At 67.7% G+C, this 56,479-nt stretch carries 50 protein-coding genes (2 of these 50 running past the window's edge); 31 read left to right on the forward strand and 19 right to left on the reverse strand.

Translation table 11 applies throughout. The annotated features are described in order from the left end of the window. Positions 1 to 1,191: the 5' portion of an oligoendopeptidase F gene (pepF, locus tag LRH25_RS07485; protein ID WP_141285233.1), read on the reverse strand. Its footprint begins 732 nt before the window's first position; 1,191 of the gene's 1,923 nt are visible here — the first part of the coding sequence; it begins with the start codon at positions 1,189 to 1,191; the stop codon falls past the left edge of the window. A 393-nt stretch (positions 1,192 to 1,584) separates the two neighbouring features. Here pepF and LRH25_RS07495 point away from each other — a divergent pair, with 393 nt between their 5' ends. Beyond that, a complete protein-coding gene (locus LRH25_RS07495; RefSeq protein WP_141285231.1) occupies positions 1,585 to 2,166 on the forward strand; it encodes a rhodanese-like domain-containing protein in 582 nt (193 codons plus the stop codon). A gap of 125 nt (positions 2,167 to 2,291) precedes the next feature. On the opposite strand, the gene LRH25_RS07500 is transcribed toward LRH25_RS07495, so the two are convergent. The 4 genes from LRH25_RS07500 to LRH25_RS07515 all read right to left on the reverse strand — a co-directional run bounded on the left by LRH25_RS07500 (position 2,292) and on the right by LRH25_RS07515 (position 5,500). Continuing rightward, entirely contained in the window at positions 2,292 to 2,981 is a 690-nt protein-coding gene (locus LRH25_RS07500) for a hypothetical protein (protein WP_141285229.1), read from the reverse strand. Positions 2,982 to 3,087: 106 nt separating this feature from the next. Next, positions 3,088 to 4,401, reverse strand: a complete 1,314-nt coding sequence (locus tag LRH25_RS07505; RefSeq protein ID WP_141285227.1) for a sensor histidine kinase — start codon at positions 4,399 to 4,401, stop codon at positions 3,088 to 3,090. Then, entirely contained in the window at positions 4,398 to 5,063 is a 666-nt protein-coding gene (locus LRH25_RS07510; RefSeq protein WP_141285247.1) for a response regulator transcription factor, read from the reverse strand. The genes LRH25_RS07505 and LRH25_RS07510 overlap by 4 nt, the downstream gene beginning before the upstream one ends. Positions 5,064 to 5,149: 86 nt before the next feature. Next, a complete protein-coding gene (locus LRH25_RS07515; RefSeq protein ID WP_375140555.1) occupies positions 5,150 to 5,500 on the reverse strand; it encodes a type II toxin-antitoxin system prevent-host-death family antitoxin in 351 nt (116 codons plus the stop codon). Positions 5,501 to 5,636: 136 nt separating this feature from the next. Between LRH25_RS07515 and hsdR the strand changes: the two genes are divergently transcribed. From hsdR to LRH25_RS07530, 3 genes are all read left to right on the forward strand, one after another. Then, positions 5,637 to 8,030, forward strand: a complete 2,394-nt coding sequence (hsdR, locus tag LRH25_RS07520; RefSeq protein WP_141285223.1) for an EcoAI/FtnUII family type I restriction enzme subunit R — start codon at positions 5,637 to 5,639, stop codon at positions 8,028 to 8,030. Between the two features lie 98 nt (positions 8,031 to 8,128). Continuing rightward, a complete protein-coding gene (locus LRH25_RS07525) occupies positions 8,129 to 9,610 on the forward strand; it encodes a type I restriction-modification system subunit M (RefSeq protein ID WP_141285221.1) in 1,482 nt (493 codons plus the stop codon). Then, a complete protein-coding gene (locus tag LRH25_RS07530) occupies positions 9,607 to 11,301 on the forward strand; it encodes a restriction endonuclease subunit S (RefSeq protein WP_141285219.1) in 1,695 nt (564 codons plus the stop codon). Before LRH25_RS07525 ends, LRH25_RS07530 begins: the two co-directional genes overlap by 4 nt. 178 nt (positions 11,302 to 11,479) lie before the next feature. Here the strand turns inward: LRH25_RS07530 and LRH25_RS07535 are convergent, their stop codons facing one another. The 5 genes from LRH25_RS07535 to dnaA form a co-directional block, all read right to left on the reverse strand. Beyond that, positions 11,480 to 11,830, reverse strand: coding sequence for a HepT-like ribonuclease domain-containing protein (locus LRH25_RS07535; RefSeq protein ID WP_141285217.1), 351 nt, complete (start codon positions 11,828 to 11,830; stop codon positions 11,480 to 11,482). Continuing rightward, entirely contained in the window at positions 11,820 to 12,137 is a 318-nt protein-coding gene (locus tag LRH25_RS07540; protein WP_211361292.1) for a nucleotidyltransferase family protein, read from the reverse strand. The genes LRH25_RS07535 and LRH25_RS07540 overlap by 11 nt, the downstream gene beginning before the upstream one ends. A 31-nt stretch (positions 12,138 to 12,168) precedes the next feature. Next, positions 12,169 to 14,658 carry a DNA topoisomerase (ATP-hydrolyzing) subunit B gene (gene gyrB / locus LRH25_RS07545; RefSeq protein WP_141285243.1) on the reverse strand — a complete coding sequence of 830 codons (2,490 nt, stop codon included), beginning with the start codon at positions 14,656 to 14,658 and terminating at the stop codon, positions 12,169 to 12,171. Between the two features lie 202 nt (positions 14,659 to 14,860). Next, the gene (gene dnaN / locus LRH25_RS07550) at positions 14,861 to 15,976 is read right to left on the reverse strand and encodes a DNA polymerase III subunit beta (protein WP_141285215.1); all 1,116 of its coding nucleotides are present in this window, start codon (positions 15,974 to 15,976) and stop codon (positions 14,861 to 14,863) included. A 190-nt stretch (positions 15,977 to 16,166) separates the two neighbouring features. Further along, complete coding sequence (gene dnaA / locus LRH25_RS07555; protein WP_231010589.1) at positions 16,167 to 17,858, reverse strand: chromosomal replication initiator protein DnaA; 1,692 nt, start codon at positions 17,856 to 17,858, stop codon at positions 16,167 to 16,169. 419 nt (positions 17,859 to 18,277) lie between these two features. On the opposite strand from dnaA, the gene rpmH reads away from it, so the two are divergent. The 5 genes from rpmH to mnmE all read left to right on the forward strand — a co-directional run bounded on the left by rpmH (position 18,278) and on the right by mnmE (position 22,710). Next, a complete protein-coding gene (gene rpmH / locus LRH25_RS07560; RefSeq protein ID WP_141292009.1) occupies positions 18,278 to 18,415 on the forward strand; it encodes a 50S ribosomal protein L34 in 138 nt (45 codons plus the stop codon). 10 nt (positions 18,416 to 18,425) lie between these two features. After that, on the forward strand, positions 18,426 to 18,998 hold the full coding sequence (rnpA, locus tag LRH25_RS07565; protein WP_231010590.1) for a ribonuclease P protein component: 573 nt from the start codon (positions 18,426 to 18,428) through the stop codon (positions 18,996 to 18,998). 104 nt (positions 18,999 to 19,102) lie between these two features. Next, positions 19,103 to 19,441 (forward strand): membrane protein insertion efficiency factor YidD, encoded by a 339-nt coding sequence (gene yidD / locus LRH25_RS07570; protein WP_259373947.1) that lies wholly within the window; start codon positions 19,103 to 19,105, stop codon positions 19,439 to 19,441. Beyond that, a complete protein-coding gene (gene yidC, locus LRH25_RS07575; protein ID WP_231010591.1) occupies positions 19,438 to 21,102 on the forward strand; it encodes a membrane protein insertase YidC in 1,665 nt (554 codons plus the stop codon). The genes yidD and yidC overlap by 4 nt, the downstream gene beginning before the upstream one ends. 222 nt (positions 21,103 to 21,324) lie before the next feature. Next, positions 21,325 to 22,710: a tRNA uridine-5-carboxymethylaminomethyl(34) synthesis GTPase MnmE gene (gene mnmE / locus LRH25_RS07580; protein WP_231010592.1), complete on the forward strand. Its 1,386-nt coding sequence runs from the start codon at positions 21,325 to 21,327 to the stop codon at positions 22,708 to 22,710. A 7-nt stretch (positions 22,711 to 22,717) separates the two neighbouring features. Here the strand turns inward: mnmE and LRH25_RS07585 are convergent, their stop codons facing one another. Beyond that, entirely contained in the window at positions 22,718 to 23,791 is a 1,074-nt protein-coding gene (locus LRH25_RS07585; protein WP_141290362.1) for a metallophosphoesterase, read from the reverse strand. 261 nt (positions 23,792 to 24,052) lie between these two features. Here LRH25_RS07585 and LRH25_RS07590 point away from each other — a divergent pair, with 261 nt between their 5' ends. After that, positions 24,053 to 24,517, forward strand: coding sequence for a cyclic nucleotide-binding domain-containing protein (locus LRH25_RS07590; RefSeq protein ID WP_141290360.1), 465 nt, complete (start codon positions 24,053 to 24,055; stop codon positions 24,515 to 24,517). A gap of 112 nt (positions 24,518 to 24,629) precedes the next feature. Here LRH25_RS07590 and LRH25_RS07595 read toward each other — a convergent pair whose 3' ends face one another. Next, positions 24,630 to 25,196, reverse strand: a complete 567-nt coding sequence (locus LRH25_RS07595) for an adenine phosphoribosyltransferase (RefSeq protein WP_141290358.1) — start codon at positions 25,194 to 25,196, stop codon at positions 24,630 to 24,632. Between the two features lie 48 nt (positions 25,197 to 25,244). Then, complete coding sequence (locus LRH25_RS07600) at positions 25,245 to 27,242, reverse strand: cation:proton antiporter domain-containing protein (RefSeq protein ID WP_231010593.1); 1,998 nt, start codon at positions 27,240 to 27,242, stop codon at positions 25,245 to 25,247. 57 nt (positions 27,243 to 27,299) lie between these two features. Between LRH25_RS07600 and LRH25_RS07605 the strand changes: the two genes are divergently transcribed. The 4 genes from LRH25_RS07605 to LRH25_RS07620 are packed head-to-tail and all read left to right on the forward strand — an operon-like array spanning position 27,300 to position 30,367. Next, positions 27,300 to 28,286, forward strand: a complete 987-nt coding sequence (locus tag LRH25_RS07605; protein ID WP_231010594.1) for a KpsF/GutQ family sugar-phosphate isomerase — start codon at positions 27,300 to 27,302, stop codon at positions 28,284 to 28,286. 2 nt (positions 28,287 to 28,288) lie between these two features. Beyond that, complete coding sequence (locus LRH25_RS07610; RefSeq protein ID WP_375142160.1) at positions 28,289 to 28,870, forward strand: KdsC family phosphatase; 582 nt, start codon at positions 28,289 to 28,291, stop codon at positions 28,868 to 28,870. 10 nt (positions 28,871 to 28,880) lie between these two features. After that, positions 28,881 to 29,585 (forward strand): LPS export ABC transporter periplasmic protein LptC, encoded by a 705-nt coding sequence (gene lptC, locus LRH25_RS07615; protein ID WP_141291868.1) that lies wholly within the window; start codon positions 28,881 to 28,883, stop codon positions 29,583 to 29,585. A gap of 5 nt (positions 29,586 to 29,590) precedes the next feature. Further along, entirely contained in the window at positions 29,591 to 30,367 is a 777-nt protein-coding gene (locus LRH25_RS07620) for an SDR family oxidoreductase (protein ID WP_375142161.1), read from the forward strand. Between the two features lie 242 nt (positions 30,368 to 30,609). On the opposite strand, the gene rbp is transcribed toward LRH25_RS07620, so the two are convergent. Then, positions 30,610 to 31,086, reverse strand: a complete 477-nt coding sequence (rbp, locus tag LRH25_RS07625; RefSeq protein ID WP_231010596.1) for an RNA-binding regulator — start codon at positions 31,084 to 31,086, stop codon at positions 30,610 to 30,612. A 306-nt stretch (positions 31,087 to 31,392) separates the two neighbouring features. Between rbp and LRH25_RS07630 the strand changes: the two genes are divergently transcribed. The 6 genes from LRH25_RS07630 (at position 31,393) to LRH25_RS07655 (ending at position 37,024) form a co-directional block, all read left to right on the forward strand. Further along, on the forward strand, positions 31,393 to 32,232 hold the full coding sequence (locus tag LRH25_RS07630; protein WP_211361619.1) for a helical backbone metal receptor: 840 nt from the start codon (positions 31,393 to 31,395) through the stop codon (positions 32,230 to 32,232). A 1-nt stretch (position 32,233) separates the two neighbouring features. After that, entirely contained in the window at positions 32,234 to 32,875 is a 642-nt protein-coding gene (locus LRH25_RS07635; protein WP_141291198.1) for a MarC family protein, read from the forward strand. 110 nt (positions 32,876 to 32,985) lie between these two features. Further along, positions 32,986 to 33,684, forward strand: coding sequence for a two-component system response regulator CreB (creB, locus tag LRH25_RS07640; RefSeq protein WP_231010597.1), 699 nt, complete (start codon positions 32,986 to 32,988; stop codon positions 33,682 to 33,684). 4 nt (positions 33,685 to 33,688) lie between these two features. Further along, positions 33,689 to 35,131 carry a two-component system sensor histidine kinase CreC gene (creC, locus tag LRH25_RS07645; protein ID WP_231010598.1) on the forward strand — a complete coding sequence of 481 codons (1,443 nt, stop codon included), beginning with the start codon at positions 33,689 to 33,691 and terminating at the stop codon, positions 35,129 to 35,131. Between the two features lie 96 nt (positions 35,132 to 35,227). Continuing rightward, positions 35,228 to 36,679, forward strand: coding sequence for a cell envelope integrity protein CreD (creD, locus tag LRH25_RS07650; RefSeq protein WP_231010599.1), 1,452 nt, complete (start codon positions 35,228 to 35,230; stop codon positions 36,677 to 36,679). A 3-nt stretch (positions 36,680 to 36,682) separates the two neighbouring features. Next, positions 36,683 to 37,024 carry a hypothetical protein gene (locus tag LRH25_RS07655; protein WP_231010600.1) on the forward strand — a complete coding sequence of 114 codons (342 nt, stop codon included), beginning with the start codon at positions 36,683 to 36,685 and terminating at the stop codon, positions 37,022 to 37,024. On the opposite strand, the gene LRH25_RS07660 is transcribed toward LRH25_RS07655, so the two are convergent. Then, positions 37,015 to 37,974, reverse strand: coding sequence for a LysR family transcriptional regulator (locus LRH25_RS07660; protein WP_231010601.1), 960 nt, complete (start codon positions 37,972 to 37,974; stop codon positions 37,015 to 37,017). The two genes, LRH25_RS07655 and LRH25_RS07660, sit on opposite strands and share 10 nt — an antisense overlap. A gap of 94 nt (positions 37,975 to 38,068) precedes the next feature. Here LRH25_RS07660 and LRH25_RS07665 point away from each other — a divergent pair, with 94 nt between their 5' ends. From LRH25_RS07665 to LRH25_RS07675, 3 genes are all read left to right on the forward strand, one after another. Beyond that, on the forward strand, positions 38,069 to 39,778 hold the full coding sequence (locus tag LRH25_RS07665; RefSeq protein ID WP_231010602.1) for a GMC family oxidoreductase: 1,710 nt from the start codon (positions 38,069 to 38,071) through the stop codon (positions 39,776 to 39,778). Positions 39,779 to 40,107: 329 nt separating this feature from the next. Next, on the forward strand, positions 40,108 to 40,869 hold the full coding sequence (locus LRH25_RS07670; protein ID WP_375140573.1) for a TSUP family transporter: 762 nt from the start codon (positions 40,108 to 40,110) through the stop codon (positions 40,867 to 40,869). Positions 40,870 to 41,010: 141 nt separating this feature from the next. Continuing rightward, positions 41,011 to 42,744 (forward strand): AMP-binding protein, encoded by a 1,734-nt coding sequence (locus LRH25_RS07675; protein WP_231010603.1) that lies wholly within the window; start codon positions 41,011 to 41,013, stop codon positions 42,742 to 42,744. Between the two features lie 30 nt (positions 42,745 to 42,774). Here LRH25_RS07675 and LRH25_RS07680 read toward each other — a convergent pair whose 3' ends face one another. After that, positions 42,775 to 44,979 (reverse strand): malate synthase G, encoded by a 2,205-nt coding sequence (locus tag LRH25_RS07680; protein ID WP_141287391.1) that lies wholly within the window; start codon positions 44,977 to 44,979, stop codon positions 42,775 to 42,777. 159 nt (positions 44,980 to 45,138) lie between these two features. Here LRH25_RS07680 and LRH25_RS07685 point away from each other — a divergent pair, with 159 nt between their 5' ends. After that, the gene (locus tag LRH25_RS07685) at positions 45,139 to 46,059 is read left to right on the forward strand and encodes a LysR family transcriptional regulator (protein WP_141287392.1); all 921 of its coding nucleotides are present in this window, start codon (positions 45,139 to 45,141) and stop codon (positions 46,057 to 46,059) included. 55 nt (positions 46,060 to 46,114) lie between these two features. Here the strand turns inward: LRH25_RS07685 and LRH25_RS07690 are convergent, their stop codons facing one another. Both LRH25_RS07690 and LRH25_RS07695 read right to left on the reverse strand, forming a co-directional pair. Continuing rightward, complete coding sequence (locus LRH25_RS07690) at positions 46,115 to 46,477, reverse strand: PsiF family protein (RefSeq protein ID WP_141287393.1); 363 nt, start codon at positions 46,475 to 46,477, stop codon at positions 46,115 to 46,117. Between the two features lie 126 nt (positions 46,478 to 46,603). Further along, positions 46,604 to 48,064 carry a serine/threonine-protein kinase gene (locus LRH25_RS07695; RefSeq protein ID WP_310733315.1) on the reverse strand — a complete coding sequence of 487 codons (1,461 nt, stop codon included), beginning with the start codon at positions 48,062 to 48,064 and terminating at the stop codon, positions 46,604 to 46,606. A gap of 178 nt (positions 48,065 to 48,242) precedes the next feature. Between LRH25_RS07695 and argS the strand changes: the two genes are divergently transcribed. The 7 genes from argS (at position 48,243) to LRH25_RS07730 (ending at position 56,155) form a co-directional block, all read left to right on the forward strand. Beyond that, a complete protein-coding gene (argS, locus tag LRH25_RS07700) occupies positions 48,243 to 49,955 on the forward strand; it encodes an arginine--tRNA ligase (RefSeq protein WP_141287394.1) in 1,713 nt (570 codons plus the stop codon). A 31-nt stretch (positions 49,956 to 49,986) separates the two neighbouring features. Beyond that, the gene (locus LRH25_RS07705; RefSeq protein WP_231010604.1) at positions 49,987 to 50,724 is read left to right on the forward strand and encodes an SPOR domain-containing protein; all 738 of its coding nucleotides are present in this window, start codon (positions 49,987 to 49,989) and stop codon (positions 50,722 to 50,724) included. A gap of 67 nt (positions 50,725 to 50,791) precedes the next feature. Beyond that, entirely contained in the window at positions 50,792 to 51,427 is a 636-nt protein-coding gene (locus tag LRH25_RS07710) for a thiol:disulfide interchange protein DsbA/DsbL (RefSeq protein WP_231010605.1), read from the forward strand. A 153-nt stretch (positions 51,428 to 51,580) separates the two neighbouring features. Continuing rightward, positions 51,581 to 52,189 (forward strand): lipopolysaccharide transport periplasmic protein LptA, encoded by a 609-nt coding sequence (gene lptA, locus LRH25_RS07715; RefSeq protein ID WP_170201017.1) that lies wholly within the window; start codon positions 51,581 to 51,583, stop codon positions 52,187 to 52,189. A 103-nt stretch (positions 52,190 to 52,292) separates the two neighbouring features. After that, entirely contained in the window at positions 52,293 to 53,051 is a 759-nt protein-coding gene (lptB, locus tag LRH25_RS07720) for an LPS export ABC transporter ATP-binding protein (RefSeq protein ID WP_211361523.1), read from the forward strand. A gap of 237 nt (positions 53,052 to 53,288) precedes the next feature. Continuing rightward, positions 53,289 to 54,806, forward strand: coding sequence for an RNA polymerase factor sigma-54 (locus LRH25_RS07725; RefSeq protein ID WP_231010606.1), 1,518 nt, complete (start codon positions 53,289 to 53,291; stop codon positions 54,804 to 54,806). Beyond that, on the forward strand, positions 54,803 to 56,155 hold the full coding sequence (locus LRH25_RS07730) for a THUMP domain-containing class I SAM-dependent RNA methyltransferase (protein WP_231010607.1): 1,353 nt from the start codon (positions 54,803 to 54,805) through the stop codon (positions 56,153 to 56,155). The genes LRH25_RS07725 and LRH25_RS07730 overlap by 4 nt, the downstream gene beginning before the upstream one ends. Here the strand turns inward: LRH25_RS07730 and LRH25_RS07735 are convergent. Then, positions 56,152 to 56,479, reverse strand: partial view of a 16S rRNA (uracil(1498)-N(3))-methyltransferase gene (locus LRH25_RS07735; protein ID WP_231010608.1) — the final stretch only. The gene runs 410 nt beyond the window's last position; 328 of the gene's 738 nt are visible here — the last part of the coding sequence; the start codon falls outside the window, past its right edge; the stop codon is at positions 56,152 to 56,154. The genes LRH25_RS07730 and LRH25_RS07735 overlap by 4 nt on opposite strands.

A 56,479-nucleotide genomic window follows, 5' to 3' on the forward strand; every position in this document is an offset into this window, starting at 1 on the left:
GGCGCTGTAGGCACCGCTGCGCTTGCCTTCGTTTTCATAGACGTCGATGCGGCCGCCGGTCATGAACTTCTTGTAGCGCTGCACATAGTCCTCGCCCAGCGGCGCAACCGACTCCAGCACCAGGCCCAGCGCCTTCTTGTATGGATAGCTCTCGCTGCTGGCGAACAGCGGGCGCGAGCTGTCGTACAGGTGGTATTCGCCCAGGCCCATCAGCTGCTTGCGCAGCCTGGCGTAGCGCTGCAGCGGCGCGGTGCCGGCGCGGGTGGTTGCCACCAGCGTCTCGACCACGCTGCGCGGCACGTTGTTGTCGCTCAAAGCAGCGTCCAGCGTGGTGGGGAACTTGCGCGCCTGGGCGTTGAACCAGTCGCGCTGCAGGATGCCGGCGTAGATCGCGGCATAGGTGTTGGCCTGGGCGCCATAGGTGCCCACGTGGGCCGCGGCGGCCTTGGCGCGGTCGGCCTGGTTGGCGTTTTTCGACAGCAGGCCCTGGTAGTTGCCCGGGCTCAACAGCACGCTCTGGCCGTCGCTGGTGGTGATGGTCGGGAACTTGATGTCGGAAGTGCTCAGCTCGTCATAGGCGTTCATGCTGGCGCGGCCGACCGGGCCGGCCAGCGAGAGCAGCTGCTCGCCCTTGGCGTCCAGCACATGCGCCTGCTTGCGGAAGCTGTCGGTGATGCCGAAGGCGTAGGGCTTGAGCGCCGGCGTGGCGGCCAGCCAGCCCTTCACCTTGGCCTGTGGCAGCGTCAGCAGTTCCGGCTGGAACCAGGCCGAAGCCGCGTCGAACCTGGCGAACACCGCCAGCGCGCGCTGGAAGCGGCCGGCCACTTCCTGGTCCCGCCCGTCGGCATCCTTCTGCAACTGCGGGTAGGCGTACAGCTTGGTCTGCAGCTTGCCGATCTCGTCCATCGTCTGGTAGGCCTTCAGCAGCGCCGCCGGGCCCTTTTTCAAGCTGCCCTGCAGCTTGCCGAAGTCCGCCATCAAGGCTTCCATGCGCTGCATGTCGGCGTCCCATGCGGCCCAGTTGGCGTAGATGGCCGTGAAATCCCAGCGGTATTCGGCAGGAATCTCGCCACGCACCCGAGTGGCGGGCTTGTCGCCTTCGGCAGCGAGGCCGGGGAAGGCGGCGGCGGACAGGGCCAGGACGGCAGCGGTGGCGCACAGGGTGCGCAGCAGGGGGGGACGACGGGGCATGAAGTGGCGGCGTCCCTCGTGAGGACGCGCGGCTGGGAAATGAAGGCGGCAGTCTCGCCGGGCGCGGAGGCCGGCGTCAAGCAAGGGCCGCTGTGTCAGGCAGATGAGGTGAGCCGCCAAGGCGCTCCGGACTTGCCCCAGCTGTTGCGACCGGCCCACTGTCACACCGGGGCGCTCGCTCACCTTGGGCCCCGGGCGCTATCGTCGCTGCACATCTTGTTGGCGCCCAGCAGTATGGGCGGAGAGGCTCGTCGGGACCTCTTTCGGGCGGCGTTCACGCGACGCCTGCAACGTGGGTGGCTCTCTCACCTGCGGCCAGGCGCCAAGGCGCTCCGCGCCGCGAACATCAACCAAGAGGATGCTTCGATCCGTCGGAGCGTGGGAAGAAAGCACATGAAGAAAGCGATCCTTTGCCTGGCCGCGGTCCTGTCCGTGGCCTCCGCCTTTGCGGGCGGCTACCAGCCGGTGGACGTCAGCAAGCTGCCCGAAGCCAAGCAGAGCAAGCTCGGCCTCTACCTCTCCGCGCCCGAGGCCTACAAGATGAAGACCGAGGGCGGCGCGCACGTGCTGTTCATCGACATTCGCACCAAGGGCGAGTTCCAATTCCTCGGCACCCCGTTGGTCACCGACCAGAACATTCCCTACATGGAGCTGGACGACCCGGTCAGCTGGGACAAGAAGAACAACCGCTACGCGATGTCGCCCAACTCCGACTTCGTCAGCGCCGTGGCCGCGCTCGCCGCCCGCATGAACGACAGCAAGACCGACGCCGTCATCCTGATCTGCCGCTCCGGCGACCGCTCCTCCCGCGCCGCCAACCTGCTGCAGGAGGCGGGCTACACCAAGGTGTATTCGGTGGTGGACGGCTTTGAGGGCGACATGGGGCCGACTGGCCGGCGGGATGTGAACGGCTGGAAGAACGCGGATCTGCCGTGGTCGTACAAGGTCACCGAAGGGCAGGCATACACGCGCTGAGCTGCCGGTAACTCCGGCCGGCCGCCCAGGGGGCCGTGGCGCAAGCGTTGCAGCGGCTCGAAGGCATGACGCAGTCGCAGAGGCACTGCGCGAACGCCTCGATGCGAGGCAGGCGCAGCTTGGGTTCAGAGCGCGCACTGGCCGTTGCCACCGTCACGAATGTAGTAGTCGGTGGACAGGCTGCCGTTGGCCGCAGAGATGACGTTCACGCCCGCTCTGAGGAAAACCGGCGTGTGGGGTCTCTGGGCGCTCAACTGCGTCAGCGGGATGTTGTTGACCGACACGTTGAGCAGGTAGCCGCCGTTGTCGAACAAGTTCACGTACGGCTGCAGCTGGCCGGTGCCAGGATTCTGAGCACACCCTGGCGTCACGGTCGCGTACGACTTGCTGCTGGCGGCGTATTCGAGCGTGCCGTCAGCGCTGAAGGTGTTGCCCGAGGTGTCTGGCAGGCTGCACTGCCCCGGGGTCACCGCGAAGGCATACGTGTCCGCCAGCCTCTTGTTGAGTGCGACGACGACGGTGTTGTTGCCATCGGCGAGCCAGACGTCGGCAACGGGGTCGGTGGCCACCACCGTCTTGAGCCGGGTCCCGTTGAGCGCCACGGTGGCGCTCGCGCTGGCTTTGGGGTTGTAAAGGCCGGCCTGCACCATCGGCGCCGTCACGCCGGTGTCCGGGTGGGCGCTGCACTGGACCGCGCTGGAGGTGAATGTCTTGCCGCTCTTGCCGACTTGAATGGAGGCGGCGAAGGCCGATGTGGCCGTCCCGGCCGCGATGAACGCGGCCGCGGCGGTGAGCAGAAGCTGTCTGGATTGCATGTGCGATGCCTCGTGTTGAATGCCCGGGCGTCCGCAGAAGGGGACGTCATGCCGCGTTTGTAGAGGGCAAGGCTAAGTTCAAGCTGAACGGGCGGCGCCGGCTTCGTCAACGGGGCAGCCGGACCTCTACCTCCAGCCCGCCGAGCGATGCCGAGGGGCGAAACAGCAGGCTGCCACCGGCCGCATCGGCAATGTCTCGCACGATGGCCAGGCCGATGCCGTGGCCCGGCCGGGTTTCGTCGGCGCGCAGGCCGCGTGCCCCCAGCGTGTCCAGCAGGTCCGGTGCGCAACCCGGGCCGTCGTCGGCAACGACGATGCACAGCCCATCGCCCGCCTCGATCACGATGCGCACCCGCGATGCGGCCCACTTGCAGGCGTTGTCCGCGAGGTTGCCGATCACCTCGAGCAGGTCCTCGCGATCGAAGGGCAGCACCCGCTCGGGGGCCTGCCAGCGGATGTCGAGCGTCTTGCCGTGGTGGATGCGCGCCAGCATCTGCACGAGGGCCGGCAGTTCGGCGCGGGCATCGAAGCCCGGGCCTGAGCGCCGGTCGCCGGCGATGCGTGCGCGCGTCAGCTCGCGCTCGATGCGTACTCGGATGGCCTCGATCTGCTCGTGCAGCGCCTGCCGCAGATCGGGGTGCGCATCGAACAGCGGATCCTCCGTCAGCCTCAGCAGCCCGGCCAGCGGCGTTTTCACGGCGTGCGAGAGGTTGCCGATGGCGGTGCGCGATTCGTGCAGGCGTCGCTCGACGAAGCCCATGAGCCGATCAATTTCCTCCAGCAGCGGCCGGATCTCCTCGGGCGCATCCGTGGTGTCAACCGGCGCGATGCCCTTCGGCAGCCGGAGGATGGCGTCGCGCGCCTGTTCCACGGAGTGCAGCGCGCGCAGGATCTCCAGGCGCTGGATGGCCGCCGATGCCAACAGGATGGCAACCGACGCGGCGAGGAACAGCAGGCGAAACGCCAGCAGCTGCGCCTGCAGCGCGCTGAGGTCCTCGCCCACGGCCATGTCGATCACCGCATCGCCCAACTGCAGGCGGCGCACCAGCACCAGCAGCGGCTGCCCGAACGGCCCTTCCACACGCGTGACCGATTCGCTCGCGGCGGCCGGCAAGGCGAAGGGCCGCGCGTCGCCGAAGGACGGCGAAACGAGCGCCGTGCGTGCGGAGCGCAGCACGAAGTAGTGGCCGGAGCCCGGGCGCCCGTAGATCTGGCCGACCCGCGAGAAGTCCACGCTGACGCCCTGGTCCGGACGGACGGTGATCGCTGACGCCAGCGAATCGGCGTCGTGTTGCAGCCGGGTGGCCATTTCGCTCTCGTCGACATGGACGATCATCCGGTCGGCGATGAGCCACTGGCTGAGCAAACCAATGACCAGCACGATCACGACCCGGTGCAGCCGCCGGCGCAGCGAGGTCATGGCGTTCCGTCGAACACGTAGCCCTGGCCGCGTCGCGTGCGGATCAGGTCCTTGCCGATCTTGCGGCGCAGCCGGTTGATGTAGACCTCAATGACGTTGCTGTCGGGGTCCATGTCGCGCTCGTAGACGTGGTCGCCTAGCGTCGACTTGGACACCACCTGGCCGCTGTGGACCATCAGGTAGCGCAGCAACCGGAACTCCAGCGCCGTCAGCGGCTCGGTCCGCACGCCATCGACGATCGCCGCCTGGTGTTCCTGGTCGAGCTCCACGCCCTCCCGGCTCAGCCGAGGGGGATGCCCGGCACCGCCGCGCCTGAGCAGCGCCTGCAGGCGAGCAAGCAGTTCTTCGAGATGAAAAGGCTTGCCGAGGTAGTCGTCCGCCCCGGCCTTGAGTCCGGCCACGCGCTCGTGCCATTGGTCGCGCGCGGTCAGCACAATGACCGGCATGAGGTGCCCAGCGCTGCGCCAGCGCCGCAGCACCTCCAGCCCGGACAGTCGTGGCAGGCCGAGATCGAGCACCACCGCGTCGTACGTCTCGCTGGCGCCGAGGAACTCGCCGTCCACGCCGTCAGCGGCGACGTCAACGGCGAAGCCGCTGCGCTCCAGATCGCGCTTGAGCGTGTCGCGCAGCAGCGCGTCATCCTCGACCACCAGCACGCGCACGGATCCTCCTTGCGCCAGCGCGCCAATTGCGGCACACCCGCTGGCGGCAGTGGACACCCAGCGGGGCAACCAGGGCTTGCTGGCGATCAAGCATTCATCATGAGCACTCCCAGGCATGCCGCTTCACATCCGGCCCGAGGAACTCGAGAAGACGCGCGAGCGGCCGGTGCTACCTTGCCTGTCGCCACGTCCTGGTTGCCCAGTGCGAGGATATCCAGCCGCGCCAAGGTCTCCTGGGTCTCCTCGAACGAGGCGACGTCCTGCAGCACGTCCTTGGCCTCACTGTTTTGCGTGATGAGCAAGGGTTCTCGCTGCTCCGCCGGTCGCGCCAACACTTCGGCGGCATTGGCCTTGAGGTCGCCGATGGGCTTGGCCGATGGGCTTGGCTTGAGATGAGCAGCGCATGGCGGTGCTCCCTGAAATTCCGGCAGGACCAAATGGCGTCTTGATGGTTCTATTGCGAAATGCGTTGAGCGACACATTGCGCCATCGCGGCCTTCGCCTCACCAAAGGAACCGATGGGCCCTGCAACTGGATGTAAATGCATTCAGAATGCATCCAGGGGGACGAAGGGTGGACAAGAAATCGTTATCCGAACGGGACATCTGCACCAAGTTCATTGCGCCTGCCATTGCGCAGGCCGGGTGGGACATTCGGCGGCAGGTGCGCGAGGAGGTCACCTTCACCAAGGGCCGTGTCATCGTGCGTGGCAAGCTGCACACACGGGGCCAGGCCCGGCGGGCCGACTTCGTGCTGTACCACCAGGCCAACCTGCCCATCGCCGTCATCGAGGCCAAGGACAACACCCACGGCCCGGGCGAAGGCATGCAGCAGGCGCTGGACTATGCCGAGTCACTGGACGTGCCCTTCGCGTTCACCAGCAATGGCGATGGCTTTGTCTTCCATGACCGAAGCGGCACGGGCTCCCTGGTTGAAACCCACCTGTCGCTGGACCAGTTCCCCAGTCCCGCCGAACTTTGGCAACGCTTTTGCGCCTGGCGCGGGCTGGACGCCACCTCGGCGCCCAAGGCCCAGGTGCCCTACTACGACGATGGCTCCGGCCGTGCGCCGCGCTACTACCAGGTCAACGCCATCAACCGCACGGTGGAGGCGGTGGCGCGCGGGCAGGACCGCGTGCTGCTGGTGATGGCCACCGGCACCGGCAAGACCTACACCGCGTTCCAGATCATCTGGCGGCTTTGGAAGAGCCGGCAGGCCAAGCGCATCCTGTTCCTGGCCGACCGCAACATCCTGGTCGACCAGACCAAGAACAACGACTTCAAGCCCTTTGGCGCGGCGATGACCAAGATCGCCGGCCGCAAGATCGACACCAGCTACGAGATCTATCTGTCGCTTTACCAGGCCGTTACCGGTGCCGAGGAAGACAGGAACATCTACAAGCAGTTCTCGCCCGAGTTTTTCGACCTGATCGTGGTGGACGAATGCCACCGCGGCAGCGCGGCCGACGACTCAGCCTGGCGCGACATCCTGAGCTACTTCAGCAGTGCGACCCAGGTGGGCCTGACCGCCACGCCCAAGGAAACCAAGGATGTTTCCAGCACCTTCTACTTTGGCGAGCCGGTCTACACCTACAGCCTGCGCCAGGGCATTGAAGACGGCTTCCTGGCGCCGTACAAGGTCGTGCGCATCGATTTCGACCGTGACCTGCAGGGCTGGCGCCCGCCCAAGGGCATGCTGGACAAGCACGGCCAGCCGATTGAAGATCGCATCTACAACCTCAAGGACATGGACCGTGGGCTGGTGCTGGAGATGCGCACCCAGGCCGTGGCGACGAAGGTGACCGAGTTCCTGAAAGCCTCGGACCCATTCCAGAAGACCATCGTCTTCTGCGACGACATCGACCACGCCGAGCGCATGCGCCAGGCGCTGGTGAACCTGAACCCCGAGCGGGTGCGCGAGAGCCGCAAGTACGTGATGCGCATCACCGGTGACGACCCCGAAGGCAAGGCCGAGCTGGACAACTTCATCGACCCCGAGAGCCGCTACCCCGTCATCGCCACCACCAGCAAGCTGATGACCACCGGCGTGGACGCGCAGACCTGCAAGCTGATCGTGCTGGACCAGCACATCCGGTCCATGACCGAGTTCAAGCAGATCATCGGCCGCGGCACCCGCATCAACGAGGACTACGGCAAGTTCTGGTTCACGATCATGGACTTCAAGAAGGCCACCGAGCTGTTTGCCGACCCCGCCTTTGACGGTGACCCGGTGCAGATCTACGAGCCCAAGGCAGACGAAACACCGGTGCCGCCCGATGAGTTGACCGGTGGCCCTGGCGGTGAAGGCGTGCCAGGCGGGCCGGGGGACGGCGACAGCAGCGGCGATGGCGAAACGGGCGGTGACGGCGGTGGTGGTGAAGGCCGCAAGCGCTACGTCATCGGCGGCGATGTGAACGTGCACATCGTGGCTGAGCGGGTGCAGTACTACGGTGCAGACGGCAAGCTCATCACCGAATCGCTGCGCGACTACACCCGCGGCTGCGTGAACAAGCAGTTCGCCACCATGGATGCCTTCCTGCGCCGCTGGAACAGCGCCGAGCAGAAGAAGGCGGTGATCGACGAGCTGGCCGCGCAAGGCGTGCTGTGGGAGGCACTGCAGGAAGAGGTGGAGGCCAAGCTTGGCAAGCCGCTGGACGCCTTCGACCTGATCTGCCACGTTGCCTTTGACCAGCCGCCGCTGTCCCGCCGCGAGCGCGCCGAGAACGTCAAGAAGCGCAACTACTTCGCCAAGTACCAGGGCGCGGCGCGCCAGGTGCTGGAAGCCCTGCTCGACAAATATGCCGACACCGGCATCGAGCCCATCGAAGACCTGAAAATCCTGCGTTTGCCGCCGTTCAGCCAGATGGGCGCGCCGATGGAGCTGGTGCAGGCCTTTGGCAGCAAGGCCGGCTACACGCAGGCCGTCGCCGAGCTGGAAGCGCAGCTGTACGAGCTGCGCAAAGCCTGAAGCGTTCCGCTGGTTAGCATGGCGCCGCCACGCTGCGGCGCGGCACGGGCATTGCCGCCCGCTTCTTGAAATCCGACCCCGATCCCCACCCCGATCCCATGTCCATCAGCAGTTCGATCAAATCCATCCAAGACATCATGCGCAAGGACGTGGGCGTCGACGGTGACGCCCAGCGCATTGGCCAGCTCGTCTGGATGCTGTTCCTGAAAATCCTGGATGACCGGGAGCAGGAATGGGAGCTGATGAGCGACAGCTACAGCTCGCCCTTGCCCGAGGCCTACCGCTGGCGCAACTGGGCCGCCAACCCTGAAGGCATGACCGGCGAGGAGCTGAAGAGCTTCATCGACAACGAGCTGTTCCCCGGTCTGCAGAACCTGACTGACCCGGTGAAAGGCCACAGCCAGACGCCGGTGGCGTATGTGGTGCGCAACGTCTTCGAGGACGCCTACAACTACATGAAGAGCGGGCAGCTGATCCGCCAGGTGCTCAACAAGATCCAGGAGGCGGTGGACTTCAACAAGGCCCAGGAGCGCCACGCCTTCGGCGACATGTACGAGCAGCTGCTGCGCGACCTGCAGACGGCCGGCAATGCCGGCGAGTTCTACACGCCGCGGCCAGTCACCGAGTTCATGGTGCGCATGGTGGATCCGAAGCTGGGCGAGAAGGTGATGGACCCGGCCTGCGGCACCGGCGGCTTCCTCACCTGCACGATCGAGCACAAGCGCAGCCGCTACGTGAAGACGCCCGAGGACGAACGCGTGCTGCAGGCCAGCATCAGCGGCGTGGAGAAAAAGCCGCTGCCGCACTTGCTGGCCACCACCAACATGATCCTGCACGGCATCGAGGTGCCCAGCAACATCCGGCATGACAACACACTGGCCAAGCCGCTGATCAGCTGGGGCCCGAAAGACCGGGTGGACTGCATCGTGGCCAACCCGCCGTTTGGCGGCATGGAAGAAGACGGCATTGAAACCAACTTCCCGGCCACCTGGCGCACGCGCGAAACGGCGGATCTGTTCCTGGTGCTGATCATGCATTTGCTCAAGGACGGCGGGCGCGCGGCCGTGGTGCTGCCTGATGGTTTCCTGTTCGGCGAAGGCATCAAGAGCCGCATCAAGGAAAAGCTGCTGACCGAGTGCGACCTGCACACCATCGTGCGGCTGCCCAACGGCGTGTTCAACCCGTACACCGGCATCAAGACCAACCTGCTGTTCTTCACCAAGGGCCGGCCCACCAAGGACGTGTGGTTCTACGAACATCCTTACCCGCCAGGCGTGAAGAACTACAGCAAGACGCGGCCAATGCGCGTGGAAGAGTTCGCCGCCGAGGAAGCCTGGTGGGGCAGCGAGGCCGACGGCTTTGCCGCGCGGCAGGGCAATGAACTCGCCTGGAAAGTAAGCGCGGCCGACATCACCGCCCGCGGCTGGAACCTGGACATCAAGAACCCGCACCAGGGCGAGCAGGTGAACCACGACCCCGAAGTGCTGTTGGCGGAATATGCGCAGATGCAGGCGGAGATTGCAGGGCTGCGGGAGCAGTTGAAGTCGGTGCTGGCTGAGGCGCTGGAGCGCGGCGAATGACGGCATTGGCGAGCGACAACCTGCAGCTGTTGGCTGACGCACCAGGCGGAGTGGGCGCGCTCCGGCGCCTCATTCTTGACTTGGCAGTCAGTGGGAGGTTGGTAGCCCAGGATCCTGCGGACGATTCGGTCGAGGTACTGATCTCCCAAGTGGTATCGCGCAAGGCGAGCGTTGGTGGATCACGCAAAGAAAAGTTGAAGGCACGAGCAGCCGTCGCGCCCTCAAAGAACACGCTTCCCCCCGGCTGGGTTCAGATGAGGCTGGGTGATCTGACGACCAAGCTGGGAGCAGGCAGCACACCTCTTGGCGGGAAGCAGGTCTACGTCGCGGAGGGTGTGATGTTCTTACGTTCTCAGAACGTATGGAATGACGGGCTGCGACTTGGCGACGTAGCGCGCATTCCCACTTCGATTCACCGCGAGATGGCCGGCACCCATGTGTTCAGTGGCGACCTGCTTTTCAACATCACAGGTGCGTCGATTGGCCGGTGTGCTGCTGTTCCGAGCCACTTCGACGGAGGCAACGTCAGTCAGCACGTTGTGATCGTTCGGCCGGCGCTGCTTGAATTGCAGGCCTATCTGCACAAGGTGCTCATCTCCGATCTGGTTCAAGACGCGGTGATGGCCGAACAGGTGGGTGTTTCGCGCGAGGGGCTAAGCGTCGCAAAGCTCTCTGAGTTCGCGATTCCGCTGCCGCCGCTCGGCGAACAACACCGCATCGTCGCCAAGGTCGATGAACTGATGGCCCTGTGCGACCGGCTGGATTCGCGGCAGCAAGACGCCGAGGCCGCGCACGCCCGGCTGGTGCAGGTGCTGCTGGACAGTCTGACCCAGGCTCGGGATGCGGATGAGTTTCAGGCTTGTTGGCGGAGGTTGGCGGGGCAGTTTCCATTGCTGTTCACGACTGAGACGAGCGTCGAGTCGTTACGGCGCACGAGCATTCAGCTCGCGGTTCGTGGACTACTTTGCGAAACCGGCCCCAGTGATGCCCACGCCACAGCGTTGATCAATTCAATTGCAGCATCACGTGCGCAGGCTTGGCGCGCCGGACTGGCGCCAAAGCCGAAGCCCTTTTCGCAGGTCGATGGGGAGGAAATGCCGCATCGCCTTCCTTTGGGGTGGTCCTGGGTTCGCCTTGGCCAGCTGGGCGTTGCCTCAACAGGCAGTACGCCGGTGACCACCCAAACCGATGCTTTTGACGGGCCGACGCCTTTCATCGGGCCGGGCCAAATCACCCCGGGCGGTGTGATCTCATCCGGAGAGAAGTCGCTGTCCGACACAGGGCTCGCCTCTTCTACTGTCGCTCGACCGGGGGATTTGCTTATGGTCTGCATCGGCGGGTCAATCGGTAAGTGCGCCATTGCTGATCGGGTGCTCGCGTTCAATCAGCAGATCAACTCTCTGTCGGTCTTCGAGGCAAGCCCACATTTCGTGTTTCTTGTCATGTGTTCCCCCGAGTTCCAGCAGGCCGTCCTGGGTGCGGCGACCGGATCGGCGACTCCGATCATCAACAGATCGAAATGGGAAGACATTCCGGTGCCTCTACCGCCGTTGGCAACCCAGCACCGCATCGTCGCCAAGGTCACCGAACTCCTCGCCCTCTGCGATCAGCTCAAAGCCAGCATCGCTGCCGCCCGCGCCAAGCACGTGCAGTTAGCCGAGGCGCTGGTGGCGCAGGCTGTGGCGGGTTGATCGCCTGACGAACCGATGAACGCGCAGCGCGTCTACATCAGCGACACCAACATCTGGATCGACTTCGGTCATGACGGATGGCTGGATGCGCTGTTTGCCGCTGCCCTTCACTTTCGTCAGCACCGATTTTGTGGTCCATGCGCTGAGTCACCCGTGCCGGCTGGCTTGAGTCTCGCTGCTACGGGCTTGCCGCCGGCCGCTGCATCGTCCGCAGCCGCACCGCCAAGGTTGGCAGATGGGCCGAAACCACGTCCCAGACCAGCCGGTTGTCCACGGAGGCGTAGCCGTGGATCAAGACGTTGCGCAGGCCAATTGCTGCCGCAAGTTCGGGCAGTTGTTCAGCAGTTGCCGGTTCCAGCTTTCGCAAGTGGTTCAAGGCCTCGCCGACGATTTCAAGCTGGCGCTCGACGGCGGAACGAAGCAATTCGTCCTGCACATAGCTTTCGAAGTCACGCCCGTTGGCGAAGCGCATGGCGCGTTCGGCCGCCTGGAGCGCATCCCACAAGTACGTGCGGGCGTCACTCGCCATACAGCGGCAGTCGCTCCGAATCGACCTGCTGGCGCAGGTAAGGATTGGCGATGGACCCGTTGGTGAGCAGGTCCACCGGTCGGGCGAACAGAATTTCCAGATCCTGTTTCAGACCGAAAAAGGACGCCGCATAGCCGCCGGGCGGAAAGTCGTCAGGCCACTCGACGAGGAAATCCAGGTCGCTGCGTTCGGGCTGGAAGTCCGCTCGCGTGGCAGAGCCGAACAGTTCCAGCTTGCGAGCGCGATGACGTTCGCAAAGCGCGGCGACTTCGCCGCGGCGTTCCTGAATGAAGCGTGGGATACCCATGCCAGGATTCAAGCCGCAGCGGCGGCTGCCGTCAAGCGTCGATGTTCGCCGCCCTCAGCGCATTCGTCTCAATGAAATCCCGCCGCGGTTCGACTTCGTCGCCCATCAGCATCGTGAACACCTTGTCGGCTTCGATGGCGTCTTCGATCTGGACGCGCAGCAGGCGGCGGACGGTGGGGTCCATCGTGGTTTCCCAGAGCTGGCTGGGGTTCATTTCGCCCAGGCCTTTGTAGCGCTGGCGGCCGACCGAGCTTTCGGCCTGCGTCATCAGCCAGGCCATGGCCTGGCGGAAGTCGCCGGCCTTGGTTTCCTTCTGGCGTTCGCCTTCGCCGCGCTTGACCAGCGCTTCGGCGGTGAGCAGGCCCTTGAAGGTACGGCCTGCGGTGGCCAGGGCTTCGTAGTCGGCGCCGTGCACGAAGTCCGGGCTGATGATGCTGGACTTGATGTTGCCGTGGTGGCGGCGGCTGATGCGCAGCAGGTGCTTGTCGCTGCGTTCGTCGAAGACGGCTTCGACTTCGGCGTCGTGCAGCGCGGCCTTGAGCGCCATCGCGCTGGTCTCGGCGGATTCGAGGTTGTCCAGGTCCAGCACCAGGCCGTCGGAGATGGCGCGCAGCGCTTCGACGTCCATCCAGGCGGACAGGCGGTTGATCACGTTGGTGGCGGTGACGTACTGGTTGGCGAGGTCGTTCAGCTGCTCGCCGTTGATAGGGGGCTGGCCGTTGGCGGGGTCGACCGCGGCGCCGTCCAGCGCGACCTTCAGCAGGTAGGCGTCCAGCTCGTGGGCGTCCTTCAGGTACTGCTCGTGCTTGCCTTGCTTGACCTTGTAGAGCGGCGGCTGGGCGATGTAGATGTGGCCGCGCTCGACCAGCTCGGGCATCTGGCGGTAGAAGAAGGTCAGCAGCAGGGTGCGGATGTGGGCGCCGTCCACGTCTGCGTCGGTCATGATGATGATGCGGTGGTAGCGCAGCTTGTCGGGGTTGAAGTCGTCCCCGCCCATGCCCTTGCCGATGCCGGTGCCGAGTGCGGTGATCAGCGTCAGGATTTCCTGGCTGGACAGCAGCTTCTCGTAGCGGGCCTTCTCGACGTTCAGGATCTTGCCGCGCAGCGGCAGGATGGCCTGGAACTTCCGGTCGCGGCCCTGCTTGGCGGAACCGCCGGCGGAGTCGCCCTCGACGATGTAGATCTCGCACATCGCCGGGTCTTTTTCCTGGCAGTCGGCCAGCTTGCCGGGCAGGCCCATGCCGTCGAGCACGCCCTTGCGGCGCGTCATTTCGCGGGCCTTGCGGGCGGCTTCGCGGGCGCGCGCGGCGTCGACAATCTTGCCGCAGATGGTCTTGGCGTCGTTCGGGTTCTCGAGCAGCCAGTCGGTGAGCAGGCGGCTGACGATGTCTTCCACCGGCGCGCGCACTTCGGACGAGACCAGCTTGTCCTTGGTCTGGCTGGAGAACTTGGGCTCGGGTACCTTGACCGAGACCACGCAGGCCAGGCCTTCGCGCATGTCGTCCCCACTCACCTCGACCTTGGCCTTCTTGGCCAGTTCGTTGTCGACGATGTACTTGTTCAGCACGCGCGTCATCGCGGCGCGCAGGCCGGTCAGGTGGGTGCCGCCGTCGCGCTGCGGGATGTTGTTGGTGAAGCAGAGCACGTTCTCGCTGAACGAGTCGTTCCACTGCATGGCCACTTCCACGCCGACGTTGGTGCCCTGGTCGCTGGTCTTGTCGCCGATGGCGTGGAAGATGTTCGGGTGCAGGGTCTTCTTGCCCTTGTTGACGAACTCGACAAAGCCCTTGACGCCGCCGGCGTAGGCGAAGTTGTCTTCCTTGTTGTTGCGCTCGTCGACCAGGCGGATCTTCACGCCGTTGTTCAGGAACGAGAGCTCGCGCAGGCGCTTGGCCAGGATCTCGTAGTGGAACTCGTTGTTCTGCTGGAAGATCTCGGTGTCCGGCAGAAAGTGCACCTCGGTGCCGCGCTTCTCGGTCTCGCCGGTGATGCGCATCGGGCTGGTCGCCATGCCATCGCGCATCTCGATCAGTGGATCCTGCGGCACGCCCTGCTTGAACTCGATGAAGTGCATCTTGCCGTCACGGCGCACGGTCAGGCGCAGCCACTTGGACAGGCCGTTGACGCAGGACACCCCAACGCCGTGCAGGCCGCCGGAGACCTTGTACGAGTTCTGGTTGAACTTGCCGCCGGCGTGCAGCTCGGTCAGCGCAATCTCGGCGGCCGAGCGCTTGGGCTCGTGCTTGTCGTCCATCTTGACGCCGGTCGGGATGCCGCGGCCGTTGTCGACCACGGAGATCGAGTTGTCGGTGTGGATGGTGACGACGATGTCGTCGCAGTAGCCGGCCAGCGCTTCGTCGATGGAGTTGTCCACCACCTCGAACACCAGGTGGTGCAGGCCGGTGCCGTCGGAGGTGTCGCCGATGTACATGCCGGGGCGCTTGCGCACGGCTTCCAGGCCTTCGAGGATCTGGATCGAATCGGAGCCATAGCCACCCGAATCCATCGCGCCGGTGGCCATGGCCTGGCCTTCGGCCGACGGCACGATGCCCTGCCTCACGCCGTCGTCGGCGGGCTTGTCCTGGGGGGCTTTTTTCGGGTCGCTCATGGCATTTTTCTCTACGCGGAGGGCTGCCAGGCTAGGTGCCTGCGACCCCCTCAGAAACAGGTTGCGGGCCGAAGGGCCCGCGGGTGTCGAATCGGTTCGGCGCCGTGCGGCGGCCTCAGATCCTCATCGGCATCACGACGTACTTGAAGCCTTCCTGCTCAGGCACGGTGATCAGTGCTGCGGAGCTGCCGTCATGCATCTCCAGCCGCACCATTTCCTGGCCCATGTTGGACAGCGCGTCCATCAGGTAGGTGACGTTGAAGCCGACCTCGATGGTCGGGCCGTCGTAGTCGATCTCCAGCTCTTCCTTGGCCTCTTCCTGCTCGGCATTGCTGGAGGCGATCTTCAGCGCACCGGGCTCGATGTTCAGGCGCACGCCCTTGAACTTCTCGCTGGTCAGGATGGCGGCGCGCTGCAGGCTGGACAACAGCGGCTGGCGACCCAGCGTGATGATGTTCTTGTGGTTCTTCGGGATCACGCGGTTGTAGTCCGGGTACTTGCCCTCGACCAGCTTGGTGACGAACTCCATGCCCGAGAACGAGAACTTGGCCTGGTTGCCGGCAAAGCGCATCTCGATGGCGGCGTCACTGTCCTTGTCGTCCTTCAGCAGGCGCATCAGCTCCAGCACCGTCTTGCGCGGCAGGATGACCTCCTGCTTGGGCAGGTCGACTTCCAGCTGCGCGGCGGCCAGCGCCAGGCGGCTGCCGTCGGTGGCCACCAGGGTCAAGGCCTTGCCTTCGGCAACGAACAGGATGCCGTTCAGGTAGTAGCGGATGTCATGCACCGCCATCGCGAAGTGCACCTGGTCGATCAGGCCCTTGAGCACCTTCTGCGGCACGCTGAAAGCCGGGCCGAAGTCGGCTGCCTCGTTGACCAGCGGGAAGTCCTCGGCCGGCAGGCTTTGCAGCGTGAAGCGGCTCTTGCCACCCTGCAGCGTCAGCTTGCTGCCGCTGGCGCTCAGCGAGACGATTTGGTCGCCCGGCATGGAGCGCAGGATGTCGATCAGCTTGCGCGCGCCGACGGTGGTGCTGAAATTGCCAGCGTCGCCACCCAGCGTGGCCGTGGTGCGGACCTGGATTTCCAGGTCGCTGGTGGTCAGCTCGATCTGATCCCCGGTCTTGCGCACCAGCACGTTGGCCAGGATGGGCAAGGTATGCCGCCGCTCGACGATGCCGGCCACCGCCTGCAATGCGCCCAGCAGTTGTTGTTGTGCGGCTTTCAGAACAATCATTGGATCCCCGTGTGAACGCGCTGACCGCGCATTTTCGCTTGTTTTTTCAACGATTTAGCCGGACAGCTACTGAGACGCTTCATAACACCGACACACAGGCCCCATGAGGCCGGCGCCGGGCCGTCCCAAGGCGGCCGAGCAACCCGCCCGGCGGGTGGGCTTGCGTGTTTCGCAAGACCGGGTGCCTCATTCATCCCTTGAGGGTTTGCTCCAGCACGTGCAGCTGCTGGTTCAATTCGGTGTTCTTCTGGCGTTCGCCGCCGATCTTGCGCACCGCGTGCAGCACGGTGGTGTGGTCGCGGCCGCCGAAGAGCTCGCCAATCTCGGGCAGGCTCTTCTGGGTCAGTTCCTTGGCCAGGTACATCGCGATCTGGCGTGGCCGCGCAATGCTGGCCGGGCGCTTCTTCGAGTACATGTCGGCGATCTTGATCTTGTAGAAGTCAGCAACCGTCTTCTGGATGTTCTCCACCGAGATCTGCCGGTTCTGGATCGACAGCAGGTCCTTCAGCGCCTCCCGTGCCAGGTGGATGGTGATGTCCTTGTGTGAGAACTTGGCATAGGCCAGCACCTTGCGCAGCGCGCCTTCGAGCTCGCGCACGTTGGCCCGCACGTTCTTGGCGACGAAAAACGCCACGTCTTCCGGCATCGGCGCGCCCTCCTGGCGCGACTTGGCCAGGAGAATCGCCACGCGCATTTCCAGCTCCGGCGGCTCGATGGCCACGGTCAGCCCGGAGTCGAAGCGGCTGGTCAGGCGCTCGTCGATGTCCACCAGTCCCTTGGGATAGGTGTCGCTGGTCATGATGATGTGTGCGCGCTTGGCCAGCAGCGCCTCGAAGGCGTTGAAGAACTCCTCCTGGGTGCGCTCCTTGCCGGCAAAGAACTGCACATCGTCGATCAGCAGCAGGTCCAGCTGGTGGTACTTGGCCTTCAGGTCGTCGAAGGTCTTGCGCTGGTAGTTCTTCACCACGTCGGAGATGAACTGCTCGGCGTGCAGGTACAAAACGCGCGCATTCGGGTTGTCGCGCAGCAACGCGTTGCCCACCGAGTGCACCAGGTGGGTCTTGCCCAGGCCCACGCCACCGTAGATGAACAACGGGTTGTACATCGCGCCCGGCGCGCCGGCCACGTGCAATGCCGCAGTGCGGGCCATCTGGTTGGCCCGGCCGGCGACCAGGGTGTCGAAAGTCAGCACCGGGTTCAGCCGGCTGCGGCTGGCGGCCGGCGGCGGCTGCAGCGTGCCAGGGCGCGGCGGCAGCGGTGCGGCGCCGCTGGTGTCGCCGGACATGCGCAGGGCGGCGGTGCTGCCGTTGTTGGTCAGGCCGGGCTGGCCTTGTTGCCCGACCTGCCCGGCCTGCATCTGCGCCTGCTGATCGGACTCCGCGTTGGCCTGGGCCTGGGCCAGCGCAGCCTGGGCCAGGCGCACGGCGGCTGCGGCATCGCTGACGGCATGGCTGTGGAAGCTGTGGCTGGCACTGGCCGAGCTGCCTGAAGCGAAGGTGGCGCCTGTCGCAACCGAGGCTGCCGCAGGCGCGCCGCCGCCGATCAGCGCGCGGTGCAACACCTCGGCGGCGCTGTGCGGCCGGCTGGGCAGCGGGCGGGGAATGGTGCCGGCGGGTGCGGCTTCGCGCGGCGCGAGCGAAAGCTCCAGCCGCACCGGCTTGCCGGCCAGCTCGCTCAGGACGCTCTCGATCCGGGCGCTGTATTGCGAGCGGATCCAGTCCAGCTTGAAGCGGTTCGGGACACGCAGCGACGCCACGGCCCCCGCTTCGCCGGCATCGCTGATGTCGGCGGGCGGCAAAGGCCGGATCCAGGTGGAAAACTGTTGTTCGGGCAGTTCGATCGCGAGTCGGTCGCAACCGCGCTGCCAGAGGTCAATGCTCATGTGGACAAGTTCTTATCGAGCGGCTGGATTCTACGCATTCCCTGCCAGTCGCCAAGCGCGGTTATCCACAGTTTTTCGCGCCAGGTCAATCCCCGTTGATGCGCGGCCAGGGTGGTCGCGTTGGCGGGGCTTGGCGCCAGCCTGTTTGACGGCCGGCCCAGCTTTTGATTTAATGCTAGGTTTCCCGAACGACAGGACTGCGCTTGCAGGGCTGCTTGCTGGGTGGGGAGCGTGGGTGAGGAGCGGGGCTTTTGGGAGCGCCGATTTTCCACCGCGTCCACCGCAAGCCAGCTTGCATGAGCCGCTGAAAGTGTCGGGGGGTGTGTCTGATGTGTGGGCTTGTTGCCTGCAGCTCGGGCCACCCGGCAGCGCCAGACAGTCCGCCCCTCCGACCGCCTTCCAACCTAGGTAGAACACCCATGAAGCGCACTTATCAGCCTTCCAAGGTCCGCCGTGCCCGCACGCACGGTTTCCTCGTCCGCATGAAGACCCGTGGCGGTCGCGCCGTGGTCAATGCGCGCCGCGCCAAGGGCCGCAAGAAGCTGTCGCAGGTCTAAGCCGCGCGCCATGATCGGCCGCATCTTGCGCTCGGCCGATTTTCAGCGTGTGCTGGCTGCGCCGCAGCGTTCGCGAAGTGCTCACTTCGCCGTTCACTACGTCGCCAGCGGGCCTTCGACCGCACGACGGCCGGCCGCAAAAGCCGCGCCGCTTGCTTGCGAACCGGTTGTCCCGCAGTTGTCACCAGAGTTATCCACAGGTGGGTCGCCCGAGAGCCAGCTGCTTGTGGATGAGTCCTCGCCAGCTGCGGCTGACCCGCTTCCCGAAGGCCATTGGCTGGGCCTGGTGGTGCCCAAGCGGCATGCCAAGCGGGCGGTGACACGCAACCTGATCAAGCGCCAGCTGCGCGCAGCCATGCTGCATCACATGGCCAGCCTGCCGGCCGGCCTGTGGGTGGTGCGTTTGCGCGCGCCGTTTGATCGGCAGCAGTTCCTCAGCCCGGCTTCAGAGAACCTGCGCGAGTGCGCACACGACGAAATCGCCGTGTTGCTGACCCGCGCAGCGCGCTCGCCGCTGCCGGCCCCGCCGCGCCCGCCTTCGCAGCCGGGCGCGCGGGGCCGTGGCCGCGCGGCGGCCGGCTGAGCGGCCCGCGCATGGCCAGCGGCGAACCCAGGCTTGTTTTGTCGCGACCGGACACCATCTGTGCGGCCGTGACCCAGCCTGTTGCCGATGCCGCACCGCCTTCGCTGTCCCCTGTTCGGGGCTGGCGGGCTTGGCCGCGCCGTGTGCTGGCCGGGCCTGTGCACGCCTATCGCTTGCTGCTGAGCCCGTGGCTGGGCAGTAGCTGCCGCTTCGAGCCGAGCTGCTCGCGCTACGCGCTGGACGCGTTGGCGCGACACGGCGCCGCAGCCGGCAGCTACCTGACCGCCGCGCGCCTGTTGCGCTGCCATCCGGCCTGTGCCGGTGGCTGCGACCCGGTGCCCGTTGAGCGGCCGCGCCTGTTCCGCCATCTGTTCGCCGAGGCCAGCGGGCCTGGCGCCTATCCTTCTCCCGTCGCAAAGACATCTTCCGGGCCTTCCTCATGACCGATATGCGCCGAACCCTTTTGTGGGTGGTGTTCACGATGTCGCTCGTCCTGCTGTGGGACGGGTGGAACAAGCACAACGGCCATCCCACGCTGTTCGGCGCCCCGGTGGCCGAGTCCAGTGCGGCGGCCTCGGCCGCCGGCGCGGCGCCTTCCGCTGCAGGCGTGCCTGCGGTGGCTGGCACGGCTGGCGTGCCCGGCACGACCAGCCCGGCTGCGCCGGCAGTCAGCGAGCAGTTCACCGTCAAGACCGACGTGCTGAACGTGACGCTGGACACCCGCGGTGGCGACATCGTGCGGGTCGAGCTGCCGAAGTACAAGGACGATGCCGATCCGACCAAGCCGGTCGCGGTGCTGGACAGCGCCGGCCACCATTACCTGGCCCAGACCGGCGTGATCGGCCCGAACGGCGCGCAACTGCCGACGCACCTGACGCTGATGAGCGTGGCGCCGGGCGAGCGCACGCTGAAGGACGGGCAGGACAGCCTGTCGGTGCGCTTCGAGTCGCCTGATGTGGGCGGCCTGAAGCTGGTCAAGACCTACACCTTCCGCCGTGGCGAATACACGATGGGCGTGAAGCACGAGCTGGTCAATGTCGGCAGCACCCCGCTGCAGCCTCAGCTCTACCTGCAGCTGCAGCGCGACAGCGTGGCGCCCGCGGGTGGCTCGTCCTTCTACAGCACCTTCACCGGCCCGGCTGTCTACACCGCCGAGAAGAAGTTCCAGAAGATCGACTTCAAGTCGCTGGACAAGCACGAGGCCGGCGATTCGCCGCTGCACATCCAGCACGCCGACGACGGCTGGGTCGGCATGGTGCAGCATTATTTCGCCAGCGCCTGGCTGGTGAAGGACGGCAGCCCTCGCGACTTCCGCAGCGCCAAGCTGCCGAACGGCCTGTACACGGTGTCGATGCTGCAGCCGGTGGGCGAGCTGGCACCTGGCGCTACCAAGACCAGCGACGCCACGCTGTTTGTCGGCCCGCAGGAAGAAAACAAGCTCGAAGCGCTCGCGCCCGGCCTGGAACTGGTCAAGGACTATGGCTGGCTGACGGTGCTGTCCAAGCCGCTGTTCTGGGTGCTGGTCAACCTGCACAAGATGATCGGCAACTGGGGCTGGTCCATCATCGGCCTGGTGGTGCTGCTGAAGATCGCCTTCTTCTGGCTGAATGCCAAGGCCTATGCCTCGATGGCCAAGATGAAGGCCGTCAACCCGCGGATCCAGGAAATGCGCGAGCGCATGAAGGACAAGCCGCAGGAAATGCAGCAGGAGATGATGCGCATCTATCGCGAGGAGAAGATCAACCCGCTGGGCGGCTGCCTGCCGATCTTCATCCAGATGCCGTTCTTCATCGCGCTGTACTGGGTGCTGCTGTCGTCGGTGGAAATGCGCGGTGCGCCGTGGCTGGGCTGGATCCATGACCTGTCGGCCAAGGACCCGTTCTACATCCTGCCGCTGCTGATGACCGCGTCCAGTCTGCTGCAGGTGGCGCTGAACCCGGCGCCGGCCGACCCGATGCAGGCCAAGATGATGTGGATCATGCCGCTGGCCTTCAGCTTCATGTTCTTCTTCTTCCCGGCCGGCCTGGTGCTGTACTGGGTGACGAACAACCTGCTGTCCATCGCCCAGCAGTACGTGATCAACAAGCGGCTGGGTGTCGCCTGACGGCCCCCTGAGCCCTTGCACGACGCCCCGGCGAGCCTCTGGCTGCCGGGGCGTCGTGGTTTTCACTGATCGAAATCCGCTTGCGGCGTGCCGATATGCCAGTTGCGGGGCGGGTTTGCGGCTTGCTGCAACCTGGGACCGACCGAGACGCCGTTTGCGCGTCCCGGCCGGTCCCCTCCGCGCCAACCCTTGCCGCCTGCGGGCATCGCCGACAATCCGGCCATGTCATCGCTAGGCCGCCATCACGACCCCATCGTCGCCATTGCCACCGCGCCGGGCCGCGGTGCGGTGGGCATCGTGCGCGCGTCGGGCAAGCAGCTGCAGCCATTGGTTGACGCGCTGATCGGCGCGCCGCTGAAGCCACGCCAGGCGCATTACGGCCCGTTCCGGGACGCCACCGGCCAGCCCATCGACCACGGCCTGGCGCTGTTTTTCCCCGCGCCGAACAGCTACACCGGTGAAGCCGTGCTGGAGCTGCAGGCGCATGGCGGCCCGGTGGTGCTGCAACTGCTGCTGGCGCGCTGCCTGGAGGCCGGCGCCGGCATCGGCCTGCGCCTGGCCGAGCCGGGTGAATTCACCGAACGCGCCTTCCTGAACGACAAGCTGGACCTGGCGCAAGCCGAGGCCGTGGCCGACCTGATCGACGCCAGCACCGAGGCGGCGGCGCGCTCGGCCAGCCGCTCGCTGGGCGGCGCGTTTTCGGCCGAGGTCGAGCAGCTGGCCGAGCGCATCGTCAACCTGCGCATGCTGGTCGAGGCCACGCTGGACTTCCCGGAAGAGGAAATCGATTTCCTGGAGAAGGCCGACGCCCGCGGCAAGCTGGCCGCGATCCGCGCCGCGGTGGACGCCGTGACGGCCCGCGCGCGCCAGGGCGCGCTGCTGCGCGAAGGCCTGCGCGTGGTGCTGGCCGGCCAGCCCAACGTCGGAAAAAGCTCGCTGCTGAACGCGCTGGCCGGCGCGGAGCTGGCCATCGTGACGCCGATTGCCGGCACCACGCGTGACCGTGTCAGCGAGACCATCCAGATCGAAGGCGTGCCGCTGCACATCACCGACACGGCCGGCCTGCGCGACGACGCGGAAGCCGGCGACGAAGTCGAGCGCATCGGCATGGCGCGAAGCTGGGAATCCATCCACAGCGCCGACGCCATCGTCTTCCTGCACGACCTGACCCGGCTGGCCGATGCCGACTACCAGGCCGCCGACGCCCGCATCGCGCAACGCCTCGCGACGGCCGACCCGGCGCGCCTGCTGCAGGTCTTCAACAAGGCCGACACAGGTGTGTCAGCCGGCAGCGATGGCCGCCTGCTGATCTCCGCCCGCACCGGCGCTGGCCTGGAGGCGCTGCGCCAGGCGCTTCTGAAACGCGCCGGCTGGCAAGCCGCACCGGAAGGCGTGTTCATCGCCCGCAGCCGCCATGTGCAGGCACTCAAGCAGACAGCCGAGCACCTGGCCGGGGCGGCCGCGCATGCCAGCCAGGCCGATCAGGCCTTGGACCTGTTTGCCGAAGAGTTGCGGCTGGCCCACCTGGCGCTGCAAAGCATCACCGGCCGCTTCAGTGCAGACGATTTGCTGGGCGAGATCTTCAGCCGCTTCTGCATCGGCAAGTAGGCCAGATTCAGCTCGGCGTTGGCTTGCCGAAGCCGCTGGTCGGCAGCTCGCCACCGTGGTCGAACACCAGCGTGCGCTCGGGCCAGCGCAGTGCCGTCAGCGGCGTCGTGTGGCCGACAGCCTGGCCGTGGCGGCGTTCGTGGAAGCGGCCGCCGGCCGAGAAGTCGACGCAGAACACATTGCCTTTCGCGCCGTGCCAGGCATGGGGTGCGATGCCGGCGAACAGCTGCGGCTCGGCCTTGGCGTGGGGCGACGAAGCCGGGGTTTGCACCCGGCGCCAGAAGTGCCCGAAGACGACGGGCACCGGCTCCTGGTAGTGGTCCCACCAGGCCACGCGTTCGACGAAACGCCACTGCCCACCGGCGAAGAAGGTGGCCTTGCCGGGCTGCTCCAGGCCCGAGGTCAGCACCCGCAGCGGGTTGCCCATCTGCCGGCCCACTTCGTAACCCGCCACGCCCGGCAGCAGCGGCACGCTGCTGCGCGGGTTGGCCAGCGCCGCGGCCCAACTGCTGCGTTCGGCTTGGCTGGCTGCAAACTGTCCACTGTCGGCCAGCTGGCGCTCGGTGGTGGCTTCCCAGTGGTCGAACAACTCGTGCAGCTGCGGCGCAGGTGTGGGCAGCTGGCGCAGCGCCTGGATGGAGGGCGCGTGCCAGGCTGCGTGCACCACGCGCAGGTCTGGCCGCTCCAGTGCAAACGGCTGCCGCATCAGGAAGCGCAGCAGCGCCTGGCGCTGGTCGCCGGGCAGGCGCATGTAGGGCTCGTACTTGCGGTCGCGCTCGGAGTCCTGGCCCCAGAACCAGTCGTTGCCGTCCTTGCGCTCGCCGCGCAGCAGGTTCAGCTCGTGATTGCCCAGCACCAGCTGGCCGTGGCCCGCTTCGACGATGCCGCGCACCCGCGCAAAGACCCGTGGCGTGTCCGGCCCGCGGTCGCAGAGGTCGCCAACGAACACCAGCCGCCGCCCTTGCGCGTGCCGGCCCAGGGCGTCGTAACCCAGCCGTGCCAGCAACTGGTCCAGCGCGTCGGCTTCGCCGTGCACGTCGCCAATGATGTCCAGCGGGCCGTGGGCCAGTGCTTGCAGCATGACGGTTCGTCGGCTCCTGGGTAAGGCGGCGCAAGAGGCGCGCTGCGGCCATGCAGAACTGCGAAAATCGTGCCCGCAAGTTAGGTCATTTTGCCGCCACGTTCCGTGCCTGCTGAGGACGAACGGCGCCAGCGCGGCGATGAATGCCCAGTTTGGGGGATTGTTACAGCCATCGCCCCGATCCAATAATCCGGCATTGCCGATCAATGGGTTGCTGCGCTTGGGCGCGGGCCCGCGGCAAGCAGTTCCAGGAGAAGAACAATGTCGAGCGTGCTGGTCCAGGCCATTCAGTCCTTGAATGCAGACGATGCATTCAGGCCGCGCTTTGACGACAAACAGTGGGCGCTGTTCGAGAGTTACCTGCAGCAGCACAAGCTGCGCGCCGGTGACCTGTTGATCCGCCACCGCGACATGGACCGCAACATGTACTTGCTGGAAAGCGGCACGCTGCAGGTCTACGTGCCCGACGCCGGCCCCGCCCGCCGTGCCGTCGCGATCCTGCGCTCCGGTGCGGTGGTCGGCGAGCCCAGCATGTTCGGCGAAACCCCGCGCATGGCCCAGGTCGAGGCCATGTCGCCTGCGGTGGTGTGGGTGTTGACCCGCCCGCGCTTCGAAGAGCTGCTGACCCGCCAGGGCGACATGGGCATCGAGCTGCTGCGCTCCATCGGCGCGGTGATGTCCGAGCGCATGCGTGCCAACCTGGACCGCGGGCTGCCGCTCGCCTGAGTCTCGACCGACGAGCGCGGGCCGGCGAAGCCAGCGCCGGGCCGTTCCAAGCTGGCCGAGCCCAACCCGCCCGGCGGGTGGTTTGCCGTACCCGGCGAACCGGGTGCCCCATTCAATGGCCTGAAAAATCGACGAGTGTGAACAGCGGCAGGCCAGCCTCGCGCAGCTTGTCAGACCCACCCAGCTCCGGCAGGTCGACGATGGCCGCACCTTCGATCACCGTGGCGCCCAGTCGCTCCAGCAGCCGCTTGCCGGCCATCATCGTGCCGCCGGTGGCGATCAGGTCGTCGATCAGCAGCACGCGGTCGCCAGGTTTGACGGCATCGGTGTGCACCTCGACCGTCGCGCTGCCGTATTCCAGCTCGTAGGTTTCCTCGACCGTGGTGAACGGCAGCTTGCCCTTCTTGCGGATCGGCACGAAGCCGACGTTCAGCTCGTAGGCCAGCACCGAGCCGATGATGAAGCCGCGCGCGTCCAGCCCGGCGATGACGTCCGGCCGGGTGTCGAAATAGCGGTGCACGAACTGGTCGATCAGCACCCGGAAGACCCGCGGGTTCTGCAGCAGCGGCGTGATGTCGCGGAACTGCACGCCCGGCACCGGCCAGTCCGGAACGGTGCGGATGTGCTCGCGGATGTAGTCGCTCGGGCGGTCGGTGAGCAGGGCGGGGGCGATGGTCATGAGGCGGTTCGGGCTGCTTGCGCGGCCCGAGATTTTGCGCTCAACCCATCAGCCTTCCAGCAGCTTGGCCTCTGCCAGCGCCAGCGCCTCGCTCAGGCCGGACAGCACCAGCGTGTCGCCTGGCGCCAGCAGCAAGGTGTCGGCTGGCGCCATCACGTGGCCGTTGGCCCGCCGCACCGAGACCACCTGCACCTCCAACTCGGCCAGCGCCTGCGCGTGCAGCGTCTGGCCGACACAGGCCGCACCGGCGGGCAGGCTGACCGAGCGCAGCCGCGCGGCCTGGTTCTCCGGCCCGGCGTTGTCGTCGGCGCCGTGGAAGTAGCCGCGCAGCAGGCTGTAGCGCGCGTCCCGTGCGTCGCGCGCCAGGCGGATCACCCGGCGCATCGGCACGCCCACCAGCACCAGCGCATGGCTGGCCAGCATCAGCGAGCCTTCGACAGCCTCGGGCACGACCTCGGTCGCACCGGCGGCGCGCAGCTTCTCCAGATCCGTGTCGTCAATGGTGCGCACGACCACCGGCACCTGCGGCGCATGCCGGCGCACCAGGCCCAGGATCTTCAATGCCGACGGCGTGTCCGGGTAGCTGATGACCACCGCCGCCGCGCGCGACAGGCCGGCCGCCATCAGGCTTTGCAAGCGCGCAGCGTCGCCAAAGACCACGCTCTGCCCGGCCGCAGCCGCCTGGCGCACGCGGTCGGGGTCCAGGTCCAGCGCCATGTACGGAATCGTCTCCTGCTCCAGCAGGCGCGAGAGGTTCTGCCCGCTGCGGCCAAAGCCGCAGATGATCACGTGCTGCTCGTTTCGGATCGCCTTCTTGGCGATGGTCGTCAGCTGCACCGACTGCATCAGCCAGTCGCTGGCCGCCAGCCGCATCACGATGCGGTTGCTGTACATCACGATGAAGGGCGTGGCCAGCATCGACAGCACCATCGAGGCCAGCACCGGGCTGATCCAGCGCGGGTTGATCAGGTGCTGCTCGGCGCCCAGGCTCAGCAGCACAAAGCCGAATTCACCCGCCTGCGCCAGGTACAGCCCGGTGCGGATGGCCACGCCAGGCGCTGCGCGAAAGGCCCAGGCCAAGCCCGCCACCAGCGCGGCCTTGGCAATCACCGGCATCATCGTCAGCAGCAGCACCAGGAACCATTCGTCCCACACCGGCCGCCAGTCCAGCTTCATGCCGATGGTGATGAAGAACAGGCCCAGCAGCACGTCGTGGAAAGGCCGGATGTCGGTCTCGACCTGGTGCTTGTATTCGGTCTCCGCCACCAGCATGCCGGCGACAAACGCGCCCAGCGCCAGCGACAGCCCGGCGTGTTCGGTCATCCAGGCCAGGCCCAGCGTGACCAGCAGCAGGTTCAGCACGAACAGCTCTTCGCTCTTCTGCCGCGCCACCAGCGTCAGCCACCAGCGCATGAAGCGCTGGCCGCCGACCAGCAGCACCGTCAGCAGCGCAATCGCCTTCAGCAGTGCAATGCCCAGCGCCATGGCCATCTCGCCGCCCGGCGAGCCCAGCGCCGGGATCAGCACCAGCAGCGGCACGACGGCCAGGTCCTGGAACAGCAGCACGCCCATCACGCGCCGGCCGTGTTCGCTTTCCAGCTCCAGCCGCTCGGCCAGCAGCTTGACGACGATGGCGGTCGACGACATCGCCATCGCGCCGCCCAGTGCAATGGCGCCGGCCCAGCCCAGCTCCCAACCCATGCGGGTGAACGAGAACAGCCAGGCCAGCACCAGGTTGCCGGCCACCGCGCCGAGGATGGTCAGCATCACCTGGCTGAGGCCGAGTCCGAAGACCAGTGTGCGCATGCTGCGCAGCTTGGGCAGGTTGAATTCCAGCCCGATCACGAACATCAGGAACACCACGCCGAACTCGGCCAGGTACTTCACCGCGGCCGAATCCTTGGCCAGCGACAAGGCATTCGGCCCGATCAGCACGCCCACCGCCAGGTAGCCCAACATGGGTGGCAACTTGACCAGCCGGCAGGCGACCACGCCGACCACCGCGGCCAGGAGATAAAGCAGAACCAGCTCGAGGGTGGATGCCATGCAGCGGGGGACCGTTCGTCGACCTAAAATCGCCCCATTCTGAACCAGACCACCGCTTTGAACCCCACCTCACCCTTCGATGCCGAGCGCGCGCTCTCCCTGGCCCGCGAGACCCTGACGATCGAGGCCGACGCCTTGCTGGCGCTGCGCGGGCAGATCGATGGCGCCTTCGTGCAGGCCATGCAGGCCATGCTGGACACCCGCCACCGGGTGATCGTGATGGGCATGGGCAAGAGCGGGCACGTGGGCCGCAAGATCGCTGCCACGCTGGCGTCCACCGGCACGCCGGCGTTTTTCGTGCACCCGGGCGAAGCCAGCCATGGCGACCTGGGCATGGTCACGCCGGGCGACGTGGTGATCGCGATCTCCAATTCCGGCGAGAGCGACGAGCTCAACGCCATCCTGCCGCCGATGCGCCGGCTCGGCATCACCCTGGTCGCGATGACGGGCCGGCCGGACTCTTCGCTGGCCCGGCATGCCGACTTCGTGCTGAACACGGCCGTGCAGAAGGAAGCCTGCCCGCTGAACCTGGCGCCCACCGCCAGCACCATCGCGCAGATGGCAATGGGCGATGCGCTGGCGGTGGCGCTGCTGGACGCACGCGGCTTCCGCGAACACGACTTCGCCCGCTCGCACCCGGGCGGCGCGCTGGGCCGCAAGCTGCTGATGCACGTGCGCGACCTGATGCGCGGCGGCGAGCAGGTGCCGCGTGTGCCGGCCGATGCCAGCTTCAGCGCGACCATGCGCGAGATGACCAGCAAGGGACTGGGTGCGACCGCTGTGGTCGACGGAGACAAGGTGCTGGGCATCTTCACCGACGGTGACCTGCGCCGCATGATCGAGACCGGGGCCGACCTGCGCGCAATGAAGGCGCACCAGGTCATGCACCCACATCCCAAGCTGGTCCGCGACGACGCCCTGGCGGTCGAAGCGGCCGACCTGATGGAGCAGCACCGCATCACCAGCGTGCTGGTCGTGGACGCCGCCGGCCACCTGGTCGGCGCGCTGAACACCAACGACCTGCTGCGCGCGAAGGTGATCTGACGATGGCGATGCCTGCTGCCGCGCTGTCCTTTCCGCCCGAACTGCTGCTGCGCGCCCAGGGCAGCGGCCTGGGCCTGAAGGCCGCGATCTTCGACGTCGATGGCTGCCTGACGGATGGCCGCATCTACATCGGCGAAAGCGGCGAACAGTTCAAGGCCTTCTCCACGCTGGATGGCCAGGGCCTGAAACTGCTGATGCAAGGCGGCATCACGCCGCTGGTCATCACCGGGCGGGATTCCCCGGCCGTGCGCCGCCGCGTGGCCGACCTGGGCCTGCAGCATGCGATCTACGGCGTGCACGACAAACTCGCCGCTGCCGGCCCGCTGCTGGCCTCGCTGGGCCTGGACTGGGCCGACCTGGCCGTCATGGGCGACGACTGGCCGGACCTGCCGCTCATGCAGCGTGCCGCCTTCGCCTGCGCGCCGGCCAACGCCCACGCCGAGGCCAAGGCGCTGGCCCAGCACGTCACCGCCGCCGCCGGCGGCCACGGCGCCGCGCGCGAATTCTGCGACCTGATGCTGATGGCCAATGGCCGCTACGCCAGCCTGCTGCACGGGCACCTGACGACGCTGGACGGCGCCTGAGCCCGCGCGCATGAGTCCACAGCTGCATTTGCCTGACCTGCCCGAGGTGCCCGTGGCATTGGGGCACGAGAAAACGCCGCCGCCCGACCAGGCGAGCGCCGCCGACATCCGCGCCAGCTGGCGCCAGCGCATCGGCAGCCTGCTGGGCACCGCCATTCCGTTGCTGATCATGACCTTGCTGGCCCTGGGCTCCTGGTGGCTGGTGAAGAATTCGCCGCAGCCGCCAAGCGAGCGGCTGCGCTCGGCCCCGGCCCATGTGCCGGACTACCGGCTGGAGCGCTTCACGCTGCAGCGCTACGACCCCAGCGGCCGGCTCAAGGTGCAGATCCAGGGCGAACACCTGCGCCACTTTCCCGACACCGACGAGGTCGAGATCGACACGGTGCACGTCGAAGGCTACGACCCTGACGGCCGGGTGACCCGTGCCACCGCGCGCGAGGCGATTGCCGCCGGTGACGGCTCGGTCGTGCAGCTGATTGGGGGCGCGCACGTCATCAGCACCGGCAACACCGGCGAAACCGTCGACTTCGTCGGCGAGCACCTGCTGGCCGATTTCAGGGCCCACGTGGTGCGCTCCGAGCGGCCGGTGCAGGTGCGCCAGGGCCGCAGCGAATTCACCGCCGATGCGATGGTCTACGACGAAGCCAGCAGCATCTTGACGCTGACCGGCCCGGCCCGCGCGGTGATGACGCCGGACCGGAGCGGCAAACGGTGAGCGCCGTGAAACCGCTGGTTTTCATCACCGGTGCTTCCAGTGGCATTGGCCAAGCGCTGGCCCTGCGCTATCACGCGGCTGGCTGGCGCGTGGCGCTGGTGGCTCGCCGGGCCGAGGTGCTGCAGGCCTGGGCGGTGCAGCAAGGCTGGGCGGCAGCGGACTTTCAGGTCTACGCGGCCGACGTGCAGCAGGTCGACAGCATTGTCGCCGCCGGCCAGCGCTGCATGGCCGAAGCTGGTTTGCCGGATGTGGTGATTGCCAACGCCGGCATCAGCGTCGGCATGGACAGCACGGTGCGCGAGGACCTGGCGGTGATGCAGGAGACCTTCGCGACCAACAACGTGGGCCTGGCGGCCACCTTTCATCCCTTCCTCGCGGCCATGCAGGCCCAGCGCCGCGGCACGCTGGTCGGCATTGCCAGCGTCACGGCGATCCGGGGTTTGCCTGGGCATGGGGCCTATTGCGCCAGCAAAGCCGCAGTGGTGGCTTATTGCGAGAGTTTGCGCGGGGAATGCCGGCCTTGCGGCGTGCGCGTCGTGACGCTGTTGCCAGGCTATATCCAAACTCCGCTGACGGCGTCGAATACCTATCCGATGCCGTTTCTGCTGACACCCGAGACATTTGCCGACAGGGCTTTCCGGGCCATTGCGGTGGGCACCAGCTACCGCGTGATCCCCTGGCAAATGGGGGTGGTGGCCAAGCTGCTGCGGCTGCTGCCCAACCCGGTGTTCGACCGTTTGCTGGCAGGCCGCGGCCGCAAGAAGCGGCGCGGCGACAGCTGAGCCGGGGCGCTGGTTAGCGTCGGCGGGCCCCGCGCGTGGCGCTTGCGGGTGGCGTGGGCGCTTGGCGTCATTGTTCAGACGTTCGCAAGGACGCCACCGTGCGCCGCCCGAGTGCTTTTGCCGCGAGGACGAAAAAAAACGCAGCGGTGAACGCTGCGTTTTTCTTAGTGCGCGAAGCTCGCGCAACTTTGGTTTCAAACCCGCCGGCTCAAATCACCGGCAGGGTTTGGCTGAGCTTTGACTCAGTAGCCGCCGCGGCCACCGCCGCCGCCGCCACCACTGCGGCCACCGCCGCCGTAGGGGCTGCGACCACCGCCGCCGCCACCACCGCCGTAGCCGCCACCACCACCACCGCCACCGCCGTAGGGGCTGCGGCCACCGCCGCCACCACCTGCGCCGCCGCCGTAGCCGCCGCCACCGCTGCGGCTACCACCGCCGCCGCCACCACCACCAAAGCCACCCGGACGCTCTTCACGCGGACGAGCTTCGTTCACGACGATGGCGCGGCCTTCCAGAGGCTGGCCGTTCATGCCGTTCACAGCGGCTTGGGCTTCGGCATCCGAGCCCATTTCCACGAAGCCGAAGCCCTTGGAACGGCCGGTTTCGCGGTCCATCATGACCTTGGCGGACGTGACGGTACCAAATTCACCAAACGCTTGTTGCAGAGAGTCGTCGCGCACGCTGTAAGCGAGGTTGCCGACATAAAGCTTGTTTCCCATGGGGAACGCTCCTATCAATCACAAAAAGACCATGTGGAGCTTCAACCCAGCGTGAACCATCAAGCGAAGGTGCCGCGTCCATACACAGCAAACACGAGGCAGCAAAAGCAAGCTGCCCCAGCCCATTATGAGACTATTTTTGCGTTCGCGGCAAAAGCTTGCTTGTCAATTTGTCGTTTTTCTGCGCTGCATCTGCAGCCAGACCAGGGAACCACCAATTGATGCCGGCTGCACAGGCCTTGATGGCCGATGTAGCGGGTTGCCAAGCATGCGAGACTCGGCCGGTGTTTTCCATGGATCGCGGCCATGCCTGACGAATTGCAGCCTGCCAGCGCTTGCCGCATTGCCTGCCTGGTGCCCAGCCTGACGCTGCTGCTGGTGCGCTTGGGCCTGGGGCCCTGGCTGGTCGCGAGAACTGGATTCTGCATCCATCCGGCCCAAGCCGTGCGGGAAGTTTCGAAAGTCGGTGGTACCAAGGACGTGAACATGGCCAAGCTGCAGCGGCTCGCACCGACTCACGTGCTGGTCAACGTCGACGAAAACCGGCTCGACACCGTCCAGGCGCTGCGCGAATGGCGCACTGCAAATGGTGCGCCGCTGCAAGTCATCGTCACCCATCCCTGCGGGCCGGGCGACCATCCTGCCCTGCTGGACCAGCTGGCCGCCGCGTTTGGCGAGCTGCCCGGCGTGGCGCAGGCGCTGGCCGCCGAGCGGGCTGCTTTTGCTGCGGCCTGGCAGGCCAGCCTGGCACCGCCTGTGGCACGCGAGGAGGTCCTTTGCCTGGTCTGGCGCGCGCCGTGGATGTCGGTGGCACGCGACACTTACATCAGCCGCCTGCTGGCGCACGCCGGTTTGACGACGCTGCCGGACACACAAGGCGGTGCCAGCGGCGCCGCACGCTACCCCGTGCTGCGCGGCGACGAGCCGTGGCTGACCGATGTGCGCTGGGTGCTTCTGCCCAGTGAGCCCTACCGCTTCGAAGAGGCCGACGTGCAGGCCGTGCAACAACTCTGCCCGCGCGCCGAATGCCTGGCGGTGGACGGCGAGGCGCTGTCCTGGCATGGCGGCATGGCGATCGAAGGTTTGCAACTGGTGCGGCAACTGGCCGGTCGCATCCTGAACCGACTGGCCCTGGAAAACACCTGAGATGGACCTGCTCAAACCGCTGATCGCGCTGCTGGCGATCGTCAACCCCATCGGCGTCGTGCCGTTTTTCATCCACTTCACGCAGGGCATGACGCCCGAGGAGCGGCGCAGGACGCTGCGTACCACCTCGCTGACCGGCTTCCTGGTGGTCTCCATCAGCAGCCTGGCCGGCCTGAAGATCATCGAATTCTTCGGCATCTCGGTGCCCTCGTTCCAGGTGGGCGGTGGCGTGCTGCTGCTGATCTCGGCCATCAACATGCTCAATGCCCAGCCCGGCGACACCCGGCCCAGGGACGTGCAGGAAGGCCGCGCCAAGGCCGAAGCAGGCGCCTCCATCGCCGTCGTGCCGCTGGGCGTGCCGCTGCTGACCGGCCCGGCGACGATCTCGACCATGGTGATCTATGCCGAGAAGACCCGCACCTTCTGGGAGCACGCGGTGCTGGTGGGCTACGGCGTGGTGGTCGGCGTGGCGACCTTCCTGGTCTTCTCGGCCGCAGGCCGCATCGCCCGCGTGCTCGGCCAGACCGGCATCGACGTGATGACCCGGCTGATGGGCCTGATCCTCGCGGCGATGGCGGTGGAACTGCTGGCCGACGGGCTGCTGAAGTTGTTCCCGGTGCTGGGTGCGACCAGTTTCAGCTGACCTCCATCCATGGCCACACCTTCAAAGCGGGCCGAGCGCCGGGCCGCTCCCAAGCCGGCCCGCGTCCCCTTGGGGGACCGGCCGACGTACACGTCGGACGAGGGGCTGTCATGATCTTGTTGCTGGAGGATGACCCGGCAATTGCCGCCACTGTCGTCTTTGCGCTGCAACGCGAAGGCTTCGAGGTGCAGCACCACCTGCTGCTCGGCGAAGCGCGCCAGGCCGCGGCGCGCCGGCCACCGCAGGCCGCGGTGCTGGACCTGGGTCTGCCCGACGGCCACGGCATGGACCTCTGCCGCGCCTGGCGCCAGGGCCAGGACGCCGCGCTGCGCGTGTTGCCCGTGCTGATGCTGACCGCTCGCGCCGAGGAGATGGACCGCGTGCTGGCGCTGGAGACCGGTGCCGACGACTACCTCACCAAGCCCTTCAGTCCGCGCGAGCTGATCGCCCGGCTGCGCGCGCTGCTGCGCCGCGCCAGTTTCGCGGCACCGGCACCGCAGGCTGGCGGCCTGTTCGAGCTGGACGAGGCCGGCCAGCGCGTGCGCTACGCTGGCCAGCCCTTGCCGTTGACGCGCCTGGAGTACCGGCTGCTGGCGGCGCTGCTGCAGGCGCCCGGCCGCATCCTGTCGCGTGAATGGCTGCTGGACGCCGCCTGGGGCCAGCAGAGCGAGGCCACGGACCGCACTGTGGACACCCACGTCAAGACCCTGCGCGCCAAGCTGCGCGACTGCCGGCCGGACCTGGAGCCCATCACCACGCACCGTGGCCTGGGCTATGCGCTGGAGCTGCCGCCACCTGCGGCGCGCTGAGCCCATGCGCCTCGGCCTGCGCCTGCTCGGTGGCTTCCTGCTGATCAGTGGCCTGGCCGCATTCTTCGTGCTGCGCGTCTTCCTGGCCGAGATCAAGCCCAGCGTGCGCGAGGTGATGGAAGACATCCTGGTCGACAGCGCGAACCTGCTGGCCGAGTCCGCGGCCGACGACCTGGCCGTGCTGCCGCCCGGCGGCACGCTGGCCGGCAGCGCATTCGCCCGCCAGGTGCAGGCCTACGCCAGCCGCCCGGTGGACGCCAAGATCTGGGGCCTGGACAAGCGCAGCCTGGACTTCCGCGTCTACGTGACCGACGCCGCCGGCCGTGTGGTGTTCGACTCCGCGCCCACGCCGGCCACCGGCGCCGACTACTCGCGCTGGCGCGACGTCTCACGCACGCTGCGCGGCGAATACGGCGCCCGCGCCACGCGCGAAGTGCAGGCCGACGACCGCACCTCCGTGATGTACGTGGCCGCACCCGTCCAGCGCGGCGGCAAGCTGCTGGGCGTGCTGACGGTCGGCAAGCCGATGGCCACGGTGCAGCCCTTCATTGACCGCGCCGAGCAAAAGATCTTCTGGGCCGGCGTGTGGCTGCTTGGCTTGTCGCTGGCCATCGGCCTGCTGGTGACCTGGTGGGCGGTGCATTCGGTGCGGCGGCTGCGCGGCTATGCGCTGTCGGTCGGCACGCACGACACGGCCACCGCGCCGCGCCCGCCGGACCTGCCGGGTGAGCTCGGCGAGCTGGCGCAGGCCATGGACCGCATGCGCCTGCGGCTGGAAGGCCGCGAGCAGCTGGCGCACGACGTGCGCGCGCTGACGCACGAGCTGAAAAGCCCGCTGACCGCGATCCAGGGCGCCGCCGAGCTGCTGGGCGACGAGTTGCCCGCGCCGGACCGCCAACGCTTTGCGCTGCAGATCGACGACCAGGTCGACCGGCTGCGAGACCTTGTGGACAGCGCGCTGGAACTCTCCAAGCTCGAAAGCCGGCAAACGCCAGCGCACCGCGAGGCCGTGGACCTGGTCGCACTCAGCGAACAGGTGCTGGCCCAGCACCAGGCCAGCCTGAGCCAGGCCGGCTTGCAGGTTCAATGGCTGAGCCAGGAGCGAGTGACTTTGCAGGGCGACGCCGAGGCGCTGTCGCTGGCGCTGTCCAACCTCGTGGCCAACGCCTGCCGACACGGCGCCGCGGGTGGTCTGCTGGAACTGAGCGTGCGGCGCGAGGGCCGCGAGCTGCGCTGGTCCCTGCGCGACCACGGTCCCGGCGTGCCGGCCTACGCGCTGCCGCAACTGGGCCAGCGCTTCTTTGCCACCGTCAGCCCGCGCGATGGCCGCAAGGGCAGCGGACTGGGCCTGGCCATCGTCGGCCAGGTCATGGCCTTGCACGCCGGCCGCTGGCAGGCCGAGAACTGCCAGCCGGGCTTGCGCGTCACGCTGCGCTTTCCTTTGTAGCCCCACTTCACCTTCGCTTCACACAGCCCTCGCTGGCTTCACCGGCCTGCGGGAAGCTGCCGCCCATCGCATTCAAACGAACGAGAGGGCAGGCAGATGAAATACCAATTGCTGGGCAAGGGGCTGGCCGTGGGCGGCTTTGCCGTGATGTTGTCGCTGGTGCTCACGCGCATCAGCTTCCTGGTCGACGAACGCGCCGCGCGCCAGCGGGACGCCGTGCGCAGCGTGCAGCAGTCCCAGGCCGGGGCGCAGACGCTGGTCGGCCCGCTGCTGCAGCGGGCCTGCAGCGAAGAGTGGGACAGCGAGGTCGGCGAGGGCAAGGAGCGCAAGCGCGTCGTCGAGCGGCGCGACTTCACGCTGCAGGCCGCACCGGCGGAACTGACGGTCGACAGCAGCCTGCGCAGCGAGCTGCGCTACCGCGGCCTGTTCAAGGTCAACGGCTATGCCGGCCACTTCAAGCTGGACGCTTCCTGGGCTTCGGCAGACGCGATGAAGCCGCGCGCCGAGCATGTCGATGGCCGCCTGCAGTGTCGGCCCGCGGTGCTGTGGCTTGGCCTGAGCGACGTGCGCGGCGTGCGCGAGGCCAGCGCCACCGTGGCCGGCAAGACGCGGGCGGTCAAGCCGGGCACGCCCAATGGCGAACTGGCCCAGGGCTTCCATGTCGAGCTGCCGGAGGACTGGCCGGCCGCCTCGGACAGCGCCGCGCTGGCCGCACACGTCGAGCTGGAACTGGTCGGCATCGCGCGCCTGGCGCTGGTACCGGTCGGGGAGGCCACGCGATGGGTCACGAAGTCCGACTGGCCGCACCCGTCGTTTGGCGGGCGCTTCCTGCCGACCGCGCGCGACATCACCGACCAGGGTTTCGATGCGACCTGGCAGGTCTCGGCACTGGCCTCGGCGGCGCCGCGGCAGGTGCTGTCCGGCGCGAAACTGTGTGAACCCGCCACGGCTTTGGCCGAGCCGGGCGATGAAACGGCCTATCCCGCCGCGGTTGCCGCCGCCGCGCCCGAATGCCTGGACACGCTGGCCGTCTCGTTCATCGACCCGGTCAACCCATACGTGCTGAGCGACCGGGCGACCAAATACGGCCTGCTGTTCGTCGGCCTGACCTTCATCGCGGTGGCGCTGGTCGAGGTGCTGGGCCGCGGCCGGGTGCGGCGCGTGCACCCGATCCAGTACGCGCTGGTCGGCCTGGCGCTGACGCTGTTCTTCCTGCTGTTGCTCAGCCTGTCCGAGCACCTGGCGTTTGGCATTGCCTACGGCATTGCGAGCGCGGCCTGCGTCTCGCTGCTGGGCGTGTACACCGCGCACATGCTGGGCCGCCGCCGCGATGGCATCACCTTCGGCGGTGCGATGGCGCTGCTCTACGGGCTGATGTACGTGCTGCTGCAGCGCGAGCAGACCGCGCTGGTCATCGGCTCGGTGGGCCTGTTTGCCGCAGTGGCGGCGGTGATGTGGCTGACCCGTGGCGTCGACTGGTACCGGATGTTCGACGAGGCCCTGGCGACGGCGCCGACCCAAGCCGTGCCTCGTGCCGCTGCGGAGTGAGTCATGCCAGGCGTGTTCTTCGACATGTTCTTTGCGCTGCTGGCGGTCTGCCTGATTGCCTGCCCGCTGATGATGACCTTGGCCCTGGCGGGCTTGTGCCTGCGCATGACCCGCGACTGGGCCGCGCGGGTGCTGTACCGCGGTGCCTGGGGCACGATGCTGTGGGTGCTGGCGGCGCGTTGTGTCGCCGCGGCGTGGCCGGAGTGGCGGGTTGGCAGCTGGTGGGTGGCGCTGCCGGCGGGCATGGCCGGCTTCGGTGCCTGGTCGCTTGCCGGCAGCCTGCTGGACCTGCTGCGTCGCGAATGGCGCGAGCAGCACCGGCTGTCGGTCGAAGTTCAGTCCTGAACCGCTTCACTGGCCGCGGCGCCCGGCTGCCAGATGCGCGCGGCGACCTCGAACAGCAATGCGATGGCCGCGGCGCGCTCGGCTGGCAGTTCCGGGTTCGCGGCCAGCGGCCGGGCGATCAGCGTCAGTGAGGTGTCCAGCGCATGTGCGCGCGAGACAGCCAGGCCGGCCTGGTCTGCCTCGCGCAGCGCCACCGCCTCGCGCGCCAGGCTGAGGCCGAAACCGGCCTTCACCAGGTCCACCATCGATGCTTCCTGGTCAACGCGGGCGACGCTGCGTGGCCGCTGCTGCAGGCGCTTGAACAGCGGCTGCAGCAGCCGGTGGTGGACCGAGTCGCGCGGCGTGAGGATCCACGGCAGCTCGGCCAGCGCCTCCCAGCTGCGGCCCTGCAGCCTCGCCTGCCAGCCGCGCGGTGCGATGACCACGTAGCGCACCGGAGCCAGCGGCAGCACCTGTAGCCGCCTGCCGTCCGGCTCGCCGAGGCAGAACGCCAGGTCCAGCCGGCCGGCCAGCACCTCGGCCATCACGCTGCCGGAAATGCCGTGCCGCAGCTCCGGGTGCAGTTGCGGCCCGCGCTGGCGCACCGCGCGCAGGAATTCTCCCAGGCGGATGGCGGCGGGATCAAGGATGGTGCCCAGCGTGATGGGCACGTTGGCTGGCGTGGCCGCCGCTTTGTCGCCCTCACCGTGCCCGCCTTCGGCCAGCCGCGTGAAGCGCCGTACCGCTTCCACCGCATCACGAGCCGCAGGCAGCAGTTGCTCGCCCTCGGCCGTCAGTGCCAGGCCGCGGCCGGTGCGGCGCAGCAGCGTCAGGCCCAGGCGCTGCTGCAGGCCGGCCAGCTGCATGGAGACAGCGGTCGGGCTGCAGGCCAATGTGTCGGCCGCACGGGCCAGCGTGCCGTGGGTGGCCACGGCGACCAGCGCCTGCAGTTGCCGCAGGTCAGGGCGCATGTGAGTTCAAGTGGGTTGGAATCAGAGCGGGTTCACGAGTGTGCCCGCGGCCGAACGCGGGGTCTACAGTCGGCGCAGGAGACACATCACATTCATGAGCGAAGCGACTTACGACGTCATCGTGCTGGGCGCCGGCACCGCCGGCTGCCTGCTGGCCAACCGGCTCTCGGCCGACCCGGATTGCCGGGTCTTGCTGATCGAGGCCGGTGGGCATGACGACTACCTGTGGATCCACATTCCCGTGGGCTACCTGTACTGCATCGGCAACCCGCGCACCGACTGGCTGTACCAGACCGACGCCGACCCCGGCCTGAACGGCCGCCAGCTGCGCTACCCGCGTGGCAAGGTGCTGGGCGGCTGCTCCAGCATCAACGGCATGATCTACATGCGCGGCCAGGCGCGGGACTACGACGGCTGGGCCGAATTGACCGGCGACCCGGCCTGGCGCTGGGACGAATGCCTGCCGCACTTCCTGCGCCATGAGGACCACTGGCGCGGCGAGGTGCCCGGCCTGCATGCCGCGCCTGGTTTCGACCCGCGCGGCCAGCGCAGCGGCGGCGAGTGGCGGGTCGAGAAGCAGCGCCTGTCCTGGGAGATCCTGGACGCATTTGCCAAGGCTGCCGAAGAGGCCGGCATTCCGGCCACGACGGACTTCAACCGCGGCGACAACGAAGGCGTCGGCTATTTCGAGGTCAACCAGCGCAGCGGCATCCGCTGGAATGCGGCCAAGGCCTTTTTGCGGCCGGTGGTGGGCCGGCCCAACCTGCAGGTGTGGACAGGCGCCACGGTGCAGCGCCTGCTGTTCACGCATGACGCGGACGGCGCCTTGCGCGCCAGCGGCGTCGAGATCCTGCCGGTCAATGGCGGCGCGCCGGTGCAGGCGCATTGCCGCGGCGAGGTCGTGCTGGCCTGCGGCGCGGTGGGCTCGCCGGCGGTGCTGCAGCGCTCGGGGCTGGGGCCGGCGGACCTGTTGCAGCGCCTGGGCATTGAGGTGCGCCAGCCGCTGGCGGGCGTGGGCGCCAACCTGCAGGATCATTTGCAGATCCGCGCGGTGTTCGGCGTGAACGGCGTGCGCACGCTCAACACCATGGCCAGCTCGCACTGGGGCAAGGCGCGCATCGGGCTGGAATACCTGCTGCGCCGCAGTGGGCCGATGAGCATGGCGCCGTCGCAGCTCGGCGCCTTCACCCGCTCGGACCCGGGCCAGCGCTGGGCCAACCTGGAGTACCACGTGCAGCCGCTGTCGCTGGACGCCTTCGGCGAGCCGCTGCACCGCCACAACGCCTTCACAGCCAGCGTCTGCAACTTGAACCCGGCCTCGCGCGGGCGGGTGCAGATCACCTCCAGGGACCCGGCTGCTGCGCCGTCCATCCTGGCCAACTACCTGTCGGCCGAAGAGGACAGGCGCGTGGCGGCCGATTCGCTGCGCGTGACCCGTCGCATCGTGCAGATGCCGGCGCTGGCGCGTTACCAGCCGAAGGAGCTCAAGCCCGGCCTGCAGTTCCAGACCGACGATGAGCTGGCCCGGCTGGCGGGCGACATCGGCACGACGATCTTCCATCCGGTCGGCACCTGCCAGATGGGCCGCGCCGACGATTCCGCTGCGGTACTGGACAGCCGGCTGCGTGTTCGCGGCGTGCGCGGGCTGCGCGTGGCAGATGCCAGTGTGATGCCGCGCATCACCAGCGGCAACACCAATTCGCCAACGCTGATGATTGCCGAACGTGCGGCGGCCTGGATCATTGCCGAGCGGCAGGCTGCGCAACGCGAAGGTGCACCGGTGGCCCATGCATCGGTTGTCTGATGACGGAAAGGGTAGGTAAAGATCCGTATTTTGACCGGGAAAGCCCTGATGCGAAAAACGTGCTTGCTCCATTACAGTGCAGGCACTTTCAGCGCAATGCCCTTCTGTGGTGCGCTGCTGAAGGGGGTCCCGAGGAGACAAACCGGGCCAATAACCAGAACTCATGCCGCCCGCAAGGCCTGTAGATCGCGAGATCGGTACAGGCCGAGCAGAAATGAAAATGTGAAAATGCAAGGGCGCCAACGCTAGTTGGCGCCCTTGCGCCATTCTGGGGCCAGGTTTTGCGGCGCTGTTGCGGCGCCCGGGCACTTTCCAATTTTTACCGACCGATGCTGGACCTGCTGGTGGTTGCGGCCGCCTCCGGGCTGGCTGGTTTTGTCGATGCAATCGTCGGTGGCGGCGGCCTGGTACTGGTCCCCGCGCTGTTTGCCACCTACCCCGGCGCGCCACCTGCCTCGCTGATGGGCACGAACAAGGGCGGCGCGATCTGGGGCACCGCCTGGGCGGCGCGGCAGTTCGCCCGCCGCGTCAGCCTGAACTGGCGTGGGTTGATGCCGGCCGTGGCCATGGCGCTGCTGGGCAGCTGGGCGGGCGCCTGGACGCTCACCCAGGTCAGTGCCGACGGCCTGCGCAAGGCCTTGCCGCTGGTGCTGCTGGCCATCCTGGCCTACACGCTGGCCCGCAAGGACCTTGGCCGCGAACACGCGCCGCGCCTGGCCGCTGCGCGCGAAAGCCTGGCAGCCGGCGTGATCGGCCTGTGCATCGGCTTCTACGACGGATTCTTCGGCCCCGGTACCGGCAGCTTTTTCGTCTTCCTGTTCGTGCGCATCCTGGGCTACGACTTCCTGCACGCTTCCGCCGCGGCCAAGCTCCTGAACACGGCCACCAACGGCGCCGCGCTGCTGCTGTTCGCCTGGAAGGGCCATGTCTGGTGGCAGGTGGCTGCGGTGCTGGCGGTCACCAACGTGGCCGGCAGCTTGCTGGGCACCCGCATGGCGCTGCGCCATGGCGCGGGCTTTGTGCGCGGCGTGTTCATCCTGGTGGTCAGCGCGCTGATCCTGAAGACCGGCTACGACGCTTTCCTTCGGTGAATGGTCTGCGGCAAAAGCCTGCCGCGCTGTCCGCAACGGTGTCTTCCCTGAGCGCCGCCGCAAACGCGGGTTCCCGCGGATGGCGGCGGCTTGGCAGGCCCTTAGCCTGCGATGACATTTGTTCATCCACAGGGTCGGTCCATGAATGCACCTCTCGCTCCCGAATCGGTGATGTCCGTGCACACCCAGTTCGTCGAGGCACCGCCCGAGGCGCTGGCACTGCAGCGGCTGTACCACTGGGAACGCACGCAGCCGCAGCGCGTGGCCTTCGTGCAACCCGTCGGCAATGGCGAGGTGCGCGAGTTCACCTGGGCCGAGGTGCTTCAGCAGACCCGGCGCATCGCCACCCACCTGCAGCAGCGAGGTTTCGAGCCTGGCTCGAAGATCGCCATCCTGGCCAAGAACTGCGTCTGGTGGTTGATGGCCGACTACGCGATCTGGATGGCTGGCCACGTCTCGGTGCCGCTCTACCCCACGCTGGCGGCCGACACCATCGGCCAGATCCTGAGCCACAGCGAAGCCAGGCTGCTGTTCATCGGCAAGCTGGACAACTTCGACGCGATGGCGCCTGGCATTCCCGCCGGCCTGCCCTGCGTGAGCATGCCGCTGGCACCCGAACGCGCACGCGGTGAACGCTGGGATGCGCTGCTGGCGGCTTGCGCGCCACTGGCCGGCGAGCCGCTGCGAGAGCCGGGCGAGCTTTGCACGCTGATGTACACCTCCGGCACCACCGGCGCGCCCAAGGGCGTGATGCACAGCTTCGGCAACTTCGCCTGGGCCATCAGTTCCGGCCTGCGCCGGCTGGAGATCGACCACCGCGCCCGCATGCTGAGCTACCTGCCGCTGTCGCACGTGGCCGAGCGCACGCTGCTGGAGCACGGCCAGCTGGCCACCGGCATGCGCGTGTACTTTGCCGAGCGGCCGGAAACCTTCACCGCCGACCTGCAGCGCGCCCGCCCGACCTGCTTCTTCTCGGTGCCGCGGCTGTGGGTCAAATTCCAGCAAGGCGTCTTGGCGCGCATGCCGCAGGCCAAGCTGGACCGCTTGCTGCGCATCCCGCTGGTGGGCCAGCTGGTGCGCAAGAAAGTGCTGGCCGCACTGGGGCTGGACAAGTGCCGCGTGGCCGCCGGTGGCGCCGCGCCCATGCCACCCGAGCTGCTGCGCTGGTACGAGCGCCTGGGCCTGTCCATCGTCGAGGTCTACGGCATGACCGAGAACTGCGGCGTCAGCCACGCCACGGTGGTCGGCCTGCCGCAGCCGGGCACGGTGGGCATTCCGTATGAAGGCGTCGAAAGCCGGCTGGACCCGCTGGACGGCGAGATCCAGATGCGCAGCCCGGCCGTCATGCAGGGCTACTTCAAGGAACCCGAGCTGACCCGAGAGGCCTTCACCGAAGACGGCTGGCTGCACACCGGGGACAAGGGCCAGTACGACGAGCAGGGCAACCTGCGCATCACCGGCCGCGTGAAGGACTTGTTCAAGACCAGCAAGGGCAAGTACGTTGCGCCCGCGCCCATCGAGGACAAGCTGGTGATGCACCCGGCGGTAGAAGCCTGTTGCGTCAGCGGCGCCAGCCTGGGCCAGCCGCTGGCGCTGCTGATGCTCAATGCCGACGCGGTCGCCAAATGTGCCGACACCGCCTTGCGCATGGAACTCGCCGCCTCACTCGCCGAACATCTGCAAGCCATCAACCAGCGCCTGGACCCGCACGAACAACTCGCCTGCCTGGTCATCGTCACCGAAGCCTGGACGGTGGACAACGGCCTCATCACCCCCACCTTCAAGATCAAGCGCAACCGCGTGGAGACGCTGTATGCGCACCACTACGAAAGCTGGACCGGGCGCGGGCAGGCGGTCGTCTGGGCGCAGGACTGAGAATTTTCCCAGCGACTGCGCCGAGGTCGTTCAGGCCCCAGCCTTTACTTTCAGCCGCCACGCGTGCAGCAGCGGCTCGGTATAGCCGCTCGGCTGTTCCTTGCCCTTGAACACCAGGTCCAGCGCCGCCTGGTAGGCCGCACCGGTGGGGTTTTTGGCCAGGCTTTGGTAGAGCGGGTCGCTGGCGTTTTGCTGGTCCACCACCTGGGCCATGCGGGCGAAGGTGTCGCGCACCTGGGCTTCGCCGACCACGCCGTGCTGCAGCCAGTTGGCAATGTGCTGGCTGGAGATGCGCAGCGTGGCGCGGTCCTCCATCAGGCCGATGTTGTGGATGTCGGGCACCTTGGAGCAGCCCACGCCCTGGTCCACCCAGCGCACCACGTAACCCAGGATGCCCTGCGCGTTGTTGTCCAGCTCCTGCTGGCGCTCGACCTCGCTCCAGTTGGCATCCTTGGCCACCGGCACGGTCAGCAGGTTCGCCAGGATGGCTTCGCGCTCGCCGTTGCTGTCCATGGCCAGCGCCTGCTGCTCCAGCTCCTTTTGGACCTGGGCGACGCTGACCTGGTGGTAGTGCAGCGCGTGCAGCGTGGCGGCGGTGGGGCTGGGCACCCAGGCGGTGTTGGCGCCGGCCTTGGGGTGGCCGATCTTCTGCTTGAGCATCTCGGCCATCAGGTCCGGCATGGCCCACATGCCCTTGCCGATCTGGGCCCGGCCGCGCAGGCCGCATTGCAGGCCGACCAGCACGTTGCTCTTCTCATAGGCCTGGATCCAGGCGCTGGTCTTCATGTCGCCCTTGCGCAGCATGGGGCCGGCAAACATGGCGGTGTGCATCTCGTCGCCGGTGCGGTCCAGGAAGCCGGTGTTGATGAAGGCGACGCGGCTGCCGGCCGCGGCAATGCAGGCCTTCAGGTTCACGCTGGTGCGGCGCTCTTCGTCCATGATGCCCAGCTTCACGGTGCTGGGCGCCAGGCCCAGCAGCTGCTCGACGCGGCCGAACAGCTCGGCAGCAAACGCCACCTCGGCCGGACCGTGCATCTTGGGCTTGACGATGTAGACCGAGCCCTGGCGCGAGTTGGTGATGCCATTGGCGCCGTGGCGCTGCAGGTCGTGCAGCGCGATGGTGGTGGTCACCACCGCGTCCATGATGCCCTCAGGCACCTCTTTGCCGTCGCCCCACAGGATGGCCGGATTGGTCATCAGGTGGCCGACATTGCGCACGAACATCAGCGAGCGGCCGTGCAGCACGACCTGGCCCTGGCCGCTGGGGGCCGTGTAGACGCGGTCGGCGTTCAGGCGGCGGGTGAAGGTCTTGCCGCCCTTGCTGACTTCCTCGGTGAGCGTGCCCAGCTGAATGCCCAGCCAGTTGCGGTAGGCCAGCACCTTGTCCTCGGCGTCTACCGCGGCGACCGAGTCTTCCAGGTCCAGGATGGTGGACAGCGCGGATTCGACGATCAGGTCGCTGACGCCTGCCGCGTCGGTCTTGCCGATGGCCGTCGTCGGGTCGATCTGCAGGTCCAGGTGCAGGCCGTTGTGCACCAGCAGGACCGAAGACGGCGCGGCCGCGTCGCCCTGGTAGCCGGCGAGCTGCTTCGGGTCGGCCAGTCCGGTCAGCGTGCCGCCCTTCAGGTGCACGACCAGCTGGCCGGCTTCGATCGCGTACTTCGTCGCGTCCACATGGCTGGCCGAGACCAGCGGCGCGGCTTGGTCCAGCACCTGGCGGGCGTAGGCGATGACCTTGGCGCCGCGCACTGGGTTGTAGCCCTGGCCCTTCTCCGCGCCGTCGGCCTCGGGGATCACGTCAGTGCCATAGAGCGCGTCGTACAGGCTGCCCCACCGCGCGTTCGCGGCGTTCAGCGCATAGCGAGCGTTCAGGATGGGCACGACCAGCTGCGGCCCGGCTTGCGTGGCCAGCTCGGCGTCCACGTTGGCGGTTGTCGCCTTGACGTCCGCCGGCACCGGCACGGTGTAGCCGATCCTGGCCAGGAAGGCTTGGTAGGCCGGCATGTCGGTGATGGGGCCGGGATGGGCCTTGTGCCAGCCGTCCATCTCGGTCTGGATGCGGTCCCGCTCGGCCAGCAGCGCGGCGTTCTTGGGCGCCAGATCGTGCACGATGGCATCGAAGCCGGCCCAGAAGGTGGCCGCCGAGACACCGGTGTTGGGCAGCACCTGTTCATTGATGAACTGGTGCAGCACCGGGGCGATCTGCAGGCGGTGTTCGGTGATGCGGGTGCTCATGGGGATGTCCTTTGCAGGGCTGGAGTCAGGAAGCGTCAATGAGTCTGAATGCGGGCGGGCCGCCATGCCGGGGAATTTATTTGATACTCTGACAAAGATTAAGTCCCGAGTCTGCGATTGATTTGTGACTTTAAGTTTGGAATCAAGCCGGGAGCACGCATGGACCGCCTGAAGCAGATGGAAACCTTCGTGGCGGTGGCCACCCGGGGCAGCCTGACGGCCGCTGCCCAGGCCGAAGGTGTGGCACCGGCGCTGATCGGCCGGCGCATGGATGCGCTGGAGGCGCGGTTGGGCGTCAAGCTGCTGCAGCGCACGACGCGCCGCATCAGTCTGACGCACGAAGGCAGCGCTTTCCTCGAAGATTGCCAGCGCTTGCTGGCCGAGGTCAACAACGCCGAGGCCAGCGTGTCGGCCGGTGGGGTCAGGGCCAGCGGGCATGTGCGCATCACCGCACCGGCGGGATTCGGCCGCCGGCACGTCGCGCCACTGGTGCCCAGCTTTCTGGCCCAGCACCCGGAGGTCAGCCTGTCGCTGAACCTGTCGGACCGGCTGGTCGACATCGTCAACGAAGGCGTGGACTGCGCGGTGCGCGTGGGCGACCTGCCCGATTCCAGCCTGATCAGCGTGCGCCTGGCCGACAACCGCCGCCAATGCGTGGCCACGCCGGCCTACCTGGCCCGCGCCGGCACACCCAGGCACCCATCCGAGCTGAACCGCTTCGCCTGCCTCACGCTCAGCTCAGAAGCCAGCCAGAGCCGCGGCTGGGCGTTTCGGGTCGACGGGCAGGTCACTTACCTGCGCCCGGCCGGCCGGCTGGACTGCAGCGATGGCCAGGTGCTGCACGAATGGTGCAAGCGCGACCTGGGCATCGCCTGGCGCAGCACCTGGGAGGTCCAGGCCGATCTCGAAGCCGGGCGGCTGGCCAGCCTGCTGGATGAATTCGCCGCGCCGCCCAACGGCATCTACGCCGTCTTTCCTAGCGCCCGGATGCTGCCACTGCGCGTGCGCCTGTGGATCGATTTCCTCAAGCAGACCTATGGCGACGCCGCCTACTGGCGCGGCAACGCGGTCCAGACGTGACAACGGCGCCGGCTGCGGGTGGCAGCGGGCGCCGTCCAATGGCGAGCCTGGCGGTTTACTTCGCGCTCAGGCAGTCCTTCATGAAGGCCTTGCGGGCATCGCCGGTGAGGGCCTTGGTCTTCGCGTCGGCATTGCAGGTCTTCATCTTCGACTGCTGCGCCGTGGCGCTCGCCGCCGCTTCCGGCGCCGCCGCCGCGCCCGCCGCGCTCAGGCACTGCTTCATGAAGTCCTTGCGCGCATCGCCGGTCAGCGCCTTGGTCTTCGCATCGGCATTGCAGGTCTTCATCTTGTTCTGCTGCGCCGCAGCAGAAGCGGAGGGCGCCGGTGCAGCGGCCGACGCAGCGGGCGCGGCAGGCGTTGCGGCAGCGGCAAGACCGACCAGGCTGGTCAAAGACAGGGCAAGGATGAGCTTCTTCATGGCGTGGGTCCTTTGTGAATCGATGGGGCGACGTGCCCGAACAGCCAGGGCCTCCTCGCCCTGACGTCGCGATTCAACGCCAACTCTGCGCGGCGGTGCACAGCGGCCGGAAAAATATTCGTCAACTCAGAGGATGCGCCGCGGATGGTCCAGTGCCTCGTGCGCGGCATGCAACCGCCGCACCAGCACGCGGATGAAGCCGCGGTCGAAGCGGTGGCGGGTGGGTGGGCTGAGCTGGTCCAGCGATTCGGGCGTGAACGAGACGGTGGTGCAGGCCTGGGTGGTGACGATGTCGGCACTGCGCTGGCGCAGCTCGGAGCTGGGGGCGAGGTAGGCCATTTCGCCGACGGAGGTGCCGGGGCCCAGTGTGGCGACGACCTGGCTGTTGCGGCGGATCTCGACTTCGCCCTGGGCAATGATGTGGAAGCGGCGGCCTTCCTGGCCGGCGCGGCCGATGTGGTGGCCCAGCGGGAAGCGCTGCCAGCGGGCCCGGTGCACGACTTCCCACAGCTCGGCGTCGCCAAAGTCGGTGAAAAAGTCCAGCGTGCGCAGCAGGTTGAAGCGTTCGGAATCAAGCACACGCTGCAGGGGGCCGCGCGGCACTTCGTTGTGGGTGATCAGGCCGGACAGCGCCTCGGCGAATGCTTCCCAGGTGGCGGGGCGGTCCGCGGGCTTTTTCTGCAGGGCGCCACGGATCACCTGGTCCAGCGCTTCGGTCACGCCGTCGCGGCAGCCCATCAGCGAAGGCGGCTCGGCCTTCCAGATCTGTTGCAGCAGCGCGCCCTGGTGCTCGGCCTCGAATGGCGGGCGGCCGGCCACCAGGTGGTAGAGCAGTGCGGCCAGCGAATACATGTCGGCACGGCAGTCCAGCTCGGCGCCGTCCAGCTGTTCGGGCGACATGTAGGCCAGCGAGCCGACACGGTGCACCTGTGTCTCGTCGGCCGTCATGTTCAGCGCGCTGCCGAAGTCGGTGACCTTCAGGTCGATGATGTCGTTGCCGTCCACCACCACCAGGATGTTGGCCGGCTTCACGTCGCGGTGGATCACGCCCTGGCGGTAGACGTAGTTCAGCGCCATCGCGCACTTGAAGCCGACTTCCACCACCTGCTCCAGCGACAGCAGGCGCTCGGGCGAGCAGAAGTGCTTCAGCGTCAGGCCGGGCACGTAATCCATCACCAGGTAGGGCGCGACCGGATCGTCGACCGCGTCGAGGATGCGCACCACGTTCGGATGGTTCAGCCTGCCCACCAGCGCGGCCTCAGCGGCGAAGAAGCGCTCTGAGAAGCGCCGCTCCAGCGCGGTCGCCTGAGGGCCGGGGCGCACGCGCTTGACGGCCACCTCGCGCTTGTGGAACAGGTCCTGCGCGAGAAAGACTTCGCTGGTCGCACCAGTGCCCAGCCTGGCCAGCACCGGGTACTTGCCGATGGCCTCGGGCAGGTCGCGGGGCGGCATCGCCAGCGTGATGTCGGGCTGCGAAGGCGAGGACGAGGTGCTCGCCGAGCCGCCGCCACGCGCGCTGGTCCGGGACGAGGTGCGGGTGGCCGAGGTCGACGAAGCGCGCGGCGAGGATCGCGAAGAGGTGCTCAAGACAGGCAGGCGAGAAAGGGTGGGGGGCGGCCTTGGCGCACAGCACCACCCGAGCCTGCACTGTGCACCTTCGCGCCAACGCCAATCCGTCGATCAGCCCGCTGCCAGCCGGGCTTTTCGCTGCCGCCCCGGGGGCCGGCGCCGGGCGCGGCAGGCCCCGAACCGTAGAATCCCGCCCATGATCCAAGCCAAGGCAGAGCTCCAGTCCGCGCTGGCCGCTGCGGTCGCGCAACTGGCGCCCGACACCGCCCTCGTCCCCCAATTCGAATCGCCCAAGCAGGCCGCCCATGGCGACCTGGCGATCACCGCTGCGATGCAGCTGGCCAAGCCGATGCGCGCCAACCCGCGCGCGGTGGCCGAACAGCTGATTGCGCTGCTGAACCAGCAGCCGGCCTTCCAGCGCTGGGTCAGCGCACTGGAAATCGCCGGCCCCGGCTTCATCAACCTGCGCCTGGCGCCGGCGGCCAAGCAGGCCGTGGTGGCCGAGGTGCTGGCCGCGCCGGAGCAGTTCGGTCGCCAGCCGGCCAACGGCAAGAAGCTGATGGTGGAGTTCGTCTCGGCCAACCCGACCGGGCCGCTGCACGTGGGCCACGCCCGTCAGGGCGCGCTGGGCGACAGCCTGTGCCACCTGTTCCAGACGCAGGGCTTCGACGTCACCCGCGAGTTCTATTACAACGACGCGGGCGTGCAGATCGCCACGCTGGCGCACAGCACCCAGCTGCGCATCAAGGGCTTCAAGCCAGGCGACGATTGCTGGCCCACCGATCCGGACAACCCGGAGAGCAAGAAGTTCTACAACGGCGAATACATCGCCGACATCGCGGCCGACTTCCTGGCCAAGAAGACGGTGAAGGCCGACGACCGCGAGTTCACAGCGTCGGGTGACCCGGAAGACCTGGACAGCATCCGCCAGTTCGCGGTGGCCTACCTGCGCCACGAGCAGGACCTGGACCTGCAGGCCTTTGGCGTGAAGTTCGACAGTTACTACCTGGAAACCAGCCTCTACAGCTCGGGCCGGGTGGACGACACGGTCGCCCGGCTGCAGGCCGCCGGCGTGACCTACGAGCAAGACGGCGCGCTGTGGCTGCGCAGCACCGACTACGGCGACGACAAGGACCGCGTGATGCGCAAGTCCGACGGTTCGTACACCTACTTCGTGCCCGATGTGGCCTACCACGTGGCCAAGTTCGAGCGTGGCTTCACCAAGGCCATCAACTGCCAGGGCACCGACCACCACGGCACCATCGCCCGGGTGCGCGCCGGCCTGCAGGCCGTGGGCGCCGGCATCCCGCAGGGCTACCCAGACTACGTGCTCAACACCATGGTGCGCGTGATGCGCGATGGGGCCGAGGTCAAGATCGGCAAGCGCGCTGGCGGTTACATCACGCTGCGCGACCTGATTGAGTGGACCAGCCGGGACGCGGTGCGCTTCTTCCTGATCAGCCGCAAGGCGGACACGGAGTTCACCTTCGACATCGACCTTGCGCTCAAGCAGAACGACGAGAACCCGGTGTTCTACGTGCAGTACGCCCATGCCCGCATCAGCAAGGTGCTGCGCGACTGGGTGGGCGAGCACGGCGGCGACCTGGCCACGCTGCCGCAGGCCGACCTGTCGCTGCTGACTGCGCCCTCGGAAGCTGCGCTGATGCTGAAGCTGGCCGAATACCCCCAGATGCTGACCGGCGCCGCGGCGGACCTGGCGCCGCACGACGTGGCCTTCTACCTGCGCGACCTGGCCTCGGCCTTCCACAGCTACTATGCGGCCGAGCGATTTTTCGTCGACGGCAATGCGGCGCTGACCCAGGCCCGGCTGGCGCTGCTGGCCGCGACCCGCCAGGTGCTGCGCAATGCGCTGGCCTTGCTCGGCGTGAGCGCGCCGGAGTCGATGTGACATGGACGTTGCGCGAGCAGCAGGAGTTGGCATGAATCGAGTTGGCGGCGTCCGTCGGGCGCAGCGCGGTGGCTTTTTGCTGGGCCTGATCATCGGCCTGCTGGTGGGCCTGGCGGTGGCGCTGGGCGTGGCGCTCTACATCGCCAAGGTGCCGGTACCCTTTGTCGACAAGGTCGGCCACCGCAGCGCCGAGCAGGACGCGGCCGAAAACGAAAAGCTCAAGAGCTGGGACCCGAATGCCGGCCTGGTCGGCAAGCAGGTGCCGCGCCCGGCGATGGCGCCTTCGGCCGCTGCTGCGGGCAATGCCGACAACGGCAGCGATCCCGCCGCGCCCGCCTTGCGCCCGGCCACGCCAGCGCAGTTGCCAGCCGTGGCGGCCTCACGCCCGCAGGCAGTCACCGGCACCGCCCCGACACCCGGGACCACCACGCCAGCGCCCGCCGCAGCCACCAAACCGGCGCGTGACCCGGCCGCCATCCTGGCTGGCGAGCCCTCGCCCGCCCCGGCGGCCACCGGGCCGGAGGCCTTCACCTACTTCGTGCAGGCAGGCGCCTTCTCCAGCGCCAACGACGCTGAGCAGCAGCGCGCCAAGCTGGCGATCCAGGGCCTGGTCGCCAAGGTCAGCGAGCGCGAGCAGTCCGGCCGCACGGTGTATCGCGTGCGCCTGGGCCCCTATGCCAACCGCGACGAGGCCGAGCGCGTTCAGGAGCGGCTGACCGCCGTCGGCGCCGAATCGGCGCTGGTGCGTGTGGAGCGCAGCAAGCAGTGAGGCTGCTGGCTGTGGTCGCATCCAACCCTTCCCCTTTTTCATCTTCTCCTCTGCGAGGACTGTTGGCATGAGCTTGAATCGGCGAGATTTTTCGGTGGCGGTCGCTGGCCTGGCCACGCTGGGTGCTGCCCATGCCCAGGGCGCCCCGGTCGAAGGCAAGGACTACCAGAAGCTGTCGCCGCCGGTGCCGGTGGCGAGTTCCGGCAAGGTCGAGGTGGTGGAGTTCTTCTGGTACGGCTGCCCGCACTGCAACGCGCTGGAGCCCTACCTCAACCAGTGGCTGGCCAAGCTGCCGCCGGACGTCTCGTTCCATCGCATCCATGTCGGCTTCACGCCGGTCCATGCGTATCACCTGAAACTGTTCTACGCGCTGGAAGCCATGGGCGTGGAGGAGCAGTACCACAGCAAGGTGTTCGCGGCGATGCACGTCGCCCACCAGCGCCTGGGCCAGGACAGCGAGATCCTGGCCTGGGCCAGCAGCGTCGGCCTGGATGGCGCCAAGCTGGTGTCCTTCATGAACTCGTTTTCGGTGGCCGGCAAGCTGCCGCAGGCCAAGCAACTGACTGCCGCCTATCATGTGGAAGGCGTGCCGACCTTCGGCGTGCAGGGCCGCTACATCACCTCGCCAGCGATGGTGGGCAGCGAGACCGGCGTGTTCAACGTGCTGAATGCGCTGATCGCAACGGTCCGCAAACAAGGCTGAGGCAGGCCCCGGGGCGCGCCGCGTCCATGCGCGTAGCGCGGCCGGCGCGGGGTTGCAAGCCGGGTGCGCAAGTCCGCACGAAATGATGGGATGAAGCCAGTTTCGGCGCGCAACTGAGGCATAGAATGGCCTGCAAGTTTCATGCCGAAATCCATGCCAGTTCGCATTTCGCCATCCCCTGTTCACCTGTTCCACAGTCTGCTGTCCACCTTGGCGCTGGCCGCCGCCATGCTTCCCTGGCAAGCCGCGCAGGCCGAAAAGGCTGACCGCAACAAGCAGATAGTGGTCGAGAGCGACGGCAAGCAGGCCGCCTCGGTGGACCTGGCCAAAAAGCTCACCATCCTCACCGGAAACGTCACCATCACCCAGGGCACGCTGCTGATCAAGGCTGAACGGGTCGAAGTGCGCGAGCCGCAGCCCGGCTTCTTCACCGCGGTGGCCTTTGCCCCGGCGGGTGGCGCGGCCAGCTTCCGCCAGAAGCGCGATGTGGCGGACCAGTACGTTGAAGGCCAGGCCGAGCGCATCGAATACGACGGCGCGGCCGAGAAGGTGCATTTCATCGGCAATGCCCAGCTGCGCAGCCTGCGCGGCACCGAAGTGGCCGACCGCGCCAACGCCTCCACCATCGTCTATGACCAGCGCGCCGACACGGTGGTGCTGGCCGGCGGCGGCACCGCCACACCCGGCCTGGAGCAAGGCCGCGTGCGCATGATCTTCTCGCCGCAGCCGGCTTCGGCGCCGGCCAGCGGGGCTGCGCCATGAGCCCGCTGGGCCGTCCCAAGGGCGAAACCGGGGCACGCAGTGCGGAGGCAGTCCTGTGAGCGAGATCGCCACCCCTGAGACGACCACGCCGCCAGCGCCACCTCTGACGCCGCCCGTCGCCGCCTGCCGCCTGGTCGCCTCCGGCCTGCGCAAGACCTACGGTGCCCGCACCGTCGTCAAGAACGTGCACCTGTCGGTCGCGGCTGGCGAAGTCGTCGGCCTGCTGGGCCCCAACGGCGCCGGCAAGACCACGACCTTCTACATGGTGGTCGGCCTGGTGCGCTGCGACGCCGGCCGGATCCTGATCGACGACGTGCCGATCGAGCGCCTGCCCATCCACCACCGCGCGCGGCTGGGCCTGTCCTACCTGCCGCAGGAAGCCTCGATCTTCCGCAAGCTGACGGTCGACGAGAACATCCGCGCGGTGCTGGAGCTGCAGGTCGATGCCAAGGGCAAGGCGCTGAAGGCCGATGTGATCCAGCAGCAGCTCGACACCTTGCTGGCCGACCTGAGCCTGACCAGCCTGCGCGAATCGCCGGCCCCGGCGCTGTCCGGCGGCGAGCGGCGGCGCGTGGAGATTGCCCGTGCGCTGGCCACCCAGCCGCGCTTCATCCTGCTGGACGAGCCGTTTGCCGGCGTCGACCCGATCGCGGTGATCGAGATCCAGCGCATCATCAGTTTCCTGAAGGCGCGTGGCATTGGCGTGCTGATCACCGACCACAACGTGCGCGAGACGCTGGGCATCTGCGATCGCGCCTACATCATCAGCCAGGGCGACGTGCTCGCCGAAGGCACGCCCGCCCAGATCATCGAGAACCCGGACGTGCGCCGGGTCTACCTCGGCGAACATTTCCGGATGTGAGATGTCGGCCCCCCGGTTCACCTTCGGTGCCCCGGCCCCCCGAGGGGGCCGCGAGGCCGCTTGGGAGCGGCCCGGCACGGCCTCGCGTTGTGTGTCGGTCCCCCGGTTCACCTGCGGTACGCCGGCCCTCCGAGGGGGCCGCGAGGCCGCTTGGGAGCGGGCCGGCACGGCCTCGCCGGAATTCAGCTCTTTGTTCACCCGCCGTGCCCTGCGTGCGCTTCCCGAGGTTGTTGTCAGATGAAGCCCACCCTACAGGTCCGCCTGTCGCAGCACCTGGCGCTCACGCCGCAGCTGCAGCAGTCCATTCGCCTGTTGCAGCTCTCCACGCTGGAGCTGCACCAGGAAGTCGAGCAGATGCTCGAACAGAACCCTTTCCTCGAACCCGAGGAAGACGCCAACCCGTTTGAATTCGGCCCGGCCGAGCGCGCCACCAGCTCGCAGAAGGAAGAGAGCGACTCGGCTGGCGCCACCGTGGGCGAAGGCGGCGACGAGCCCGCGGCGATGGACGGCGCCGCCGACTTCGGCACCACCGAGCGCGACGATTGGGAAAACGGCACCGAGCGCGACGACTTCGACGGCATCCGCGAGACGCCCTCTGCCGGCACCTCCGGCAGCGGCGGCGACGAAGACTTCGAGCCGCAGGAGCGCGGCGGCAGCGGCCCGTCGCTGCAGGACCATTTGCGCGTTCAGCTCTCGGGCATGCGCCTGTCGCCGACCGACGCTGCCGCGGTGATGGTGCTGATTGAGTCGCTGGACGAAGACGGTTACCTCGACGGCACGCTGGAAGACATCGCCGAACGCCTGGCCGATTCGCTGGAGATGGGCGATGAGGAACAGCGCGAGAACCTGCTGGACCAGCTGCGCTGCGGCCTGCACTGGCTGCAGAGCATGGAGCCCACGGGCGTGGGCGCGCGCAACCTGTCCGAATGCCTGGCGCTGCAGCTGCGCCACCGCCCGGCCTGCGCCGCGCGGGACTGCGCGCTGGCCATCTGCCGCGACCAGCTGGAGCTGCTGGCCCGGCGCGACATGAAGAAGCTGGCCGCCGCGACCGGGTTCGACGAAGCCACGGTCAAGCTGGCGCAAGGCCTGATCGTCGCCTGCGAGCCCAAGCCCGGCCGGCCGTTTGCCAAGGCCGAGGCGCTGATCGTGATCCCGGACGTCATCGTCGTGAAGTCCGGGCGCAACTGGAAGGCCTCGCTGAACCCGGACGTGATGCCCAAGCTGCGCGTGTCCGACCTCTACGCCCAGGCCATCCGCGGCCAGCGTGGCGGTGGCAACCTGTCGGCCCGGCTGCAGGAAGCGCGCTGGTTCATCCGCAACATCCAGCAGCGCTTCGACACCATCCTGCGTGTCAGCCAGGCCATCGTCGAGCGGCAGAAGAACTTCTTCACCCATGGCGAGATCGCGATGAAGCCGCTGGTGCTGCGCGAGATCGCCGATGAACTCGGCCTGCACGAGTCCACCATCTCGCGCGTGACCACCGCCAAGTACATGTCCACGCCCTCGGGCACCTTCGAGCTGAAGTATTTCTTCGGCTCGTCGCTGAACACCGATGCGGGCGGCAACGCTTCCAGCACGGCAGTGCGGGCGCTGATCAAGCAGTTCGTCGCCGCCGAAAGCACCGTCAAACCCTTGTCGGACAGCCAGATTGCCGACATGCTGGAAGAGCAGGGCATCCAGGTCGCGCGGCGCACCGTCGCCAAGTATCGCGAAGCACTGAAGATTGCTCCGGCCAACCTGCGCAAGGCGCTATGAATTCGAATCCACCTTCCGCGGCACCCGGCGCTCCCCGCCGCGTGGCGCGCGCTGGCGCTGGCGCGCCGCGTCCGGCCGCACCCACGCTGGCCCAGCTGTTCCTGCCCTGCTCCGCCGGCACCGAGCCCTGGCTGGTCGATGAATGCCAGCGGCTGCTGCCGCCGGGCACCGTGGTCGAAGCCGGCCGCGGTGGTGTCTACGTGGACGGAGGCCCCGAACACGCGATGCGGCTCAACATCGGCAGCCGGCTCGCGCAGCGCGTGCTGTGGCAGGTGGCCGCCGGCCCCTATCGGGACGAGCACGACCTCTACGACCTGGCGCGCAGCGTGCGCTGGGACGCCTGGATCACGCCGCGCGAAACCCTGCGGGTGGACGCCTCGGCCTGGCGCTCACCGCTGCAAAGCCTGAATTTCGCGTCGCTGCGCATCAAGGACGCCGTCTGCGACCAGCTGCGCGAGCTGACCGGCGAACGCCCGAGTGTCGACACCCGCTACCCGGACCTGGCGCTGGTGCTGCACGTCGGCCCCGAGCAGGCCAGCCTCAGCGTGGACCTGTCCGGCGAAGCGCTGTTCAAGCGCGGCTGGCGCGAAGCCAAGGGCGAAGCCCCGCTGAAGGAGACGCTGGCCGCGTCCATGTTGGCCGCTGCCGGCTGGCAGGGCCGCGAAGAAGACGGTGGCCTGCTGGACCCGTGCTGCGGCGCCGGCACCATCGCCATCGAAGCCGCGCAGATTGCCTGCGGCATCGCGCCCGGCATGCTGCGCCGCTTCGCCTTCGAGAAGCTGCTGCCGTTCCGCGAGCACCTGAACATGCTGCGCCACCTGCGCGAAGAAGCCCAGTCCCTGGTGCACGCGCCGAGCGTGCCGATCTGGACCGGTGATGTCTCCTTCCGCATGACCGACTTCGCCACCCGCAATGCCGAGCGCGCCGGTGTGGCCCACGCGATCGAATTCAAGACGGCCGACGCGCTGCAGCGCCCGGCCCCGGCCGACCACGGCACGCTGCTGATGAACCCGCCCTACGGCGAGCGCATCGCGCCCAAGGGCGCGGGGCAGCGCCACGTCTACCAGGCCGGCCCGAACAGTCGCGCCGAGCCGGAGACGATCCAGGGCGAAGCCTTCGAAGGCGCGGCCGACGCCAGCGACTTCTACCGCCGCCTGGCCGCCCACTGGAAAGCCCACTACAGCGGCTGGACCGCCTGGGTGCTCACGCCAGAAGCCAAGCTGCCCAGCCTGCTGCGCCTGAAGGAAAGCCGCCGCGTGCCGATGTGGAATGGCCCGATCGAGTGCCGCATGTTCCGCTTCGACATGGTGGCCGGCTCGGCGCGGCAGGACGCCGCGCCCGCGGCCTAAAGCCCCAGCAGCGCCAGCGCCGCCAGCGGCGCGGTGTCCGCCCGCAGCACGCGGGCCCCCAGGCTTTGCGTGACGAAGCCGCGGGCGCGCGCCAGCGCTTCTTCGCGCTCGTCCAGCCCGCCTTCGGGGCCGCTGAGCAGGCAGAGGGACGTGATCGCCGCAGCCGTCTCGGCCAGCATGCGTGGCGTGCGGGCGTCTTCGGCGAAGCTCAGCAGCAGGCGTTGTGAATCGTCTGCCAAGGTGGCGGGCAGGGTGCCCAGCCAGTTGTCCAGCGTACGGATGGGTTCGACCTGCGGCACGACGGTGCGGCCGCTTTGTTCGGCT

The sequence above is a fragment of the Ideonella azotifigens genome, from assembly GCF_021043325.1.
GTDB classification, from domain to species: Bacteria; Pseudomonadota; Gammaproteobacteria; order Burkholderiales; family Burkholderiaceae_C; genus Ideonella; species Ideonella azotifigens.

Bases quoted from the DNA above. Each gene is read 5' to 3' on its own strand.
- LRH25_RS07495 (WP_141285231.1), top strand. From the start codon at position 1,585: ATGAAGAAAGCGATCCTTTGCCTGGCCGCGGTCCTGTCCGTGGCCTCC.
- LRH25_RS07590 (WP_141290360.1), top strand. From the start codon at position 24,053: ATGTCGAGCGTGCTGGTCCAGGCCATTCAGTCCTTGAATGCAGACGAT.
- LRH25_RS07610 (WP_375142160.1), top strand. From the start codon at position 28,289: ATGGCGATGCCTGCTGCCGCGCTGTCCTTTCCGCCCGAACTGCTGCTG.
- lptC (WP_141291868.1), top strand. From the start codon at position 28,881: ATGAGTCCACAGCTGCATTTGCCTGACCTGCCCGAGGTGCCCGTGGCA.
- dnaA (WP_231010589.1), bottom strand. From the start codon at position 17,858: ATGAGCATTGACCTCTGGCAGCGCGGTTGCGACCGACTCGCGATCGAA.
- lptA (WP_170201017.1), top strand. From the start codon at position 51,581: ATGCCAGTTCGCATTTCGCCATCCCCTGTTCACCTGTTCCACAGTCTG.
- LRH25_RS07585 (WP_141290362.1), bottom strand. From the start codon at position 23,791: ATGCTGCAAGCACTGGCCCACGGCCCGCTGGACATCATTGGCGACGTG.
- dnaN (WP_141285215.1), bottom strand. From the start codon at position 15,976: ATGATTGTTCTGAAAGCCGCACAACAACAACTGCTGGGCGCATTGCAG.
- creC (WP_231010598.1), top strand. From the start codon at position 33,689: ATGCGCCTCGGCCTGCGCCTGCTCGGTGGCTTCCTGCTGATCAGTGGC.
- creD (WP_231010599.1), top strand. From the start codon at position 35,228: ATGAAATACCAATTGCTGGGCAAGGGGCTGGCCGTGGGCGGCTTTGCC.
- yidC (WP_231010591.1), top strand. From the start codon at position 19,438: ATGACCGATATGCGCCGAACCCTTTTGTGGGTGGTGTTCACGATGTCG.
- LRH25_RS07725 (WP_231010606.1), top strand. From the start codon at position 53,289: ATGAAGCCCACCCTACAGGTCCGCCTGTCGCAGCACCTGGCGCTCACG.
- argS (WP_141287394.1), top strand. From the start codon at position 48,243: ATGATCCAAGCCAAGGCAGAGCTCCAGTCCGCGCTGGCCGCTGCGGTC.
- creB (WP_231010597.1), top strand. From the start codon at position 32,986: ATGATCTTGTTGCTGGAGGATGACCCGGCAATTGCCGCCACTGTCGTC.
- LRH25_RS07730 (WP_231010607.1), top strand. From the start codon at position 54,803: ATGAATTCGAATCCACCTTCCGCGGCACCCGGCGCTCCCCGCCGCGTG.
- LRH25_RS07685 (WP_141287392.1), top strand. From the start codon at position 45,139: ATGGACCGCCTGAAGCAGATGGAAACCTTCGTGGCGGTGGCCACCCGG.
- LRH25_RS07530 (WP_141285219.1), top strand. From the start codon at position 9,607: ATGACGGCATTGGCGAGCGACAACCTGCAGCTGTTGGCTGACGCACCA.
- LRH25_RS07535 (WP_141285217.1), bottom strand. From the start codon at position 11,830: ATGGCGAGTGACGCCCGCACGTACTTGTGGGATGCGCTCCAGGCGGCC.
- LRH25_RS07525 (WP_141285221.1), top strand. From the start codon at position 8,129: ATGTCCATCAGCAGTTCGATCAAATCCATCCAAGACATCATGCGCAAG.
- LRH25_RS07635 (WP_141291198.1), top strand. From the start codon at position 32,234: ATGGACCTGCTCAAACCGCTGATCGCGCTGCTGGCGATCGTCAACCCC.
- LRH25_RS07505 (WP_141285227.1), bottom strand. From the start codon at position 4,401: ATGACCTCGCTGCGCCGGCGGCTGCACCGGGTCGTGATCGTGCTGGTC.
- LRH25_RS07655 (WP_231010600.1), top strand. From the start codon at position 36,683: ATGCCAGGCGTGTTCTTCGACATGTTCTTTGCGCTGCTGGCGGTCTGC.
- LRH25_RS07680 (WP_141287391.1), bottom strand. From the start codon at position 44,979: ATGAGCACCCGCATCACCGAACACCGCCTGCAGATCGCCCCGGTGCTG.
- LRH25_RS07710 (WP_231010605.1), top strand. From the start codon at position 50,792: ATGAGCTTGAATCGGCGAGATTTTTCGGTGGCGGTCGCTGGCCTGGCC.
- LRH25_RS07500 (WP_141285229.1), bottom strand. From the start codon at position 2,981: ATGCAATCCAGACAGCTTCTGCTCACCGCCGCGGCCGCGTTCATCGCG.
- LRH25_RS07540 (WP_211361292.1), bottom strand. From the start codon at position 12,137: ATGGGTATCCCACGCTTCATTCAGGAACGCCGCGGCGAAGTCGCCGCG.
- LRH25_RS07595 (WP_141290358.1), bottom strand. From the start codon at position 25,196: ATGACCATCGCCCCCGCCCTGCTCACCGACCGCCCGAGCGACTACATC.
- rbp (WP_231010596.1), bottom strand. From the start codon at position 31,086: ATGGGAAACAAGCTTTATGTCGGCAACCTCGCTTACAGCGTGCGCGAC.
- mnmE (WP_231010592.1), top strand. From the start codon at position 21,325: ATGTCATCGCTAGGCCGCCATCACGACCCCATCGTCGCCATTGCCACC.
- LRH25_RS07665 (WP_231010602.1), top strand. From the start codon at position 38,069: ATGAGCGAAGCGACTTACGACGTCATCGTGCTGGGCGCCGGCACCGCC.
- LRH25_RS07705 (WP_231010604.1), top strand. From the start codon at position 49,987: ATGAATCGAGTTGGCGGCGTCCGTCGGGCGCAGCGCGGTGGCTTTTTG.
- gyrB (WP_141285243.1), bottom strand. From the start codon at position 14,658: ATGGCCACCGGCGCGATGGATTCGGGTGGCTATGGCTCCGATTCGATC.
- LRH25_RS07670 (WP_375140573.1), top strand. From the start codon at position 40,108: ATGCTGGACCTGCTGGTGGTTGCGGCCGCCTCCGGGCTGGCTGGTTTT.
- rnpA (WP_231010590.1), top strand. From the start codon at position 18,426: ATGATCGGCCGCATCTTGCGCTCGGCCGATTTTCAGCGTGTGCTGGCT.
- LRH25_RS07630 (WP_211361619.1), top strand. From the start codon at position 31,393: ATGCCTGACGAATTGCAGCCTGCCAGCGCTTGCCGCATTGCCTGCCTG.
- rpmH (WP_141292009.1), top strand. From the start codon at position 18,278: ATGAAGCGCACTTATCAGCCTTCCAAGGTCCGCCGTGCCCGCACGCAC.
- LRH25_RS07675 (WP_231010603.1), top strand. From the start codon at position 41,011: ATGAATGCACCTCTCGCTCCCGAATCGGTGATGTCCGTGCACACCCAG.
- LRH25_RS07660 (WP_231010601.1), bottom strand. From the start codon at position 37,974: ATGCGCCCTGACCTGCGGCAACTGCAGGCGCTGGTCGCCGTGGCCACC.
- LRH25_RS07690 (WP_141287393.1), bottom strand. From the start codon at position 46,477: ATGAAGAAGCTCATCCTTGCCCTGTCTTTGACCAGCCTGGTCGGTCTT.
- LRH25_RS07600 (WP_231010593.1), bottom strand. From the start codon at position 27,242: ATGGCATCCACCCTCGAGCTGGTTCTGCTTTATCTCCTGGCCGCGGTG.